This is a genomic window from Arthrobacter sp. 8AJ, assembly GCF_902506025.1.
Lineage (GTDB): Bacteria > Actinomycetota > Actinomycetes > Actinomycetales > Micrococcaceae > Arthrobacter.
In genome coordinates this window covers 1,947,556-2,003,515 of the sequence record NZ_LR733289.1, presented here as the reverse complement: position 1 = coordinate 2,003,515, position 55,960 = coordinate 1,947,556, and the positions used below count along the sequence as shown (strand labels likewise).

The following is a 55,960-nucleotide window of genomic DNA, read 5'->3' as shown; positions in this document are numbered from 1 at the left end:
CTGGGTTATGGTCGACTGGTGTCCCTCTCAGACGGGACATTCCCGTCAGCATGCCGAGCCCTGCCGCTGATCATGGGATCCAACCGCTCCAGTTGGCAGGGACGGGGGAACCAAGTTTCCACGGCCATATTGTGGCCTAGGGGTTAAGTCGAATGCGCTTCCGCCTACCGCGGAGCCGCTTCCGGCCGGGTATCTCCAGCCCGAACCCGACAGCTCACCCCGCAGGCATGGGAGAGGCGATCAACCGTGTCAAAAAATTCCATTTCAGCCCGTCACCGCGCGACTCCGGCCCGCTCCATTGTGCTCGAGGGCCTCGCCGTAACAGCAAAATCCCAGGCCCGCTCGCTGGGCCGCCCGGCGCTCGCCGTTGCTGCAGCGTCCGGCATCGCCTTCGGAGTCGGCGCCCCGGCCCATGCAGGTGTATCCGGCCCGGACACCACTGAGCAGACCAGCGTCCAGGCCACCTCGGCACCCGCTGCCCCGGCCGCAGCCCCCGCTGCAGCAGCAGGTAACGTCCACACCGTCGTTTCCGGCGACACCCTTGGCGCCATCGCTTCAGCCTACGGCGTCAGCCTCAATGACGTGCTGTCCGCCAACGGCCTGGGACTGTCCTCGATCATCTACCCGGGCGACCAGATCCAGATTCCGGGCGCAGGCTACACCGCAGCCCCGGCGCCGGCCCCTGCAGCAGCACCCGTGCAGGCCGCAGCCGCCACCGCTCCGGCGAACACCGGCATGAACATGTCTTACGCCTCGGCAACCCCCGTGGCATCAACCACCGGCACCGGCACCGGCGCAGCGATCCTCGCCTCGGCCTACGGCCAGCTGGGCGTCAAGCAGGATTGCACCGCCATGGTCGAGAAGGCGCTGCGTTCCGTCGGCAAGTCCGTGGGCGACCTGGCCCCCACCCAGTTCTTCCAGTACGGCACCGTTGTAGGCGCTCCCGCCCCCGGCGACCTGATCATCACCTCCGGACACGTGGGCGTTTACGCAGGCAACGGCCAGGTTGTCAGCGGCGGCGTCAACGGCTTCGACACGCAGGTGCACTCCATCAGCTGGCTCGGCGGCTACTCCGCTGTGCGCGTAGCCTAGTCTTCGCACTGTCCGGTGCCCTTGGCGGCCCCGGACGAAGCAGGAGGGTGGCAGCCGGGAATACCGGTTGCCACCCTCCTGTCGTTTTGCCCCCGCGGCCCGCTGCGGTCAGGTGCCGCAGAAGGTCATGTAGCTGCCGAAGTCGTCGGGCGCCCCCTGCAGGTAGCGTTCCAGGCCGGGCCGCTCGGTGAAGGGGTCGCTGACCGCCTCCAGCAGTTGCTGCAGTGGAGCCAGGTTTCCGGCGGTGGCAGCGGACAGCGCCTCTTCCACCAGGTGGTTCCGCGGAATGTAGGCCGGGTTCACGCTGTCCATCAGCTCCGGGTCAGGTTGCAGCGCCTGCCACCGGTCCAGCCAGGCATCGAGGGCGGCCAGGTCGAGGACCATGCCGCGCACGGGACGAAGGTCCCCGCGGGCCGCTTTGCCCAGGTTGCGGAAGAACAGGGTGTAGTCCACGGGTCCGTCCTTAAGAAGGTCGAGGACATCATCCACCAGGGCCCCGGCGCCGTTTTCATCGACGCTGTCCAGCCCCAGCTTGGCCGTCATCCCGCGGGTCCATGCCTGGCTGTAGTGGCCCCGGAAACTGCCCAGGACCTCCACTGCCGGGGCCACGGCTTTCTCCTGGTCCTGGTCAATCAGCGGCAGCATGGCCTCGGCGAGCCGGGCCAGGTTCCATTCGGCCAGGACAGGCTGGTTGGCATAGGCATAGCGTCCGCCGACGTCAATGGAACTGTAAACGGCGGCCGGGTTGAAGGCATCCATGAACGCGCACGGGCCGTAGTCGATGGTTTCCCCGGAGATGGTCATGTTGTCCGTGTTCATGACCCCGTGTACGAAGCCAACGAGCATCCACCGGGCCACCAGCTCCGCCTGGGCGGAGACGACCGCCGCGAACAGCGCAAGGTAGGGGTTGTCGGCATCCGCCGCGTGGGGGTAGTGCCTGCCGATGGCGTGGTCCGCCAGCCGCTTCAGGAGGTCCATATTTTCGGTGGCGCGGGCGTACTGGAAGCTGCCGACGCGCAAATGGCTGCCCGCAACCCGCGCCAGGACGGCGCCGGGCAGCATGTCATCGCGCCGGACCTGCCGGCCGGTGGCCACGACGGCGAGTGAACGGGTGGTGGGAATGTGCAGTGCGTGCATGGCCTCACTGACGATGTACTCACGCAGCATGGGCCCGACCACGGCACGGCCGTCCCCCGCGCGGGCGAAGGGCGTTCGCCCCGAACCTTTGAGATGGACGTCCAGGAGGCGGCCGGCCCGGTCAGTGACCTCGCCCAGCAGCAGGGCCCGTCCGTCGCCGAGCAGGGGCGAATACCCGCCAAACTGGTGTCCGGCGTACGCCTGCGCCACGGGTGTGGCACCGGCCGGCACATGGTTTCCCACAAGGAGCCGCACACCCTCGGGGCTGCGCAGGTACTGCGGGTCGAGGCCCAGGTCCGTTGCCAGTTTCCCGTTCAGGACGAGGAGCTCAGGGCTGGGCGCTTCCTCGGCCTGCCAGGGCACGGCGAGTTCCGCCAGTTCCCGGGCGAAACGGCCATCGAAAGTGACCGTGGATTCAGCTGCTGCCGTCATGGTTTAACCCTATCGCCGTTGTTGGGGCCGCCGTGGGACGGGGATGCGGTCAAGGTCGTTGGCGGCGATCACGGTAACCCCCGGAGCCCGTGCCTGCGCCTGTTGTTCCAGCACTGAGACGTCGTCGCCGTACCGTGCGGAGAAGTGGGTGAGCACCAGGGTGCGGGCCCTGCCGGACGCCGCCAGCTCCCCGGCCTGCCCGGCAGTGAGGTGCAGGTATTGCCGTGCCAGGGCGTCGTCGTCGTCACTGAACGTTGACTCGGTGACCAGCAGGTCAGCCCCGTCCGCCAGGTCCTCGGCGCCCGGGCACGGCGCGGTGTCCATAATGAAGGCGAAGCGCTGGCCCGGCCTGGGTACGCTCACATCCTCCAGCCTGACTGCCCCAAGGACGCCGTCGCGTTGCAGCCGGCCCACATCCGGCCCTCCGATTCCTGCCGCCCGGAGCCGCTCCGGCAGTAACGTGCGTCCGTCAGGCTCCCTTAGCTGGTAACCGTAGGTCTCGATGCGGTGCCTCAGGGGCTGCACCTCCAGGCAGTCCGCCACGGGCCCGGCGCCCGAATGCGGGTGGAGCCGCAGGTCGATGCCGGGCGAACCCACTGCCACCAAGGCCTGCACCACCGGGTCACCCGACGCCGGATAGTGCAGGTGGACAGGGTGTGGCACACCGTCAAGGGCCATCCGGGACAGGACCCCAGGCAACCCGTAGCAGTGGTCACCGTGCACATGGGTGAGGCAGATCCTGGTGATGTGGCCGGCCGCGACGCCGGCGTGGATCATCTGGCGCTGGGTTCCCTCACCGGGGTCGAAAAGCAGCCCCTCGCCGTCCCAGCGCAGGAAGTAGCCGTTGTGGTTCCGAGTCCGGGTGGGAACCTGGGAAGCGGTGCCCAATACCACCAGTTCACGCACCGCCGGCGCCTGCCGTTCCGCCATGCAGCCCCTTGGCGTAGGCGGCCTGGCCGATGTGCTGAAGGCAGTCCCCCAGAATGCTGACCAGCCGCACTCCGAGGGTCACAGGTGGATTCCAGTGCCTGTCAACCACGCGGTCCAGGTCCGGATCAGCAATGTCTTCCAGGACCTTGGCGGTCTGCCGGTGGACGGCTTCGTAGTACTCCTGCAACAGCTCCCGCGGCGCCCTGACGGCGTCCACCTGTTCACTGGAGTGGCCGTAGCCCGTGTCGCGTTCCCCCAGCGGAAGGCCGAAACGCTTAACGAAACCTTCAGCGGTCCACACCTGTTCCAGGCCCGCAGCGGAGGCTACCTGCGCATCCTCCACCCGGCCCGTATGCCAGATCAGCCACGCGATGGAATTGCCGTTGCCACCCGGCCGGCGCTGCAGCTGCGCCGCGTCCAGCCCGTCGAGGGCCTCCCGGACCAGGCCCGGGAGCCGATCGAAGGACTCCAGCAGCAGTTCTTTGGATTGCATGGGTCTCCCTCCCCTGCCGGCCGGGCCACGCCGGCCCGGCCCGCGGGGTTGCTAGCGTTCCAGGTCGTCGGGCTCAAACTCGCTGAGCGGCGAGCCGCCAAAATTCTCCTCGTCGTCGCTGCCGTCAGCCTCGAGGCCGGTGGGGGCTTCCCCAAAATCGACATCCGCTGCGGCCTCCCCCAGGGTGGGGGTGTCCGGCGATACCTGCTCATCGCCCGAACGGTACCGCGCCCGGGCGCTTTCATCCCGCAGCGCCTGGTCGCTCAGGAAGTCCTCCTCTTCACCGGAGAGGGCCTCGTCCTGCAGCAAGGGGTCATCCTGCCAGCGGTCGGGGTTGTTTTCGGCAGCACCCGGGTAGCTGTCAGGCTCCCCCGATACGGGGTCCAGTTCCAGGGACGACGCCGCGCCGGGAGTTTCGTCGAGAAGCACGTCGTCCTGCTCCACGACTTCCAGCTCATCGTCCGGGACGTTCTGTTCAGTCATGATGGTGCCTTTCTCGTTGCGGTGGGCAGACAATAGTAAGCATACTGACCAACAAATGCTGATGGAACCTCAGGTGCACCCGGCAGCAAGGAGAAAGCCCATGGAAGGCAATGAACCTCTGGACGGGGACGCGGCAGATCGCTCCCGTCCGCGGTCTTTTAGCGGCCGGATGTCCCTCCTGTGGACCGACGGCCTGGGCCGGGCAAGCATACGGGCAGTCCAGACGCTCTCCCTACTGGCGCTCGCCTGGGCAGTGGTGACGGCCGCGACCAGGGTTCCCCTGGTCACCATCCCGGTGATGGTGGCCTTGATCCTGGCCTCGGCCATGGCTCCCGCGGTCCGCTGGCTTGCTGCCCGCGGCTGGCCCCGCGCCCTTGCCGTCCTGTCCTCCTTCCTGGTGATCCTGGCAGTGGCGGCCGGCGTGGTGGGAGGCATCATCACACTGGTCAGGCAGCAGGCCTCCGTCCTGGCAGCCCGGGCAGAAGCCGGTATAGGCCAACTTCAGCAGTTCGTTACCACCGGCCCCGTGGCGCTGACGAACGACCAGATCAATGCCGCGCGGGAGGAGTTCCAGAAGTTCCTTGCCGGCGGGAGCCTGGGGGCCGACGCGTTGACAGGGCTGAGAACGGCTGGTGAGATTGCGGCCGGTACGGTCCTGACGGCAGTCATCCTCTTCTTCTTCCTCAAGGACGGCGAGAAGATCCGCTCGTTCCTGATCGGGTTTCTCCCGGCAACCCGCCAGGGCAAGGCACATCTGGCGGCCGGGCGAAGCATCGTGGTGCTGGGCGGCTACGTCCGCGGGACACTCATCATCGCTGCCATTGACGCCTTGATGGTCCTGATCGGGCTCCTGGTCCTGCGGGTTCCCCTGGCAGTGCCGCTGGCCGCGGTGGTCTTCCTGGGCGGTTTCATTCCGATCATCGGAGCAACCGCCGCCGGCAGCCTCGCGGTGCTGGTGGCCCTGGTGGAAAACGGGCCGGTTACCGCCCTCATTGTCCTGGTGATCCTGGTGGCCGCCAACCAGTTCGAGCACCATATCCTCCAGCCCCTTTTCATGGGCCGGGTCTTGCGGATCCACGGGCTGGTGATCATCCTCGCCCTGGCCGCCGGGGCCACCCTGGCCGGCGTCATCGGGGCCCTGCTGGCAGTGCCGCTCACCGCCGTCGGCTGGACCATTTTCAAGACCCTCGCGGAAAAGGACACTCCGGGCCCGGAGCCCGTCGCTCCGGCAGAACCGGGAGCGTAGAAGCGCCTGAGCAGCGCTTCCGTGACTTTTGGCCCTAGAGTGCCGCCAAGGCCGGGGCCAGTCTTGAAAGGCAGGAAACCCCAGTTCACGACGAGCAGGAAGAGCGGCCATGACATCGCAAAAACCCATAGCTGCGGGCACCAACGACTCAGCCCAAAGCCAGGCCGCGGTCCTGTGGGCAGCCCGCCGGGCCCACCGGGCGGGCCTGCCACTGGTGGTCCTCCATGTGGTGGACGACCGCTGGGTTGCCGAACCCTATCCGTGGTTCGGAACCCTCCAGCAGGCGGGCGAGGAACTCCTCAAGACCGCCGCCAGGCGCCTGGAAGGAGCGGTTCCCATCACGCCCGCCACGGAACTGCTCACCGGAAGCGTGGGCGGCTCCCTGGCCAAGTACTCCAAGAAAACTTCGATGATGGTCATTGGGTCCGGCAGCGGCCACCTCGGCGGCGCCCTTGCCGACCGCGCCCTCCAGGTGGCCACCGCTGCCAAGGTCCCCGTCGCCGTCGTCGGAACCCAGGACCTCGAGGGCAGGTCGGGAGTGGTGGTGGGCGTTGACGGGTCACCGGAGGCCACCCAGGCCGTTGCCTTCGCAGCCGCTGAAGCAGACCGCGAGGGAGACGAGCTCACGGTCGTGTACGCCGTCAGCGTGCCCGATCCCATCATCGATGCAGGTCTGACGCCGGGTGCCCTCGCGGACCTCATCGTGGACGAGGACCGGGTTGTCCTCTCCGAAACCGTCGCCGGGCTGAAGGAAGACTACCCCGACCTCACCGTGCACCAGCGGCTGGAAACCGACAAAGGCCCCGTGGACGCCCTCGTCGAAGCCGCAGCAGGAGCCCGGCTCCTGGTGGTGGGCAGCCGCGGCCGGGGCGCCTTCAAACGCCTCCTGCTGGGCTCCACCGCCCACGGGGTCCTGAAGCACCTGCCCTGCCCCACCATCATCACCCGGACCCAGGCAGCAACGAACGCCATCTAGGCAGCACCGCCCAGCACCGCCCGCTGATCCTCCCACCGCCCTGCCCGCATACCTAACGCGGAAGGTTCACCCCATGAAGAAGCCCGCAGCCATCATCATGCTGATCCTCGGGATCCTGATAACGCTTCCGGGCCTTGCCGCGCTGGCGGGCGGGGCCGTGGCGTCGGCGGTGGGAACGGTGGGAACCATCCAGGGGGACGGATACCTGACGTCCGGCTCATCGCGTTTCTCCGTGAGTTCATTCGCCCTGACCTCGCCGCGGGCAGACGCCATTGGAGACGACGTTCCCGGCAGGCTGCCCTTCGACGTCGGAACCCTGCGGCTGCGCGTTGAATCAGTGACCCCGGACAAACCGGTGTTCATTGGCATCGGCCGGCAGGCCGACGTCGAACAGTACCTCTCAGGCGTGCACCACTCGGAGCTGCTGAACATCCGCCAGCGGCCGTTCCGCGCCGAATACCGCGATGTACCGGGCGGCAACCCGGCATCACCGCCCGCGGACCAGCGCCTCTGGACCGCCTCCGCGTCGGGAACGGGACAGCAGGAGCTCACCTGGAACATCACGCCGGGCGCTTGGGAAGTGGTGGTGATGAACGCCGACGCCTCCCCCGGGGTTGATGTCCAGGCGCAGGCCGGCTTCCGCTCGGACCTGATCCGGCCGGCAGCCACGGGCCTGCTGGTGGGCGGGATCATCGCCCTGCTGATCGGCGTTCCCCTCATCATCTTCGGGGCCGCGGGTCTGGGCCGGCACGCCGCACGCCCTGACGGCGGGCGCCCCATGGGTGGTCCGGACATGGGTGGTCCGGGCATGGGTGGGCCGGTTTATCGGGAACCGTCAATGAATGGTCCGGCCGCGGCCGGACCGCCCTACCCTTCTACAACGCCGGCATCATGGACCCAGCCGGGAGCGGCCGTAACGCCGGGAACCGTCCCGCCACCACCGCCCCAGCAGTACAGCCCGGCAGCTGCCGCCCGCCCCGGCTACCCCGCGCGGCTCTTTGGTGAGCTCGATCCCGGGCTTTCACGCTGGATGTGGCTGGTCAAATGGTTCCTGGCCATACCGCATGTCATCCTCCTCTTCTTCCTCTGGTTCGCGTTCGCCGTCACCACCATCGTGGCGGGGTTCGCCATCCTCTTTACCGGCCGTTATCCGCGGGCACTGTTCGACTTCAACGTGGGCGTCCTGCGGTGGAACTGGCGCGTGGCCTTCTACGCCTACGCCGCCGTGGGCACCGACCTGTACCCGCCGTTTACGCTCAAGCGCGCCAATTACCCGGCCGATTTTGACGTGGAGTACCCGCAGCGGCTCTCGCGCGGACTGGTCCTGGTGAAATGGTGGCTCCTGTCCATCCCGCATCTGCTCCTGGTGGCCGCTTTCGCAGGGAGCACGGAAAGCGTCTGGCGGTGGCAGTCGGAGGACAACGTCCTTGGGGCCACCTACGAACGGGTCTCCGGGCCGTCCCTGCTGGGGCTGCTGGTGCTGATAGCGGCAGTGATCCTGCTGTTCACCGGCCGCTACCAGCGGCCGCTGTTCGACTTCATCCTGGGCATCAACCGCTGGATTTACCGTGTCCTGGTGTACACCGCGCTGATGCGTGACGAATATCCGCCGTTCCGGCTGGACCAGGGCGCCACCGAACCGGAGGGGCCCGGAGATGTGGTTCCCACCGGGGGCGTGCCGCCTGCGGGTGCGCCATGACCTTCGGCCCTAGCCCCGCCGCGCGCCTGCAGGCATGATGGGCCTGACACCGCGGGTCCGACGAGGGAGCAAACATGAGCATTGCCGGGGCACCAATAGCCAGGATCGTTGTAGGCGTCGATGGGTCGGAGGCGTCCGTGGAGGCGCTTCGGCAGGCCCAGCGGATGGCCACTCCCCTTGGCGCCAAGGTCCAGGCCATTGCCTGCTGGGAGTACCCGCAAATGTACAGCGGTTACGTGATGATGGGCGTCGAGGGCTTCGAGGAGGGGGCCCGGAAGGTCCTGGACGATGCTGTGGCGCAGGCCTTCGGAGACGAGACACCGGCCAACGTCAGCTCGACCCTTGTGCGCAGCCATCCCCGGGAAGCGCTGATCGATGCCAGCCGGGACGCCGACATGATCGTGGTGGGGCGCCGGGGACACGGCGGGTTCGGCGGCCTGCTCCTTGGCTCGGTCAGCTCCGCCATCGTTGCGCACGCCCATTGCCCCGTCCTTGTGGTCCACACGCCGGAGACCGAAGCCGACGGTTCCAAGGGTTCCTGAACGGAACATCGGCGGCAGGGACGGCTGACTTCCAAGGCAGGTGATGGTGGTGCCGGCCAGTGACGCACGACGACGGGCGCCCGCCATAGCGCTCGCCGCCGCCCTGGCGGTCCTCGCCATCATCCTGGCCCTGTTCCTTCCGGCACCCACGTCCGGGCCGCCGTCGGCCTCCCCGTCCCCATCACCGGCGCTCCCATCGCCGCTGCCGGGACCAACAAGTCCGCCGGCCCCGGGCAGTTCCCCGCCGGCAGAGGAGCCGCAGGAAACCGATACCCCCGAAGCAGGCCAGGCTCCGGTCGAGCCACCTGTGACCGTTCCGCCGGTGCCAGTGCCACCGGTTCCCGAACCGGAGCCGCCTGAAGCGCCGGCCCAGCCTCCGGAACCGGCCCGGCCGGCGCCGTTTCCGGAATCCCTCCGCGGCCAGGACCTGACCGTCATTCCCGGGGCAGGCCGTGTCGTGGCCCTGACCTTCGATGCAGGAGCCAACGCGGCAGGGCTGCCGAAAATCCTGTCGGCCCTTGCCGCCCGGGGCGTTGCCGGGACTTTCTTCCTGACCGGCAACTGGGCGGCGAACAACCCGCAGGCCGAGGCGCAGATCGTGGCCGCCGGGCACCGTGTGGCAAACCATTCGATGACCCATCCGGGGTTCACCAGCCTGGGAGATGACCTGATCGCGCAGCAGGTGCGCGGCGCCGAGGAGGCCATCCTGGCTGCCGGGGCCGACCCCAGGCCGCTGTTCCGGTTCCCCTACGGCGAACGCGACACCCGCACCATCGCGGCGGTCAACACCCTGGGGTACGTGTCCGTGAGGTGGACCGTGGACACCCTCGGCTGGAAAGGCACCAGCGGCGGCGCCAGCATCCAAACGGTGGCCGACCGCGTCCTGGCAGGGCTGCAGCCCGGCGAAATCGTCCTCATGCACATCGGGTCCAACCCCGACGACGGGACGACGCTGGACGCCGACGCCCTCCCCCAGGTCATCGACCGCATCACGGCCGCGGGGTACGGTTTCGCCACCCTCGACGCCATGCTGGGACACTGATCAGGGCGGCGGCACCCGTGGCGAAGCACAGGCCCTCCCGGAACAGCCACGTGACGGCCCGGCAGCCGGACCCGTCCGGCAGTGGCACCGGACCCGGAGACGCCGGGGATACGGCCCACCACGGATTGCCCGTCCACGAGGTGGTGTTGCTGCTTGAGACGGATGCCGCCAGGGGCCTTGACCAGGAAGAGGTGGCGCGCCGGCGTGCCCAGTTCGGCGTCAACGAGCTGCCGCGGTCACAGCGCGCAGGCATCGCGCGCAAACTCGGACGCCAATTCAACAATCCGCTGGTCTATGTGCTGTTGGCCGCTGCCGTGGTCACCGTCTTCCTGGGCGAATTCCTTGATTCCGCCGTGATCCTTGCAGTGGTCCTGGTCAACACGCTGATCGGCTTCGTCCAGGAGGTCCGGGCAGAGGCGGCCCTGGATGCCCTCCATTCACTGGTCCGCACGCATGCGGCCGTGATGCGCGGCGGCGAACGGAAGCATGTCCCGTCCGAGGACCTGGTCCCCGGCGACCTCGTCCTGCTGGAAGCCGGCGACAAGGTACCGGCCGACCTCCGCCTGGTACGCCTGTCCGCCCTGCGGGTGGACGAATCCGCACTGACGGGCGAATCCGATCCCGTAGCCAAGGACGAGGTGGTGCTGCCCCAGGTCACGCCCGTGGCGGACCGGCGGAACATGCTGTACAGCGGCACCCTGGTGACCGCGGGAACCGGTGCGGGAATCGTGGTGGCCATCGGCGGCGAAACCGAACTCGGCGAAATCCACCGGCTCATGGGTGCCGTCCGGCCCGTGGCCACGCCGCTGACCTTGAAACTGGCACGGTTCAGCACCACCCTCACCGTCGCCATCCTGGCCCTCGCCGCCGTGGCGTTCCTCGCCGGACTGGCACATGGCGAACGGCCGGGACAGATGTTCACGGCCGCCGTCGCCCTGGCCGTGGGGGCCATCCCCGAGGGACTTCCCGCCGCAGTGACGGTCACGCTTGCCATCGGCGTGCGGCGCATGGCCCGGCGCCGTGCCGTGGTGCGCCGGCTGCCCGTGGTGGAAACGCTGGGCAGCACCACGGTGATTTGCTCGGACAAGACGGGAACCTTCACCGAGAACCAGATGACAATCCGTGCGCTGTGGACGCCCTCCGGGTGGTACGACGTGACAGGCTCCGGCTACGGGCCGGAAGGACACATCACCCCGTCGGCCGGACAGCACCCCGCCCCACAGCACCCGGACGGCCGGAACCTGGCCGCCGGTGTGACACGTCCCGGCGGTGCCGCGCAGCCCGGCGGCGCCACGCACCCCGGGGATGCTGCGCTGCCCAAGGATGATGCGCTGCAGTGGTCGCTGTTGGGCGGAGCAGCCTGCAATGACGCCAGCATCCGCAGGGAGGGGTCCGGCTGGCAGGTGCGCGGTGATCCCACGGAGGCCGCGATGCTTGTGGCGGCAGGAAAGGCCGGCATCAAGGTGCAGGACTTCCTGGCTGCCAACCCGCGGCAGGCAGAGCTGCCCTTCACGTCCGAGCGGCAGTTCATGGCCACCCTCCACGCATCCACGCTCCCGGAGGATGGCGGCACAGTGTTCGTGAAAGGCGCCGTGGAACGTGTCCTGGAGCTCTGCGCCCACGAAATGGACGGCCAGGGCGCCGGCAGGCCCGTTCGCAGGCACGCCGTGCTCGGTGCAGCCCACGCGCTCGCGGACGACGGGCTCCGGGTCCTTGCCACGGCCATGATGAGCCTTCCCGCCGGTTCGGGCCCCCTCTCCGCCACGGAGTTGCGGGGCCGGATGACCCTGACCGGGCTTCACGCGATGCACGACCCACCGCGGGAAGCAGCCGCAGCCTCGGTGAAGGCGTGCCAGCGCGCAGGCGTGGGCGTGAAGATGATCACCGGGGACCACGTGCGCACCGCCGTCACGGTGGCAGCGGCCGTGGGGCTGGCTGCTGACAGCGCCGCGGGGACAGCCCTGACCGGGGCGGACCTCGATGCCATCCCGGCGGACCGGCTGCCGGAGGCCGTAGAGCGGGCCACGGTGTTCGCCCGGGTTTCACCGGAACAGAAGCTTCGGCTCATCGGTGCCCTGCAGTCCCGCGGACACGTGGCCGCCATGACCGGGGACGGCGTCAACGATGCACCCGCCCTTCGCCAGGCAAACGTGGGCATCTCCATGGGGCGCAGCGGAACGGAAGTGGCCAAGGAAGCATCGGACATTGTCCTGACGGACGATGACTTTGCCACCATCGAGGCGGCTGTTGAAGAAGGCCGGAACGTCTTTGACAACCTGACCAAATTCATCGTCTGGACCCTCCCCACCAACATGGCCGAAGGCCTGGTGATCCTCGTGGCCATCCTGCTGGGGGCGACGCTGCCCATCCTGCCCACCCAGATCCTCTGGATCAACATGACCACCGCCGTCGCCCTTGGCCTGATGCTCGCCTTCGAGCCGAAGGAACCGGGACTGATGGTGCCCACCCTCAACCCCCTCGGGTGGCAGAAGACGTCCTGGCTGAGCGCTTCGCCCGCGGGGAGATCGACGCTGCCGAGTACCAGAACAGGCTGGCCGTCCTGCGCGGCCACCCGGGTACCTGAGTCCGCGGCTCCCGCAGGCAATGGACAGTGGGGTGCAGCGATGCTCTCTGAATTCGAAAAACGCGAACTCGACCTGATCAGCCACGGTCTGGAAGCGGAAGACCCCAAGCTGGCAGCCCTGCTCAACAAGGATGCCTTTGCGCTGACACTCCGTACCCGCTTCCGGCGGGGGCTCGTCCTTGTCGCAGTGGGCGCCTGCCTCCTGCTTCTTGGGCTGGTGGTCCGGGTCCCCTTGCTGGGCATCGCAGGTTTTGCGGTGATGAACGGGGCTGCCTATTGGGCAATCAAGGACCTCCGCTGGTCCCTGCGCACCACGAACCGGCATGTCACCCAACTGGAAGGCAACAGCGAATGAACGCGGTGAACGGAAAGGATGCCTCCGCCGAGGCCCAGGCGCTGCAGGCAGTCGAGGCGCACGACGCCGACATGCTGCGGCACCTGAACGGTCTGGTGGGCCTGCTCACGGAGGCCGTGGAGGCGGGCGATCCCGGCGCCGGGCAGGAAACGCAGGCCGCCCTGCTGGACTGGTGCGACAAGGAGCTGGTGCCGCACGCGCTGGCAGAAGAAGGACCCCTCTACAGCGGGCCGCACGGCATGCCGGAGGCCCGGCTGCTGGTGGACGGCATGCTGGCCGAGCATCAGGTCATCGTGGGCCTGGTCGATGAACTCAGGACGGCCGATGGCGTTGCTGCAGCGGTGGCAGCCGGCGCCATCCAGCGGATCTTCGCCCTCCACCTGGACAAGGAGAACCGGCTCCTGATGCCCTTCGTCGTCGCATCCCCCGGCCTGTCACTCGCCCAGGCGGTCGAAGGACTTCACGAACTGGTGGGGGAAGGTGCGGCCCACCACCACGGGCAGGGCCACCACGGACACTAGGACAACCGGGCACACGGACACGCGGGCACACGGACGACGGCGGCGGGCGGGTCCCGGGGCCAGGGCCCGTGGGCGTCAGGTCACCGCAGCGCCAGGCACCAGTCAGGGCAGCACAGCAGACTGGGCCTGGGCAGCATTGTCGCCGGCTCCAGCCTCCGGGGCGTGCACCACCAGCACAGGGCAGTGCGCGTGGCTCACGCACGCGGTACTGACGGACCCGGGCACGAAGTTTCCATGCCCCCTCCTGCCGACAATCAGCAGCGAGGCGTTGCGGCTCGCGTCGATCAGCGCGGGGCCGGGCTTGCCGCGCACCAGGCGTGGATGCACAAATGCCGGTACTTCCCCGAAAGCGTCCGCCAGCGCCTGCTGCAGCACCTGGTGGGCGGCATACTTGACCCCCTCGATCCCTACGGCCAAATACACGCCGTAACCGGCTGGAACGTCCCAGCAGGCCCAGGCCTCCACCGGCGCGGACAGCGGCTCGGCCATTGCGCTGGCCACCCGGAGCGCGGCGACGGATGCCTCGGAGCCGTCCACCCCCACAATGATTCTGGGGCGCCGATCGGATGGCCGATCGGAAGCAGGCACCCCTGCCCCATTCCCTGCTGTTGCCACGTTGCCTCCTGTCGCCGTCCCACCCCAGCGTGTCCCTGAACCGCTGCCTCGAACAGGGCCAAAGGTCATCACGGGTGCACCAGTGCCATGGTGCCATGCGCAGCACCGGCAGAGACATGGGGTGCCCGGCGGACTTTGGTCCCTTCCGGCACAACGCCCGGCAGGGAACAATGGGACCCAGGCCCTTCCGGGGCCTGGCCCGCGCAGGCGGGACGGGGTGGTGAAGATTTTGGGAGCGTTCGGTGCAGATGCATGAAACTGGGGCTGATGAAGCGGCAGGATCTTCCGGGCAGGTCCGCGTGTTCATCCTTGATGACCACGAACTTGTCCGGCAGGGCCTGAAGGACCTGCTGGAAGGCGAAGGGTTCCTTGTGGTCGGCGAGAGCGGATCCGCGGCCGAGGCCACGCGGCGCATCCCCGCCCTGCACCCTGACATCGCCATACTGGACGGCCGGCTTCCGGACGGCACCGGGATCGAGGTCTGCCGGGATGTGCGTTCACTCGATCCCCGGCTGCGCTGCCTGATCCTCACCAGCTACGACGACGAACAGGCCCTCCGTGGGGCGGTCCTGGCCGGCGCGTCGGGGTACATCCTGAAGCAAATCAGGAGTGATGACCTCCTGGCGGGAATCCGCCGGGCCGCTGCGGGCGAGTCCCTTTTTGATCCGGGAGTCGAACAGCAGATCATTGCGGGGCTGTCCACGGTGCCCACCGACCCCCGGTTGGACGGCCTGAGCGCGCAGGAGAAAAAGGTGCTGGCCCTGATCGGCCAGGGGTTGACCAACCGCCAGATCGGCGATGACCTGTTCCTGGCCGAGAAGACCGTCAAGAATTATGTGTCGTCCATCCTGGCCAAACTGGGTTTCGAGCGCCGGACGCAAGCCGCCGTGTACGTCACCAAGAGCTCCACGGACTCTGCCTGAACCGCACCCTGGCCGGGGCTTACGCCAGCGGCACGGACCATTTCACGCAGGTGCCCCCGCCGGGGACGCTCTCGATGACGCAACTGCCCTTCAGTTGCCCGGCGCGGTTGCGCATGTTTGCCAGGCCGCTTACCTGGACAGGTTCGGTGAAGCCGTGGCCGTTGTCACTGATGAGGAGCTCCACCTGGTCCTGGCCAACGGCGACCGAGACCTGGATCTCGTCTCCGCCGGAATGCCGCAAAGCGTTGCTGAGGCCCTCTGACGCCACCGACAACAAATGGACAGCCACGTCTTCCCCGATCGAATCGACCGGTCCGTCCAGGGACACCTTGGGAGTGACGGCGTAACTTCGTGAGCTCTCCCGGACCACGCGCAGGATACGGCCCGTCAGGGGTTCGCGTTCTTCATCCGCGGTCCTGAGCGAGTAGATGGTGTCCCTGAGCTTTCGGATGGTGTCATCGAGTTCGGTGGTCACGGCGGCAATCCGTTCGTGCGCCACCGGGTCCAGGGTGTAGCGGCGCAGGGTCTGGATGCTGAGTCCGGCAGCAAACAAGCGTTGGATCACCAGGTCGTGGAGGTCCCGGGCGATCCGCTCCCGGTCGGTGAACAGGAGGTTTTGTTCACGCAGGGCATTCACCCGCGCCAGGTCCAGCGCCAGCCCAATCCGGCTCCCGAAGATGGCACTGGATTCCGCCTCAGCCTGGTTGAATGCGGGCGCTCCATGTGCGCGGGCCAGCAGGAGGACCCCGTTGTCGCCGGCGCTGTGCCCCAGCGAAAACACAAGGACGGAGCCGAGCTTCTCTGCCATCTTGTCTTCGAAAACCTGCCGCGGGTCCTGTGCCACGAACGACCCGCCGTTCTGGATCACGCCGGAGACCGCCTCGGAGGCTATCAGTTCCTGGCCTGTCTGGAGGCCCTGCACGCCAAGGCAGGCCCTGCACCGCAGCGCACCATCGCCCGCCGGCACGGCAATCACCGCAAGCGCCGAATCGGACACCTTCAAGGCCGTCTCGGCAACGGCGTCCAGGCTGCCCGCGTCCCCCGGTTGCGGGGTCATGATCAGGCGGCTGCTCAGCTCCATGCCTGCCTCCAGCCATTTCTGGCGGCGGCTGCTGTTTTCAAAGAGGCGGGCATTCTGGATTGCCACGCCGGCCGCGGCCGCCAGGGCAACGGCAAGGTCCTCATCCTCCACGGTGAAGTCCTCCCCGCCCCGTTTCTCGGTCAGGTAGAGGTTTCCGAACACTTCATCCCGGACGCGGACGGGGACGCCCAGGAAGGTCCGCATGGGCGGGTGGTTCGGGGGAAAACCTGAAGTGATGGGATGCCGGCCGAGGTCGTGTAGGCGCAACGGCTTTGGGTCACGGATGAGCAGGCCCAGGACGCCATTGCCCGTGGGCAGTTCGCCGATGGAACGGATGTCTTGTTCGTCGATGCCCACAGTGATGAAGTGGCTCAACCGGCGGTCCTCGCCGATGACACCCAAGGCTCCATACTTGGCGCCCACCAGGGCGCAGGCAGACCGCACCAGGCGGTCCAGGACGGCTTCAAGGCTGAGGTCCTCGGCGAGGGCCACCACCGCGGCCAACAGGCCGTTAATCCGCTCCTGGTTGTCCGGCAGGCCATCTCCCCGGACGGTGAAGTCCCGCTGCAGGTCTTCCACCGGATCCCTCATTAGAGAGTGCCAAGGCCGCTCAGTGCTCACGTCCCACCTCCTGCGGCATGAACCTGCGGCGCTGCGGGTCCTTGGCGCGGTCTAAGTGCACGAAACGGAAGTGCCGGCCTCCGCCCCCAGTGCCGCCTTCACCTGGGCATGAAGACGCTTCGCCTCCCATTCTAGGAGAGCCGGGGGGAAAATACCCTCAGTGAGCTTGGTAATGGGGGGCATACGGGGTGCGGGACCTTCTTCCCTATCCCTCGCGATCCGGCCGCCCTAGGCTACGGCCATGAACAGCGCAGCGGCAGAACCGGAAATCAAGGAACTCGGCGTCCACGATTGCTGGCGATACCTCCGGTCAACGTCCCTTTGCAGGATTGCCTTCACCGACGGCGGCACCGTGGAGAACTACCCGGTGAATTTTGTCCCCACCAACGGCACGTTGCTCATGCGTACCGGCGAAGGAACAAAGCTTGCTTCCCTGACGGACCGGAAAGCGGTCGCCGTCGAGGCGGACGGAATGAACCAGTACGGCACCATCGCCTGGAGCGTCGTCCTGAAGGGCCATGCCATGGTGGTGTCCGATGAAGAGGAAACCAGGGATGCCATGGAGGCGGGCCTGTCCCCCTGGCAGCCGGGTCGAAAAAATATCCTGATCCGGATCACGCCGGAGGAGATCACCGGCCGGAGGTTCGTGATCGCCGCTCCCACCCATTGGTGGCCGCCGCGGGAGCCCACCGCAGACTAGCCACCCAGCCCGACCTGACACCCCTCACCAGAACCCCCCCCCAAAGGATGGTTTCCCATGGCACCTGCCAAGCCAATCGCCGTCGGCATCTCAGACACTGCGGCGTCCAATGCCGCCCTGTTGTGGGCAGCAGCCCGGGCCAACCGGCTCAAGTGTCCCCTCGCCGTCGTGAACGTTGTGGACGACCGGTGGATGGCGGCGGAAGTGCTTCCCTACCTCGAAGTCCTGCGTGAATCAGGCCTGGGCCTCCTGAAGGAGGCCGGCGAAAAAGCCGTCGCCGCGGAACCCGGCCTGCAGATTTCGCTCCAGCTCCTCGAAGGAGGAGTGGGGGCGGCACTGGGTGACTATTCCAGGAACGCCTCCATGCTTGTCCTGGGCACCAGCGGGCACAACCGCGGTGCGCTGACGGACCGCGCGCTGCAGGCGGCTGCCACGGCTGAGTGCCCCGTTGCTGTCATCGGTGAGGGCCAGGCGGAGGGCCGCGGCATCCTGGTTGGCGTGGATGGGTCGCGGGAGTCAACGCAGGCAGTGGCGTTCGCGGCCGCCGAAGCTGATGCGCTCGGTGAGGAACTGACGGTGCTCTACGCTTTCACCGGCCCCAACCGGTGGATCGCGGCCGGGCTCCCGCAGAGCAGCTTTGCCACCCATGTGGTCGAGGAAGAGCAGATCGTGCTCGCCGAAACCGAGGCGGGACTCCGGCAGGACTATCCGGACCTGGTGGTGCACACCGTGATGGAAACCGTGCTGGAGCCGGCGGACGCCCTGCTCCGGGCTGCCGCAGGCGCCCGGCTGCTGGTCCTGGGCAGCCGCGGAAAGGGCGGCTTCGAAAGACTCGTGCTGGGTTCCACGGCGCACGCGGTGCTGACCCAGCCGCCGTGCCCCACCGTGATCACCCGCATGCACAAGCACAACGGCTGACCGGGCCTGCTGCCTGCCGCACCATGCCACCAGCCGGGGAAAACGGGACGCCGGTCCCGGGAATGGACCTGCGCCATGCCCGGGACGGGCTCTCCACGGCCGAAGTACGCGAACGGACCGCTTCCGGCCGCATCAACAGCGTGCCCACGGCAACCAGCAGGAGCGTCGGTGAAATCGTCCAGGCCAACGTGTTCACCCTCTTCAACGGCGTGGTGGGCGGGTGCTTCATCCTGCTCCTGTTCCTTGGCCAGTGGCGTGATGCGCTCTTCGGCCTGTCAGCCATCAGCAATTCGCTGATCGGCATCGTCCAGGAGTACCGGGCCAAGCGGTCGCTGGACCAGCTGGCCATTCTGCAGGCTGCCCGGAGCACGGTGGTCAGGAACGGGACCAGGGAAAGCATTTCCTCGGAAGATCTTGTGCCGGACGATCTCGTTGTCCTCAACGCCGGAGACCAGGTCAGGGCGGACCTGTTGCTTCTGGGCAACAGCCCGCTTGAGGTGGACGAGTCCCTGCTGACCGGCGAGTCGGAGCCCGTCCCCAAGCAGGACGGGGCCGTACTGCTGTCCGGTTCACTGATCCTCGCGGGAAACGGGCAAGCCAGCGTGCTCCGGGTTGGACCTGAAACCTCCGCTTACCGGCTGGCCGCCGAGGCACGGCGGTTCTCCCTGGTCACGTCGGAGATCCGCAGGAGCCTGGAAAAAGTCTTCACCGTCATCACCTGGCTGCTCCTGCCCGTCGCCTTGCTGCTCACGAATGCGCAGATGCAGGACCAGGGCGGATGGGCTGGCGCTCTCGGGTCGGGGCGGTGGATACCGGCCGCCGTGGGGGCGATCGCAGGCATCATGGCCATGATTCCCCTGGGCCTGCTCCTGATGACCAGCGTGGCGTTTGCCGTGGGCGGCCTGCGCCTGGCCAGCCAAAAGGTCCTCATCCAGGAACTTGCCGCGGTGGAGGTCCTGGCCAGGGTGGACGTCCTCTGCCTCGATAAGACAGGCACGTTGTCCTCCGGTTCAATCGTGTTCGACGCCATCCACGATGCCGGGACGGCCCGGGCGGCCGGGTGGCGGGCGGCACTGGAATGGTTCGGCGCCAATGCGGACGCCAGCAGCACCGCGGCTGCGATCGGGGCAGCCTTTCCCGTCCAGCGACCGCTGCAGGAGCAGGCTTCCGTTCCGTTTTCGTCAGCCCGGAAGTGGAGTTCGGCAACGTTCGGGCCGGAGTCAGCCGCGGTCGGCACCTGGATCCTGGGAGCACCGGATGCGGTGCTCGGTTCTGCCGGAAGCGTCCGGGCCCATGGCAAGGCCGCCGCCCTCGCCTCCACCGGCCTCCGGACTTTGCCCCTGGCCCACCTTCCGGCGCCTTTGCCGTCCGGCGCCGCGGACAGTGGCCTGCCCACGGACCTGGTGCCCGTCATGATCCTGACCTTCCGCGAGAGCATCCGCCGTGATGCCGCCGCGACGCTCGACTATTTCCGGCGCCAGGGGGTTTCCGTCAAGATCATCTCCGGTGATGATCCCCGGACAGTGGCGGCCCTGGCAGGTGCGGTGGGTTTTGGCTCCGGTGCTGCCTATGACGCCCGCACACTGCCCCTGGACCCGCTCCAGCTGGAGGAGGCAGTGGAAGCCTGCGACCTCTTTGGAAGCGTGACGCCATCCCAGAAGCGGGACCTGATTCAGGCCCTGAAACGGCGGGGGCACACGGTGGCCATGACCGGGGACGGGGTGAATGACGTCCTGGCCCTCAAGGAGGCGGACCTGGGCATCGCCATGGACTCGGCCTCCCCGGCGACCAAGGCCGTGGCCCGGCTTGTGCTCCTGGACGGGCGGTTCGAAAGGCTGCCGGCGGTGGTGGATGAGGGGCGCCGGGCCATCAGCAACATTGAGCGCGTCTCCCTGGTCTTCCTGAGCAAGACCGTCTACGCCACGGTCATCTCCATAGTGACCGGCATCCTGTTGCTGGCCTTTCCGTTCCTTCCCCGGCAACTGTCCGCGCTGGACGGACTGACCATTGGCCTGCCTTCGTTCTTCCTGGCCCTGCAGCCCGGCGGCCAGCGTTACGCACCGGGATTCCTCCGGCGCTCGCTTGCCTTCGCCGTACCGGCAGGAATCTGCGGAGCCCTGTGCGTCCTCGCGGTCAGCGGCTATGCCCAGATCTGGAGCGGCCACAGCCAGGAAGCCGCGCAATCGGCGGCCACCGTGACCCTGGGCCTGGTGGCGGCGTGGATCCTGGTGATGGCATCCCGTCCCCTCAACCTGACCAAGGTCCTGATCCTCGCCGGGATGTACGCGGGCCTGGTCCTGCTGTTCACCGTGCCGTTGACGCAGGAGTTCTTCCGCGTGGACTGGCCGCCAGCCGGCCTGCTGGTGCCCGCGGTTGCAGTGGCCGCGGCAGGGTGCGCGGCCATCGAAATCATCGGCCGTCTGACCCGCCGCCGGCCCGCCGCCGCCGATGGGCCGGGGCTGGGACCTTTGACTCTGGAACCGGCATCCCGGGAAGCGGATGGTGGAAATGCCGGGCACCGCGATGGTCCGGTATCCAGATGAGCAGGAGGCAAGAATGACTGACCTGATGAAATGGTTCGAAAGCCGCCGTTCCCCGATGGATGTCATCGAAAGGCTTTTCGAAGGCGACGTGGGTTCCTCGGCCATCCGGGTTGAGGAGATGGTGGACGGCAACACACTCGTGGTGCGCGCTGAACTGCCCGGCATCGATCCGGAAAAGGACGTCGACGTGACGGTTTCCGACGGCGTGCTGTCCATTAAGGCGGAGCGGCAGGAGAAGAAGGAGCAAAAGGACAAGGACGGCTACCGGTCCGAGTTCCGGTACGGGTCCTTCGTCCGGCGGATTCCCCTTCCCGGCGGCGTCCAGCAGGGTGACGTCACCGCCTCCTACAAGGACGGCGTCCTTGAAGTCCGGGCGCCCATGCCGGACCAGGGACAGGCAGCCGCGGCGTCGAAGATCCCCATCAGCAGGGGTTGAGGACAGCCAGGGTACGACGCCGGTGCCTGGCTCCCTGAGGGGACCATCCCTTGAGGTGCCAGGCACCTCAGCCAGGGTCTTTCAGCCGGGCACTTTCAGGGGGACGGCCGGCCAGCCGCCCGGCCCCTGTCAGCGGCGGCCTCCGCCGCCGCTATGACGGGCAGCGTTTTTACGTAGGTATCAGGGTTCAGGGACACCGAATCGATCCCCTGGCTGACCAGGAACTCCGCCAGGTCCGGATGGTTGCTTGGCCCCTGCCCGCAGATGCCGATTTTGATGCCGGCGGCGTGGGCCTTGCTGATCGCCTGGCCCATCATGGACATCACCGCCGGATCCCGCTCATCGAACAGTCCGGCAAGTTCCTCCGAGTCGCGGTCCACGCCAAGCACCAGCTGGGTGAGGTCGTTGGACCCGATGGAGAAGCCGTCAAAGCGCTTGGCGAATTCCTCCGCCAGGACCACGTTGGCAGGGATCTCGCACATCATGTACAGCTGCAGCCCGTCCACGCCGCGGACCAGCCCGTGCCCTTCCATGGCCTGGATGACCTGGTCCGCTTCCCGCACCGTGCGGCAGAAGGGCACCATGACAATGACGTTGCTGAACCCGGCCTGTTCCCGTACCCGTTTGATGGCCCTGCACTCCAGGGCGAACCCCTCCCGGTAGTGGCTGCTGTAGTAGCGGGACGCCCCGCGGAACCCCAGCATGGGGTTTTCCTCCGGGCGCTCAAACGCGCTGCCGCCGATCAGGTGGCTGTACTCGTTGCTCTTGAAGTCGCTGAGCCGCACGATCACCGGCTTGGGATGGAACGGTGCGGCGATTTTGGCGATGCCCGTGGCCAGGACGTCAATGAAGTACTCCTGCGGGTCCTGGTAGCCGCTGGTGAGCTGCCGGATCAGTGCCGCCTCTTCCGGGTCCGCCACCCTTTCCGGATGGACCAGGGCCATGGGGTGGACCCGGATCAGGTTGTTGATGATGAACTCCATCCGGGCCAGGCCCACGCCGGCCGCGGGCAGGCGCCACCATTTGAACGCGGCAGCCGGGCTGGCGATGTTGATCATCACGGCCGTGCGGGTGGCGGGAAGTGCCTGCATGTCCACTTCCTCCACCGAAAATTCGAGCAGCCCCTCGTAGACGTGGCCCTCCTCCCCTTCCGCGCAGGACAAGGTGACCTGGGCGCCGTCGGGAAGTACTTCGGTGGCGTTGCGCGTCCCCACGACGGCGGGCACCCCCAGTTCGCGGCTGACGATCGCGGCGTGGCTGGTTGGGCCGCCGTGGTCGGTGATGATCCCCGCAGCCCGCTTCATCACGGGCACCCAGTCCGGGTCAGTCATGCGGGTAACCAGGACTGAGCCGTCCACAAAGGATTCGATGTCCTTCGCATCCCTGACCACGCAGGCCTGGCCGCGGGCAATGGAGTCACCGATCGCGGCACCGGTCACCAGTACCCGGCCGGGCCGGTCCAGGTGGTAGGTCCGGAAGGTGGAGGTGCTGCGGCGGGCCTGGACCGTTTCCGGCCTTGCCTGGACCATGAAGAGTTCGCCGGTGATCCCGTCCTTGGCCCATTCCATGTCCATCGGACGCCCGTAGTGGTCCTCCACCGCCACCGCCCAGCGGGCCAGCAGGACAATCTCCCGGTCGTCCAGCACCAGCGAGCGCTGTTCCCGCCCGGTGGTCTCGACCGTCCGGGTCCGCGCATCCCCTCCCTGGCTGTAAACCATCTTGCGTTCCTTTGCACCCAGTTCCCGCTCGATGACCGGGCTGAAGCGCTGATCCGCCAGGAGCGGCTTGAACACCTGGTACTTGTCCGGGTTGATGGTCCCCTGGACCACGGTCTCCCCCAGCCCCCAGGCGGCGCTGATGACCACCACGCCGGGAAAACCAGATTCCGTGTCGATCGAGAACATCACCCCGGACGCCCCGAGGTCCGAGCGGACCATCCGCTGGACCCCCACGGACAGGGCAACGTCCAGGTGGTCATAGCCCTTCATTTCGCGGTAGCTGATGGCCCGGTCCGTGAACAGGGAGGCGTAGCAGCGCCGGCATGCCTCCAGGACGCCGCGTTCCCCTGCCACGTTCAGGAACGTTTCCTGCTGGCCGGCGAAGCTGGCGTCCGGCAGATCCTCGGCGGTGGCGCTGCTGCGGACAGCAACAGCGGCCTCAGCCTGCCCCGCGCGTTGGCACAGGGCCCGGTAATGTTCCTGGATGCCTCCGGCGATGTCCTCCGGGAAGGTAGCCTGCAGGAACAGTTCGCGGATTGCCGCCCCGGCCTGGCGAAGTGTCGACCGCCCGGCCCGCTGGTCCTCGATGTGTTTCCGGATCCGGGGTTCCAGGTTGTTGGCGGCGAGGAACGCGCGGTAGGCGGAGGCCGTGGTGGCGAACCCCTCAGGAACCCTGACACCGGCGGACTTCAGTGCCCGGCTGAGCTCCCCGAGGGAAGCGTTCTTGCCTCCCACCGAGGGGATGTCCGCGATCCCGGTGTCTTCTATCCACATCACATTGACGTTGGCCAGGGACGTTTCTGCGGAGGCGCTCATGGCTTGATTCTTGCCCGGGGCAGCAGGGGCAGTCAGAGGCTTTGGTCCCGGCGGCCGGCCACGCCTAAATGCGGCGCAGCCGCCCCCGGACTGATTTATGGATCCAGTCCGCAAGCAGGACCGCCGGGGCTGCAAGGAGTGCAAGGAGGAGGCCTTCCGGGGGCGGCGGGGACTGGCCCAGCAATGCGGCGAGGGAAGGCACGTACAGGCACACCGCAAGGATGGACGCTTCAGCCAGCACAGCCCACACCAGCAGCTTGTTCGTGCCCCAGCCCAGCTTCCAGGGGGGGAACGTAGCGCTCCGGCACGCGAAGGCGTTGGCGAGCTGTCCCAGGACGACGGCGGTGAAGGCGGCACCGGACGCGGCCATCAGCAGGGGCGCCGCAGGTACCTGCCCCCGGGTCCAGCCGCCACCGGCCAGGACAGCTGAGAACACTGCCATTTCCACGGCGGCTTCCACCGGGCCCAGGATGCAGAAGACCCGGATGATCAAGCGCCGGTCCATCAGGTGCCTGCGTTCAGGCGGACGGGCCAGCACGCGTCTGCCCGGCGGCTCAGCGCCCAGGGCCAGCGCAGGCAGGAGGTCGGTGCCGATGTCCAGGGCAAGGATTTGAAGGACGCCCAGGGCAAGCGGGAAGTGGCCGCCGGAGAGCGCCCAGATGACGAAGGGGGTCAGTTCGGCCACGTTGTCGGTGAGGTGGTAGGTGAGGAACCTGTGGATGTTGGCGTAGGTTGCCCGGCCTTGTTCGATGGCGGCCACAATGGTGCCGAAGTGGTCATCGAGGAGGACCAGGTCCGCGGCTTCGCGGGCCACGTCGGTTCCGCTCAGGCCCATGGCCACCCCGATGTCGGCTTCGCGCAGTGCCGGGCCGTCGTTGACGCCGTCGCCGGTCATGGCCACCACGTGCCCGCGGGACTGCAGGGCCTTGGCGACGCGAAGCTTTTGCTCGGGTGAGACCCTGCTGACCACCACTCCGTCACGGTCCAGGAGTGCTCCGAGCATCTGGTCGTCGTCCGGGAGGTCTGCGCCTTCCAGAACGTATTCGGGTGTCCCGGTCAGGCCGATCTGCCGGGCAATTGCCGCCGCGGTGGCAGGATGGTCGCCGGTGATCATGGCTACCCGCAGCCCTGCCTGCCGCGCGGTGCGGATCACGTCCCCAACGTCCGGCCGCGGCGGGTCCTGCAGCCCGATCAGGCCCAGGAGTTCCATGCCCGTTTCGAGCTCCGCTGCTGACGCGGAGTGCCATGTTTCAGGGGTTCCCCCAAGCCGCCGCCGGGCCACCGCGATGACCCGCAGGCCGCGTCTCGCCATCACCTCCACCTGTTCCTTGACCGGTCCGGGCACGGATCCGCACACCGGGAGGACGGTTTCGGGGGCGCCTTTGCAGTACAGGTCGGGACCCACGATTGCCGATTCCCTGCGCCGCACCGGGTCGAATGGCAGCCTCCGCGACGGTACAGGAGCGGACACCCTACCGGTCAGCCTGCGGGCAAGGGCGTCCATGGCCGCTTCCATCGGGTCACCCTGGGCACGCCATTGCCCGTCGTGCAATTCAGCGCGGCCCTGTGAGGCGGTCCGGGCGGCGAGCGCAGCCTGGGCTGCCTTCTCCACGCCCCGGCCCTCGATCTGCGCCTCCGGGGCATACCCCTCGCCTGTCACCTGGATGGACCCTTCCGGTGTGAAGACCTCGACGGCGTTCATCCGGTTCTGCGTGAGGGTCCCGGTCTTGTCGGTGCAGATGAAAGTGGTCGAGCCCAGGGTTTCCACGGCCTCCAGGTTGCGCACCAGTCCCTTGCGCGATGCCATGCGTTGGGCGCCCATGGCCAGGGACAGCGTGACGGTGGGCAGGAGTCCTTCCGGCACCAGAGCTACGGCAACGCCAATGGAGAACAGAAACGAATCGCGCCACTGGAAACCCACCAGCAGCGATGCCAGGAAGAAGACAGCGGCGATGCCCAATGCCATGCCGGCCGTCACCCGGACAATCCGCCGCAGTTCCATGGACAGCGGTGTGGGCGGTGCAACCGCTCCGCTGGTGAGGGCGGCGATTCCTGCCAGCCTGGTGCCGGCACCAGTCGCGGAAACGGTCGCCTCCCCGTAGCCATTAACCAGGAAGGTGCCGCCCCACGCCTGGCCGCCTGGGGCTTTCGGTACCGGCTCGCTTTCTCCGGTCAGCATCGATTCGTCCACCGCGCAGGCCGAGGCGGTCAGGAGGACCATGTCTGCCGGCACACGGTCGCCGGCAGCCAGCAGCACCACATCCCCCACCACCAGTTCACTGGCGTGGACCTTGCGCACTTTCCCGTCCCGGCGGACCACCACGTCGGCGGGCAGCAGTCCCCGCAGCTTTGCGGCGGCGTGCTGGGCGCGTTCCTGCTGGATGTGGGCGAACACCCCATTGACTATGACGACGACGATAATCGCCACCGCCAGTTGGGGCATGTCCGCAATAAAGGCCAGCCCGGCGGCGCACCAGAGCATGAGGGCGAAGAAATGCGTCATCTCCCCCCAGAGCTTCCGCCACTGGGATACCGGTTTTTCCGTCGGAAGCTGGTTGGGGCCGGCCTGCCTCAGGAGTTCCGCCGCCCGTTCAGAGCTCAGGCCCTCCGCGGCCCTCACACAGCGTCCGCCTCCTGCCCTACCAGCAGCACCGGGCAGTTGGAGTGGGCAGCGCAGGCCTTGCTGACGGAGCCCATGGACGATTTCAGCAGTCCGCCCTCGCCGTGCCTGCCAACCACCAGCATCTGCGCACGCCGGCTCTCCTCCACCAGCACCTTTGCCGGCGGCCCGAACTTGATGGTGACGTCGATGTTTTCCGGCCGTTCCGCGGTAAAGGCCCGGCCCAGGGCGTCCTCGACCAGGCGCCCTGCAGCATCCTCAAGCCTGGCGGTGAACTGCCGGTCCGCCCCTTCAAGACGCGACATCACCAGGTAGTCCGGCATCCCAACGCATGAGATGACTTCCAGCCTCGTGCCGAGCCGGGCTGCCAGCATGCCCGCGTAGCGAAGGGCAGCGGAGGAGTATTCAGAACCGTCGACACCCACAATGACAGGCTTGGCCCCTGTTTCTGCATTCATGGACACCACGATCCCGGCTGGGAATTACGGTGGGAAGGGCCAAAGGTCATACCGGGCGGCACCGCTGGGGGCCTGCTGCCGCGCTGATCGGCGTTGTCTTTCAGGTTTGGCCTTATCTCTTGGTCTCGGCACCGTGCAGTGCCCGCAGGCCGTTCAGGATGGTTGCCAAATCCACCAGCTCCTGCAGGAGGGCGCCGGCGACGGCTGGAATGTATCCCGTCATGGCGATGGCCATCAGTACCAGGCTGAGTCCGATTCCTGTCCAGATGCTTACCAGGGCCACTGCCACTGTCCGCTTTCCAATGGCGACGGCCTGCGCAACTTTCGAGACGTCGTCGAGCATGACCACCACGTCAGCGGACTCACTTGCGGCGGTGGCCCCCCTGGCGCCCATGGCGATCCCCACGTCCGCCGCAGCCAGGACGGGGGCATCGTTGACGCCGTCGCCCACCATCAGGACGGGCCGTTCCTGGATGCCGGCCACCGTGTTGACCTTGTCCTCCGGAAGGCATTCGGCCTGGACCCGGCCGATGCCCGCTTCCTCGGCGATGTGCGCAGCCGTGGCGTGGGCATCACCGGTCAGGAGCATGGTGTTCCGGACACCCAGGCTGTACAGGCGGGCCAGGGTGTCCACGGCATTGCGGCGCAACGGGTCCTTCATGATCAGTGCGCCGGCGTACTGGCCGTCCACCGCCACGTGGACAGCCAGCTGGCCGCTGCGCACGGCTGCCTCCCGGAATCCGGTTGATGAACTCCGCACCAGCCCTGCTTTCCCCACCACCACCCGCTGCCCGTCGCAAACGGCGTCCACGCCGTGGGTGGCGCTCTCCGTCGCCTGTTGCACCGTCAGCAGTCCAAGGCCGGCGGCCTTGGCGGCTTCAATCACGGAGCCTGCCAGCACGTGCGAGGAGTACTGCTCAGCGGAGGCGGCCAGTTGCAGGATCCTTCGGCTCCCCAGGGCTTCGCCGTAGCCCGGGGCCAGCTGGATGTCGTCCAGGACGGGGCGCCCTGACGTGAGCGTTCCGGTCTTGTCGAAGACCGCCGTTTGTGCCTTCGCAAGTTGCTCGAGGGTCCGCGTGTTCTTGATGATGATGCCTTTGTGGGCGGCCTGGCTGGTGCCGGCAAGAAAGGCCACTGGGGCGGCGATGAGGAGCGGGCAGGGCGTTGCCACCACCAGGACCTGGGCGAAGCGAAGCGGCTCGCCGGACAGGAACCAGGCTGTCCCGGCCATCGCCAGCGCCAGGAGGGTGAAGGGAACGGCATAGCGGTCGGCCAGGCGGACCACCGGCGCGCGGCTGTTGGACGCCTCCTCGACCAAGGCGATGATCCGGCTGTACTGGGAGTCGGCCGCGCTGGCCGATGCACGCATGCGAATGGCGGCCACTCCGTTTACCGCGCCGCTGAGCAGTGCCTGCCCCCTGGTGCGTTCCACCGGCAGGCTTTCGCCGGTGAGCGATGATTCGTCGAGGCTGGCTGAATCGGACAGGAGTTCACCGTCAACGGGCACCAGCTCGGAAGGCCGGACCACAAGGACGTCTCCCGGGGCCACATCAGCGATCGGGGTCTCCTCGAGTACGGCACCCGTCCCCTCACGGTGGGCAAAACGCGGGGCCCGGTCCAGCAGGGACCGCAGTTCACGCGCGGCCCGTCCCTGGGCAAAGTTTTCCAGCGCTTCGCCGCCCGTGAGCATCAAGATGACCACCAGCGCGGCGAGATACTCGCCCACCACTACCGTGCTGGCGATCGCCATCAGGGCCAGGAGGTCGATCCCCCAGCGTCCTTCCCGCAACGACCGCACCATGCCAGCGGCCCGTACCACCACAATGACGGCAGCGTAGGCCGACGCGAGCACACGGACCTGGAGTTCCAGATTGAACGGCAGCAGCACCAAGGTGGCCGCGAGCACCAGGCAGGTCAGGGCGACGACGGGATACCGTCTGACGAAGCCCCTGGCCTTTTCGACGGGCGTGCGGGCGGGTCCCTCGTCGTCAAAGCTGCCGGCGCTCCCACGGGTTGCCGCAGGCGGGGCGGCCTGCTTCCTCATCCGCGACACTTCGGCAGGGGATGGAAACGGTCATCGCACATAGAGGCGAACCTACCCTGATCCTGTCAACCGGGGTAGGGCATTTGGCCCCGCCCACCCCTGCGGCATGACTTTTGGCACTTCCCCGGCGCTGGGTCCCGGGAGAGAGTTGAAGGCGCCCTGATCCGTACGCACAACCGGAGCCCATCATGAATGCCGTGCCCTGGACGGTGGAGCGGTTTTTCGACGGCGCCCCGGCGGCCCTGGCGCTTTACCAGGCAGCGGAGCAGATGGCAGCGGAACTGGGTCCCCATGAGGTCCGGGTCAGCAAGAGCCAAGTCTCTTTTCGCCGGCGCCGCGGGTATGCCTACCTCTGGCGGCCGGGGGTCTACGTAAAATCCGCGGTTCCACTGGTGCTGTCCCTTGCCTTGCCCCGCGCCTTGGACTCACCGCGCTTCAAGCAGGTCGTCCACCCGGCACCCGGAACCTGGATGCACCACCTGGAGCTCACAGACGGCAGGCAGCTCGATGCCGAGGTCCGCGGCTGGATGCTTGAAGCGTACGAGGCAGCCGGCTGATCAGGGGCGTCACCCTAGGGTCCTATGGCTCTGTCACTTCCCGGCGCGGATGGCAAGGCTGATGGCATGACTGAGAATGGCCAGCAGCCGCAAAAGATCCACATCACCGAACAACCCGTCGCCGTGGTCCGCGAACGTGTTCCCATGGATGCACTGACCGGTTTCTTTGGCCGGGCCTTCGGTGCCGTGATGGCCGCGGTCCAGATGCAGGGCGCCAGCCCGGCCGGGCCGCCGTTCGCGCTGTATCACGGCATGCCGGGCGAAACGGTGGACGTCGAAGCCGGGTTCCCGGTCGCCGGGAATTTCCACGGCACCGGTGAGGTGGCCAGCAGCACGCTTCCCGATACGGATGCCTTCGAAGCCATCCACACGGGCCCGTACGACACGCTGGGCACCACGTACGATGCGATCAGGAAGAGCATCGAAGCCGACGGCGCCTCCCCCGCCGACTCCATGTGGGAGTACTACTTGACCGATCCGGAACAGCAGCCGGATCCTGCCACCTGGCAAACCAGGGTGGTCTGGCCGGTCGCCTGAGGCCCGGATTAGTCGCACCGGAATCCGCCGGAACCGTGGAGGGATAGTGCCAGGTCCCGCCAGCGCCGCCACTGGCCACGCTGGGCACCGACAGGGCTGGAAGCTCCTCTTCCTCGTCGCGGGGGCGTCGTCGATCCTGTTTGTGTTTCTGCTGATCACTGCCCTGGTGATTGATTTCATGACTCCCCCGCCCGTTTACGGCGGAGCGGCCACCCTTGAGTTCATCGCGTCGAACAAGGCCAGCTATGTGGCCGAGCAGATCCTGTGGATCCTGCCCAACATCTTCCCCGTGCTTGTTTTCGCAGCCCTCTACGTGGCCCTCTCGGCCTACCGGAAAAGCCTGCCCTTGATAGCACTGGTCTTTGGTGCACTGCCGTGGGCGCTGCTGCTTGCCGTTCCGGTCAGCAGCCGGGGCTCCCTCAACCTGGTCTATCTCAGCGACCGCTTCGTGGCCGCCGGGACCGAGGAGGAACGCAGGGCCTATGCCACCGCCGCCGAAGCAATCATCGCCGAGAACAACACCCCGGCCATCGTTGGCGTCCTCTCCGCCCTTGGGATCCTGCTGATGGGACTGGCGATGCTTACGCCCGGCAAGGCATCTTTCCCGCGATATCTGGCATGGCTGGGCATCGCCACCGGTGCCCTGGGGGTGGCCAGCGAGGTCCTTCGCCACGCAGTCCCAGGCTTCTATTGGGGGTACGGCATCTTGTTGTGGGCGTGGTTCATTGCCACCGGAGTTGCCTTGATCCGTTTGTCCCGGGTGACGGCCTGACTTCCCGGGGCACCTGTGATCAGGGACCTTGGTCCCTAAAAGCCGGCGCGTGGCCTCTGAGATGGTGGTTTAGGTCGAAAGGCGCACCACGATGGGGTAGTGCGCCCTGGGTTTTGCCGTGCCGTTGCCGGCATGGCATGCAGCCTCACCAATGGAGGCAGGACGATTGAGGAGAACAAGGCTTATGGCAGGTACGTTCGAACTGTTTGTCGATGATGATTCACAGATTCGGTTCCGGCTTGTGATGCCCGATGGACATGTGCTGGCGGTTTCCGGACAGTTCACGGACAAGCATGCGGCGGCGGCCGCCATCGAGGAAGTACGGGAGTGTGCAGGTACCGGCCTGATCCAGGACGTAGCGCCACCTCCGCCAAACGTTCTCCTCGCTACACCGCCGCACCCGCGCTACACCGTCCGCCGCGGGACCCGCAGGCTCAACTCCCTCGGCGCCGCCTAGATCCGGGCCGTAGAGAGCCGACGGCGGAACCCGCCGGTCAGGCCAGGCATTCAGGCAGTGGGGGCACGTCCAACGACGGGCCCCACTACTGTGTGTCCGCCAGCGCTGTGTATCCGCTGCGCTAGAAGCCTGATGAGCTGCCGGAGCCGGAAAAGCTGCCACCGCTGCTGCCATAACCGGTGGTGCTGCCGCCGCCCCTGGCGGAATTGACGCTGCTGACCCCGGTATTGAAGCCGGAGTTGAACGTGGCCACGGAGAAGAACGTGTAGGACGGGTACACCGTGCCAAGGATGCTCGGTTCGTAAGTCCGCTGCCTGCGGTGGTCCGTGCCCTCATGGGCCGTCTCCATTTGTTCGCGCATCAGGCGTGCCTCGCGGTCATTCCTGGCAAATCCCTGGATGACCGTTTCGGCATGGTTCTCCAACAGCTCCGAGAGCCGGGAACGCGCCGCATAGAGACGGTCCAGGGCCTCTTCCGGGCTAATCCGCCGGTCGGCCAGTTCAGCGGTCCACCGCTCAATCTCCCGCAGGCTTTCGTCGCGGAAGGACCGCAGTGCCGCAGCCGTTGCCGAGTCCCCCTGCCCGTGGCGTTTGGCGAGGAGCTGCTCCAGTCCGGCCAGGTCCTTGCGGAACGGGGCCAACTGCCGGTCCCAGGCAGTGGGCCAGGTGTCGGCGCGGTTCAGGAAGGCGTTGCTGTCCGCGATGACGTCATCCAGGGCATCCAGCTCGGCGGCACTGTCCGCGAACTGCCGGGCAAGCTTGAGGTTCTTCCGGCTGCTCAAGGCCCGCCTGCCCAGTGCGTGCACCTGGTTGGAAAGCTGCGTAACGGCGGCATAGCGGCTAAGGAACGTGCGGTGTTTCTCCAGGACCTGGCTGCCGTAGCGGGATGATTCGGGAATGGTGCCGGCATTCAGTTCCGTGACGTCCAGGTCCATGCTGACGTTGGAGTAGCTGCGATCCCCGCGTTCCATCTGCTTTCGGCATCCGGTCCTGGTCACGGCACGGACAATCAGCCATGCGGCCGCGCCCAGGGCCGCGGTTCCCGCGGTGACCCAGGCGGTAACCAGGAAGGCCGCGGAGCGGTACCAGGGCTGGTTGATGAGCTCTGCGCCGCGGCGGATGCCGGCCACGGTGCCGTCCGTCCACTGGGCGTCGCGGAAAAGTTCCTTGGACGCGTCCTGGATGTCGCTGCGCTGCTCGAGCGACACCTTCCGGTCCTCGCCCATGTACGTCCCCACATGCCGGCCCACGGGGTCGAGCGCGAAGATGAACAGTCCGTCAGCCCATTTTTGGCCGTCCGGGCTGATCCACTCCGGATGCCTGGACCGCGCGAATTTCAGGACCTCTTCATTGAGGTTGTCCTCCGCCTTGCCGTTGTAAGTGAAGACGGCAACGCGGGTGGGCTCGTAGAACTGGATCCGTTCGACGGCGGGCACCAGGGTGTTCTGGTCGAGCACCCCTGCCGTGTCCTCCACAATGACGGCCGCCGGTACCACAGCGGTGCCCGGCGCCGCCGCCCCACCAGCAGGGCAGCCAGGGCGAGCACCATCAACACGATCCGGCGCACCATGCTGCCCATGTCCCTCCCCACTGCCTAGAATCAGGATGAAACCAAGGAGCAGGCCGGCCAAAGGGCCGAAGGTCCCGCCGGTGAAGATCATGGCGGTCAGGAGCGCTGAGACGTGACGCAGGAGTCAGGGTCCATTGTGGCCGGCTATGACGGGTCGGATGAGGCTGCCGCCGCCGTCCGCTGGGCGGCGCGCTGCGCACACGCCACCAACCGCTCCCTCCGTGTGGTGCACTGTTCGCTGTGGCCGCTGCTGACCCGGCACCTCGGTCCGGTCCCTGGCGTGTCTGGTAGCGGCCTGGAACAGTCGGCCAGGTCCATCCTCGAGGACGGCGTGGCGGTGGCCACCGCGGAGGTACCCGGGTTTCAGGTCAGGAGCACCCTGCTGCACGGATTGCCGGCGCAGCATCTGGCCGAGATTTCCGCAGGTGAACGGATGCTCGTGGTGGGCAGCCGCGGCCTGGGCGGCTTCCTTGGCCTCCTGGTGGGCTCCGTGAGCCTGGAACTGGCAGCCACCGCCACCTGCCCTGTTGCCGTGATCCGGCCGGAGCTCCACCCGGACGGTCCCGTCGTCGTTGCCGTCGATGCCTCGGGTTCCCCGGGAGCACTGGATGATGCATGCGGCCTGGCGTCGGCATGGCAGGCACCCCTCAAGGTGGTCCACGTCCGGCACGGGCCCGCAGGCTATCAACTGCCTGAAGGACAGGGTGCCGCCGCTGAAGCCCAGGAAATCCTGGCGTCGGCAGTGAACCGCGCAACTGCCAAAGCGCCCCTTGTGCGGGTGGACGGTGAAGTGCTTGCGGACACCTCGGTCCCGCACGCCATCCTCAAAGCCGCAGGGGAAGCCAGGATGGTTGTGGTTGGTTCCCAGGGCCGCGGCATCCTCAGGGAGACCATCGGCTCAACTGCACACGCCGTTTTGCGCCACGCCCGCGGACCCGTCCTCATTTCACGGCACGGCGGCTGATGCAGCGGACTGCGGGTGTCGGCCCGGCTGCCGGCCGCGCTGCGGCCTAAGCTGGTCGGGTGACCCCTGTTCCCTCCCCCGGCCCGTTGGATGTCGTGGTCCATTCCGGCCCGGCGGACTGGTGGGTCATCCTGGCCGGCCTCGGACCCCTGGCGGTCCTCATCGCCGCGTTGCTGGCCTTTTACATCAACTGGCGCACGCTCAAGCAGCGCACGGCGGCCGACAAAACAGCGCTGGAGCAGAAGCGCGAGGCTGACGCCAACGCCCTTCAGCAAAAGACCGAGTCGGACAGCCGGGCCGAGTGGTGGCGACGGACCCAGTGGGCGCTGGACCGGGCACTCGATCCCGATGAAGGGACCAAGGCGCTGGGGCTGGCGACGCTGGAAGTCCTGGCCCGGAGCGAACTGGCCCGCAACGAGGAGCTCGAGCTGTTCGACATCGCCTGGAAGAGCGTGTCCGGAGACGAGAACGGCGATGAGCCTGAGCCTGACGCCGGCTCCGGGCAGGAATCGGCCTTCGTGGACGACCGCGGCAACTTAGGCGAGAATGGAACGACGGATGAAGACAGTACCAAGGAGGTTGGACCATGAGCGCAACGTCGCCTGAACACCGGTTTGTCCACGCTCCCCGGAACAGCGCTGCCAAGCCCGCCACGAAAAAGGCCTCACCTGCCGAGCACCGTGTCCAGGTTGCCGCCGCACGGCTGCGCGTCACCCTGGATGAACGCCTGGGGCGCGAGACGCCCGCAAAGACCAAGGCACTGGCCAAGGAACCGATCTAACCCGCCTTCAGGGCTTGGGGGTCGACGACGCGTGGCGGGGTTTGGTGGACAGTGGCTGCAGTAATTCTCCGCTGCGACGCCGACACGCTGCGTCGCTGGAACTACCGTGCCGCCGTCGCGCAGGTATCCGGGTCCGGAACCTTCCTGGACCGCTGGCACACCGGCTTCCGTCCTGACGTCAGTCCGGGAACCGAGGCCTGGCTCCTCCTGGAGGGAAGCAATGACGCCGCGAGCGGCCTGATCGGCCACGGGTTCGTGACGTCCGAGCCGTACCAGGCTGCCGCCGGTGTGGAGGCCGTCTCCCTTGGCTGGTTCTTCGCGCTGGCTTTGGATTCACTCCTGCCGCTCGGCGAGCAGATCCGTCCCGGCATCCTGGGCGGCGCCCTCCCCAACGGCCTGCGCGCCAGCCTGAAGGACCCGTCCGTGGTGACCCTGCCGCCGTCGTCCGTGCCTGTACTGCGCCGGCTGTGGCGGGACCACGGGCCATCCACGGCGGACCCTGCCGAGGTGGCGGGCGGGACCCTCCCGCCGGAGGCCGTCAGCACCATCCAGGTGAGCCGCTACGAGCGGGACCCCGATGCGCGCCGGGCCTGCCTGGCCTTCCATGGCACGTCGTGCGCCTCCTGCGGCTTCTCTTTCGAGTCCGCCTACAGCGGGGCGGGGACGGGGGTGATGGGCGTCCACCACCTGGCTCCCCCATCCATGCTTGACGGCCCTTATCAGCTTGACCCCGTTGCCGACCTCGTTCCGCTCTGCCACAACTGCCATGCCGTGGCGCACAGCACCAGTCCGCCCCTGACCGTAACCGAACTCCGGAGCATCATCTCCGCGGCCGGGCATGTGAAGGGTGAGGTGGTCACGGACGTGGCACTCCGGGCGCAGGAGGATGCGCGGCGGATCCTCGAGGGCGGCCAGATGTAGCGTTGCTGGACTATCTTGGGACCATGGCGGAGCCGGGCCGGAAAGAGTACGGGGTTGACCCCGAGGAGTTCGGTTCTGCCCAGGTAGATGCGGCCGCCCTGCTGGATGCCGGGTTGGGCGACGTCGATTGGTCGGTCCCGCCACTGGGCGCCGTGCAGTTCACGATCGACGTTCCCAGCGGAAAGCTGGCCGCCATGGCCTTGGGAAATCCGGAAGATCCCTCCGTCGTACTAATACCCGGTGCCACGGGCTCGAAAGAGGATTTCTCGCTCATGATGCCGGACCTCACCGAAGCCGGCTACTACGCGCTGACCTACGACCTGGCGGGCCAATACCAGTCAGCCGGCGCCGGCCCCGAGAACCTGGTGCCGCCCCGGAAGCATTACGACTACCGGTTGTTCGTGGATGACTTCCTGGCCGTCCTGGAAACCACAACCACCCCGGCCCACATCGTGGCCTATTCCTTCGCGGGCATCATCGCCCAGCTTGCCTACGTGCAGCGGCCCGAACTGTTCCGGTCCATCACGTTCCTGGGGTGCCCGCCGGAACCGGGCCAGAGCTTCCGGGGCGTGAGCCGTATTGGCCGGTTCAGCACCTGGGTGAACGGCCGCGCCGGCGCTGCCCTGCTGATCTGGGGAATCCGGAGCGGCAGGGTGGCCCATGTACCGCCGGGACGGCAACGGTTCGTCAACTACCGCTTCCGCTTCACCCGCCGCGCCTCCGTCCGCGATATCTACACCCTGATGCAGAACGTCCCGGACCTTCGGGCCGCATTGGCGGAGGCGCCGCTTCCCAAGTTCGTGGCGGTGGGTGAACATGACCTGTGGCCGCTCCGGCTGCACCGGCTGTTCGCCCAGGCAATCCGGGCGCGGATAGGGGTGTACCGCGGTGGGCACAGTCCGTGCGAAACATCCCCGCACGAGTTCAGCCGCGATCTCCTGGCCCTCTACGCCAAGGACGGGGACGCGTAACGCGCTTCCGGCATGCCCGCTCCGGTGCCTCCTTCGGTGCTGCCAGGGGCGAACCCTGCGGACAGGGCATCGGTACAGATCCACCTCACCACCGCTTCCCGGGACCACGGCACCAGGGCTAGGATTTTGCGGCACACTCCAATGCCTGGGTGTGAGTACGTGAAGAGGAGAAAACCGAGGTGGCCGGAGGCACAGGAATGAACGGCCCGCATTGGCGGCGGGTGCTGGCAGCACTGGGCAATGCCGATGCGAGGATTGCCTACGCTCAGATTGTGCTGGGTGCGGCGGCCAAGGACGTCCTGCCTGGGGTGAAGGAACAGCGGCGGGTGCGGGCGCTCGCAGCACTGACTGAGTCGGGGCTGGTGCAACAGCAGACATCGGGTGGGCTGGTGGCAGTGGACTCGATTTTCCGCGACCTGCTGGCCCAGCAGCCGCGCCGGCAGCCGCGGACTGGGCTGGACAGGTTCATGCGGCTGGGGCGGATCGAGCGATACCCTGCGAACGTTGCCGAGCGGCGGGCCCTGCTGGCAAGGATCGCCAACGAGATCGTCGAACCTGGCGAAACGCTGACGGAGCGGCAAGTCAATGAGCGGCTGCTCAGCTATACCGACGACGTCGTCCTGCTGCGCCGCTACCTGGTCGACTTCGGCCTTTTGCAGCGCACGCGCACGGGCTCGTCCTATTCATTGATGGAGTAGCCGGCGCCGTGCCCTTTGAAGCAGTGCAGTAGCTTGGAGCGCATGAGCGACTCGTCACGTGTGATGCCGGGAGGCACTGTGAAGGGGGCCGTGGCTTTCGGCGCGGTCGCGCTGTTGTGCGTTGTGGCGGGCGGGTTGGTTGCGGCAGTCACCGGTCCGCTCCGTCTTGAGCATGGGTCGTGGGCCGCTGCGTACCTGGTGCTCGTCGGAGGAGTGGCACAGGGTGCTTTGGGCATTGCCCAGTACTTCCTGGCCCCGCAACGCTTTGTGGGGTGGAAAGCAGTTGCGGAGCTGGTGGCCTGGAACGGCGCCTCTGCGGCCGTCATTGGCGGGACATTGACCGGCAACCCGTGGGTTGTTGATGCCGGCGGGGCGCTGCTGGTTGTTTCGCTGGCATTGATGTTCCGGACCGTTCAGGGCCGGGGCCCAACGTCCGGTTGGTTTTCGTGGGGATACCGGGCCCTGCTGGTGGTGATCGCCGTCAGCATACCTATCGGGCTGGTGCTGGCTCACTTGCGCGCTCCGTGAACTCCCGTGCGGCAGGGCAAACCCGCCGCGCACGCCATCTCCCCTAAAATACTCACATGCCTACACTTGTTCACGAGTTTGCCTGGCCGGATCGGGTCGTCATCGGCACCGTCGGAGCTCCGGGTGCGCGCACGTTCTACTTGCAGGTACGCGCGGGGGCGCAGCTGGTGAGCATCGCCATGGAGAAGCAGCAATCTGCCCTGCTCGCCGAGAAGATCGATGAAATTCTCGACCAACTCATCACCCTCGAAGGGAACCCGTTCAGCGTCCCCACCGGCACGCCCATTGAGCTGGTCGACAACGATCCGCTTGAGGCTGTTGAGGAGCAGTTCCGGACCGGTGCCATGGGCCTGGGCTGGGACCCAGCGACGGCGCAGGTGGTGATTGAGGCCTATCCCCTCTCCGATGCCGATGTTGATCCAGACGACGAGTCCGTTGGCGAGGACGGGGCCGAGGCTCCCGAAATGCTGTTGGTGCGGATGCCAGTAGGGACAGCCCGCGCCTTCACCAAGCGCACACGTGAAGTGGTGGGCGCCGGGCGGCCCCTTTGCCCGCTCTGCGGAAACCCGATCGACGCCGACGGGCATGCCTGTACTCCTCCTGAGCTATGATTCCGGCGATCTGCCAGCCACAGGCTACGGCGACGCGGACTCGACGGCGTGCTCGAGTTTCTGGAGGTTAGCCGGGCCGGCTGCGAATTCTATGACGCCGCCGTCTGAGTCCAGGGTGAGGATCCGGAAGTCCAACGGCACGCCCTGTTGATTGTCGTGACGGTTAATTTTCCGCACCGGAACGCCTGATGTCCCCAGCCCGGTGAGAGCCTTGCTGCGGCCACTGGGGATCAGCGTGTCGTCGACGATGGGCTGGAAATCGATCCGCCTGGCTCCCGGCCTGGCAATCCCCATCTGCCAGATGCTGCTCAACGAGCCCGGCGATGAATCGGGGAATCGCAGGAAGACGACCAGGTCGCCGTGCTCATCAAGCTTCTCCGCCGTGGTCGGGAACCGCTTCGTCAGGAAGAACACGCCGCCACCGACCATCAGCGCGTAGAAGACGGCGTTCGCGATGGCGTCGTCGGGGCTTCCCCCGGCGATAAGTCCTGCTGCCAGAATGACGGCACAAGCGAGTGCGCCAACCAGAACGGCACGGAGCGCGGGATGCATCTCGCCCCACTTCCTCATGGCGCCATCCTAGGGGCAGAATCTTCCAGCAGCTACGGCTCCATCCTCACCCATCCCGGGAGCCGGGGGCCTTCCGGTCACCCGCTTTGAGGGCCGCCAGCCGGGCTTCCACTTCGGTCTGCTCTCCGAGGTCCTCCAGTGATGCGAACTGGGCCTCAAGGGAGGAGGATGCGAGTTCCTGCTGGCCGCGGACGGTGGCTTCCTGGCGCCGGACGTTGTCTTCGTAACGGCCGATCGCCGATGTCGGGTCTCCACCGCCCAGGGCTTTGAGGGCGTCGTTGACCTGGGACTGGGTGGCGGCGACCCGGGCACGGTTAACGAGTTCGTTGCGCTTTACGGTCAGTTCCCGGAGCTTGGCCCGCATCAGGTCCAGGCCGTTCTTCAGTTGGTCGACAGCCTGGTTCTGCGCGGCCAAGGTGGGCGCCTGGGACTTGGCCATTGATTCGGCGGTCATTTGCCGGCTGAGGGCGAGCCTGGCCAGGGCGTCAAACTTGTCGGCGTCCGCGTTGTTGCCGGCGGCACGGAACTCATCGGCCTTGCGTGAGGCGGCTACGGCCTTGCTGCCCCAGGTGTTCGCGTCGTTCACTGCCCGGGTGTAGTCGTCTTCGGCCATCCGGAGGTTGCCGATTGTCTGCGCCGCGGCGGCCTCGGCTTCGCGGATGTTCTCCGAGTAATCCCGGATCATCTGGTCCAACATCTTCTGCGGGTTTTCGGCTGAGTCCAGGAGGGTGTTCAGGTTGGCCTTGGCGAGCTGGGCAACGCGGGCGAAAATACTCTGCTTCACGGGGTCTTTCTATCGTTGATGGAATTCGCATCCTATCTGACCGCCGTCATCCAAAAACCAGTGGTAATGCCAGAGCCACTCTTGAGCGAACCTTGTGCCCATCGTGGGTTGCCGTTCAGTGACGGGTCCTATCGTTGAGGTCAAGATCCTGCCGCTGGGGCAGGGTCTGCACATCGAGCCAGGGCCGGCGGCCGGAGCATCCCGAGACCGGATGCAACCCCCCAATCCGCCGCCGGCCCCGTGCCCGTAGATGCGGATCGGCGGGCATTCCTCGCGGGTGTTGCCTGGATGGGAACCGCGATCAGTCGGTGTCGCCCAGTTCCGTGGCTTCCTCCTCCGAGTCCTCAAGCAGCCACGCCATTGCCTTGTCCCGAGACGTGAAATACCTGACCGGGAATCCCGTCGGTGCCAGGGGGAGGCGGAACATGCCGATGACGCGATCAACGGGAGAGGAACCCAGCAATGCCATACGCGAAATGCTGGCTGCGTCGGGAAAGACTTTTCGAGCGGCCGCAGAGTGGGTCACACCGTGGATTTCGACCAGCATCGGCAACCTGGTGCCCTGGGCCAAGGAGGAGATGGCCGCGAGGGCGGCGTTGGCCACGTCGATGCCTACGTAGGTTCCCTGCTTCCAGCTCAAGCGAAGGACTCCATCGGACAACTCCAGCGTCGCCTTGCCTTTGATGTCCACTGTGCTCATGTGTCCCCTGTCGTGGAAGTGCAGCGCAGCTCCTGACCGTAGCTGAACGGCGTCGCCTCTGCAGCAGAACGGACCCACACGCCGTGGGCCACTGTGCGCAACCCTTTCATCTGCTCACATAGCCTATGGGCAACGACTATCCGGGGGTAGTAGCGAAAACTTCCGGTGCAGTCCACTACCCGCTCAAATTGTCAGACCCTCCCTTCATCATTAGTACATGGGACGGGACGCGGTGGCAGAGGCATTTGAGGCGATCGACGCCGCCCTTGCCGTGGTCCGTGGCGAGGTAGCCAAAGCCGCATGCGGAGCGCCCGCAGCCAACGATCCCTTGGCCGCCGGCGCCGACGAATGCCTGGACATCCTGGCCGGACTGGCTCGGACCGAGGCCCGTGTCGCCGCACTGAAGGCCGAGGCTGTGGCCACGTTCGCGGAGTCAGCGCGGTCTATCGCTCCCCCGGACATCCCGGTGCAGGCGCAGGAAATGGCCATCGCCGCGGAGGTAGGCTGCCTCCTGGCCATCGGCGACCGTGCCGCCGGTGCACTTCTGGCACAGTCCTACGCGCTCACGACCTCGCTGCCCCGGACTATGGAAGCACTCAAGGCTGGAACTATGTCGTGGCAGCACGCCCGCGTCATGGTGGAGGAGGCCGCCACCCTCAACCCTGACGCCGCGACCGCGTTGGAGGCCCACTTCCTCGACCCGGACGCGCCGGACGCTGCCCGCGGTTGCCCCGCAGGGGAGATGCCCGCATACCGCCTCCGGCGCAAGGCCCGGGTCTGGCGCGAACGCAACCATCCGGACAGCATCGAAATACGGCACGCAAAGAGCGTGACGGAGAGGTGCCTCGAGTTCGCTCCGGAGCAGGACGGCATGGCACGCTTGTCCGCATACCTGCCGGCAGACAAGGCTACGGCCATCTGGAACCGCTACACCGCTATTGCCCGGGGCTTCCAGGGACCCAACGAGGAGCGCACCCTCACCCAACTTCGCGCGGATCTTTTCGCCGCTACGGCCCTCCGCGGGGGCAGCGGCTGCACCGGTTGCTGCGGCGGGTCCGCGGGAACTGACGACGCCGGTACCGCGTCGAAGGGGCTTGCTGACATCCCCGTTCCCCGCGCCGAAGTCCTGGTCACCGTCCCGGTATTTTCCCTCCTCGGTGCCACGGACGAACCAGCGATGCTGGACGGTTATGGCCCCATCCCGGCTGCCATGGCACGGGATCTCGTAGCCAACGGAGCTGCTTCGTTTTACCGCGTGCTTGTGGATCCCCGGGACGGCGCCCCGCTGGAAATAGGCCGCACCAGCTACCGGCTCACCAAGGCCATGCGGCGGTGGCTGCGTTTGCGGGACGGCAAGTGTCCCTTCCCCGGCTGCAACAACAGTTCTTTGGACAACGAAGCAGATCATCTGCTCGCCTGGCACCAGGGCGGGACCACTGGAATCAGCAACCTGGGACAGCCATGTCCCAAGCACCATCGGTTGCGGCACACCAGCCGGTGGCGGCCGACGGCGGCGTCAAAGAATGTGCCGCCCGGCTGGGTTTCGCCCTCCGGGCGCAATTACAAGAGTGAGCACCAGGACTGGGAGCCACCGAAGTTGCCTTCGCCGCCGCAGGCGCGCGCTGGCATCCTGGCTCAACCAGGCAGCAACTCAATGATGCCAGCGGGCAAAGGCACAGTGGACTACTTCCGCCTGCCGCGGTCCCTCGGAGAGGACTGCCTGGCTGCGTACCTCGCCGCGCGGTGAGCTCAACGTGTGCTGTCGGTTCGTGCCGCCCGGGAAGCGCAATGGACCCCGCGCAAAGCGTGCGGGGTCCATTGAAACCGGCTGTCACAGTACAGAATGTGCCGCCGGCCTGCGTATCGAAATAACCAGTTAGAAGTCCCAGTCCTCGTCTTCGGTGTTCACGGCCTTGCCGATCACGTAGGACGAGCCGGAGCCGGAGAAGAAGTCGTGGTTCTCGTCAGCGTTCGGGGACAGAGCCGAGAGGATGGCCGGGTTCACGTCGGTGACGGATGCCGGGAACATCGCCTCGTAGCCCAGGTTCATCAGGGCCTTGTTGGCATTGTAGTGCAGGAACTTCTTGACGTCCTCGGCCAGGCCCACGCCGTCGTACAGGTCGTGAGTGTACTGGACCTCGTTCTCGTACAGTTCGAAGAGCAGCTCGAACGTGTAGTCCTTGATTTCCTGGCGGCGTTCCTCGGACACGGTTTCCAGGGCGCGCTGGAACTTGTAGCCTATGTAGTAGCCGTGCACGGCTTCGTCGCGGATGATCAGGCGGATCAGGTCGGCCGTGTTCGTGAGCTTGGCGCGCGAGGACCAGTACATCGGCAGGTAGAAGCCCGAGTAGAACAGGAAGCTCTCCAGCAGGGTGGAGGCCACCTTCCGCTTCAGGGGGTCGTCGCCCTGGTAGTAGTCCATGACGATCTGGGCCTTCTTCTGAAGGTTCTCGTTCTCGGTGGACCAGCGGAACGCCTCGTCGATCTCCTTGGTGGAGGCGAGGGTGGAGAAGATCGAGGAGTAGCTCTTGGCGTGGACGGACTCCATGAACGCGATGTTCGTGTAGACGGCCTCTTCGTGCGGGGTCAGCGCATCCGGAATCAGGGAAACGGCGCCCACAGTGCCCTGGATGGTGTCCAGCAGGGTGAGCCCGGTGAACACGCGCATGGTGAGCTGCTGCTCGACCGGGGTCAGCGTGTTCCACGACTGGACGTCGTTGGACAGCGGCACTTTCTCCGGCAGCCAGAAGTTGTTCACCAGACGGTTCCAGACATCCACGTCCTTGTCGTCCTGGATCCGGTTCCAGTTGATGGCCTCGACGTGGCTCAGCAGCTTGACCTTTTCGCTCATCATTTCCTCGCCTTATATTTTCCGACAGAACCAGTACACCTGGGCCTGGAGTTGGGGGCCGGGCCGCAGGCCTCAGCCCCCAACCCACTTACACGCGCTGACTTATCGTCCCGCCAGGATTTCGCTTCGCCGCTGCATCGGTGACGAATTGTCCCGACGCCGCCGACCGGTTCACGGTCTTGGCATTAGACGTTCCGCTGCCTACGCGCTCGGTTGTCGTCTTCGACGGCCACCGAGCGGCTGCTGCATTACTGACGAAGCGGCCGCTACCGGCGCTTCTGTTTACAGTCCTACCCATAATTATCACCTCCTCCGAGGCAATTACGCCCCGGAGGAGGACCGCCTGGCGGCGGTGCAAAACTCATGTAAACTCAACAGTCCAAGGTGCAACTTTGGAGCCGTCTCGTTTTCCGGGACATATGAGGAGTCATGTTCGAGCATGGCTCCTCATAGCTTTTAAACCTTACCTACGACGGCGGGCGGGCACCCGCCGTCGTACTCAACCTTTGGTCTCGCCAGGCTCGACCAGCGGGGCTACAGCATGCAGGAGACGCAGCCCTCGACCTCGGTCCCTTCCAGCGCGAGCTGGCGGAGACGGATGTAGTAGATGGTCTTGATCCCCTTCTTCCAGGCGTAGATCTGGGCCTTGTTGATGTCGCGGGTGGTGGCGGTGTCCTTGAAGAACAGCGTCAGCGACAGGCCCTGGTCCACGTGCTGGGTGGCGGCAGCGTAGGTGTCGATGACCTTCTCGTAGCCGATCTCGTACGCATCCTGGTAGTACTCCAGGTTGTCGTTCGTCAGATACGGCGCCGGGTAGTACACGCGGCCCAGCTTGCCTTCCTTGCGGATCTCGATCTTGGACGCCACCGGGTGGATCGAGGAGGTGGAGTTGTTGATGTAGGAGATCGAACCGGTGGGCGGAACGGCCTGCAGGTTCTGGTTGTAGATGCCGTGCTCCATGACGGAGGCCTTCAGCGCCAGCCAGTCCGCCTGCGTGGGGATGTGCACGTCCTTGAAGAGCTCGCGGACCTTCTCGGTCTGCGGCACCCACTCCTGCTCCGTGTACTTGTCGAAGAACTCGCCGGAGGCGTACTTGGACTTCTCGAAGCCGCCGAACGTCTGGCCGGTTTCGATGGCCAGCAGGTTGGAGGCGCGGACGGCGTGGTACACCACCGAGTAGAAGTAGATGTTGGTGAAGTCCAGGCCCTCTTCGGAACCGTAGTGGACCCGCTCACGGGCCAGGTAGCCGTGCAGGTTCATCTGGCCCAGGCCAATGGCGTGGCTCTGGTCGTTGCCCTTGGCGATGGACGGCACCGAGGTGATGTTGGACATGTCGGACACTGCGGACAGGGACCGGATGGCCGTCTCGATGGTCAGGCCGAAGTCCGGCGAGTCCATGGTCTTGGCAATGTTCAGCGAACCGAGGTTGCAGGAAATGTCCTTGCCGGTGTCATCGTAGGACAGGTCATCGTTGTACGTGGTGGGCTGGGAAACCTGGAGGATTTCCGAGCACAGGTTGGACATGATGATCTTGCCGTCGATCGGGTTGGCCCGGTTCACGGTGTCCTCGAACATGATGTACGGATAGCCGGATTCGAACTGGATCTCGGCGAGGGTCTGGAAGAACTCGCGCGCCTTGATCTTGGTCTTCTTGATCCGGGAATCGTCCACCATCTCGTAGTACTTCTCGGTGACCGAGACGTCGGAGAAGGGCATGCCGTAGACGCGCTCCACGTCGTAGGGCGAGAACAGGTACATGTCCTCGTCCTTCTTGGCCAGCTCGAACGTGATGTCCGGGATGACGACGCCCAGCGAAAGGGTCTTGATGCGGATCTTCTCGTCCGCGTTCTCGCGCTTGGTGTCCAGGAAGCGGTAGATGTCCGGGTGGTGCGCGTGCAGGTACACGGCGCCGGCACCCTGGCGGGCACCGAGCTGGTTGGCGTAGGAGAAGCTGTCTTCGAGGAGCTTCATCACGGGGATGACGCCGGAGGACTGGTTCTCGATCTGCTTGATGGGCGCACCCACCTCGCGGATGTTGGTCAGTGCGAACGCCACGCCGCCACCGCGCTTGGACAGCTGCAGTGCGGAATTGATGGAGCGGCCGATCGACTCCATGTTGTCTTCGATGCGGAGCAGGAAGCAGGAGACCAGCTCGCCGCGCTGCTTCTTGCCTGCGTTGAGGAAGGTGGGGGTGGCCGGCTGGAAGCGGCCGTCGATGATCTCATCCACCATCTGCAGGGCGAGCTGCTCGTTGCCGCGCGCCAGGTGCAGGGCCACCATGCAGACGCGGTCTTCGTAGCGCTCCAGGAAGCGCTTGCCGTCGAACGTCTTCAGCGTGTACGAGGTGTAGAACTTGAACGCGCCCAGGAAGGTCTCGAAGCGGAACTTCTTCTTGTAGGCCCGGTTGAACAGGTCACGGATGAAGTTCATCGTGTACTGGTCCAGCGTCTCGCGCTCGTAGTACTGGTTCTTCACCAGGTAGTCGAGCTTCTCTTCCAGGTCGTGGAAGAACACGGTGTTGTTGTTAACGTGCTGCAGGAAGTACTGGTGGGCGGCCTCGCGGTCGGCGTCGAACTGGATTTCGCCGTTCGGGCCGTAGAGGTTCAGCATGGCGTTCAGCTCGTGGTAACCCAAGCCCTTGTAGGCGACGGGCATCTCAGGCTTCTGGGCCCTGGTTACTTCTGTGTCTGCGACAGTCGTGTCCAAAACGTGTCCAATCCTTGGTTGACCCGGGTGACGTCTTCCGGCGTTCCCATAAGTTCGAATCGATAAAGGTGGGGTACCTGGCATTTGGCGGCAATGATGTCCGCGGCCATGCAGTAGTTTTCCCCGAAGTTTGTGTTGCCGGCGCCGATGACGCCGCGGATCAGTTGCCTGTTCTGCGGGTTGTTCAGGAACCGGATGACCTGCTTGGGTACGGACCCCTCTCCCCCGGTGCCGCCGTAGGTTGGCACAACCAGCACGAAGGGCCGGGTGGCGAGGAGGGGTGCGTCCTTTGCATACAACGGGATCCGGGCCACCTTCCGGCCAAGCTTCGCGACGAAGCGGCTGGTGTTCTCGGATGCCGAGGAAAAGTAGATGAGCGGGCTGTCCGTGACGACCTGCTCCGGTTGGTGGTGCGAAGTGGCCGGCGGGGACACCTCCACGCGCTGAGCCGCGTGGTGTTGCGAAGCGCTTCGCTGTGCTGTTGGTGCTGCCATGGGAGTCACCTCAGCTGGTTGATGGTTGCCGGCAGGAAAAGCTGTGGCTCCTAGGCCACGGAGGAAACGGCTGACAGCGCGAGTTCCTCGATCTTGTCCGGGCGGAAGCCGGACCAGTGGTCCTGGTCGGTGACCACAACGGGAGCCTGCATGTAGCCCAGTGCCTTCAGGCGCTCGAGTGCCTCGGCGTCCTGGGAGATGTCAACGCTCTGGTAGGTGATGCCCTTCTTGTCGAGCGCGCGGTAAGTGGCGTTGCACTGAACACAAGCAGGCTTCGTGTAAACCGTTACGGTCATTGTCCCTGTCCCCTTAGTTGAACTCTTCTGCTGGGTCGGTGTCCCCGTCCAGCTGTATGTAGATACTACATGTAGTGCAGACGCCTCTTTGGAACCCCAAGATGATGTATTACAAGTATGTCATTTAATGCACCGTTAATCCACAGGCAGGGACTGGAAAAATGCCCGGGATCCCGGGATTTTTGCGGTCTGGGTCCACACCCTGTGGATGGGGTTGAACACATATGCACAGTCCGCGTGTCGTGATTCCCGGCGTGTCGCCCGGCCGTCCGGCCACAAGGAAAAGGGTCCCCGACCACTACATGTAGTGGTCAGGGACCCTTGGGACCTGCAGCACACCCGAAGGACGCTGAACCGGCAGCCCTTCCGCCTAACGCCTGGCTGGATTGAGCCGGGCGATGGCGGTGGACAACACAGTGGCGAAGCCGCACCATGCCGCATACGGAGCCAGCGATGCTCCGGCAACCCGGTTCAGCCGGTACGTCCTGCGCACCAGGTCTGCGCCGCTGGCCGCCAGTACCGCCGCCTCGGCAGCGGCCAGCCACGGCCGGCGGGAGCGCCAGAAGAACCAGCTCCATGAAGCGTTGAGTACCAGGTTGGCGGCCAGTGCACCCCTGTAGGCGCGCAGTTCCCGGCTGTGGTCCTTCCTGACCGGACCCGGAGTGTCGGCAGCCCTGTCCAGCTCCACCGCGTTGTCGAGTGCGGCGGCGGACGTCACGGCAAGGTCCGCATACAGGGCCGTCCACACCACGGGAAAGGCAATCGCGGGCGGCTGCCAGTCCGGCTTGCGCAGCTTAAGGTACCAACTGCTCCGGGGGTCCGTCGCAACACCGCCCGCGGCGGCGGTGGCCACCGTCGCCGCGGTGGTCCACGCGAGCGTCTTCAGTTTCATGCGTCCTCCTGTCCCCGCTGGGTACACGGTGAAACCTACAGCTGCGCCTCCCGGCGGTCCAGCACAATCTGCTGCACGTCCAGGTACCCGGACTGGAACCCGGCGCGCGAGTAGCAGAGGTAGAACAGCCACATCCGCTGGAACACGGCGTCGAAGCCCAGCTCCCCTACCTCGCGGGAACGGGCAAGGAACCGTTCCTCCCACAGCCGCAGGGTGGCAGCGTAGTGGTCGCCCATGCCCATCCGCTCCCGAACCCGCAGGGTGGTGTGCTGCTGCGTCACGCCCTCGATGGCCCGGACGGACGGCAGGAAGCCGCCGGGGAAGATGTACTTGTGCACCCAGGTGTAGGCATTGCGGGTGGCCAGCATGCGCCCGTGCGGCATGGTGATCGCCTGGATGGCCACCTTTCCACCCGGGGCCAGGACGCGGTCGATCGTCTGGAAATAAACGGGCCAGTACTCGTACCCCACGGCCTCGATCATCTCGACGGACACCACGGCGTCGTACTCCCCTTCCACGGCGCGGTAGTCCTGCAGGGCCACCGTCACGCGGTCCGCGAAGCCGGCCTCCGCAATGCGTTCCTGCGCCAGCGCCTGCTGCTCACTGGACAGCGTGACGCTGTAGACGGTGGCGCCGCGGGCCGCGGCACGCAGGGCAAGCTCACCCCAGCCGGTGCCGATTTCCAGCAAGCGGGTACCCTCGCCCACGCCGGCCTTGTCCAGCAGCCGGTCGATCTTGGCCTGCTGGGCCTCCGCCAGGGAATCCCATCCCACCGAGGACAGCGGCCCGGCCCCGCCGGGAAACAGCGCCGACGAGTAGCTCATGGTGATGTCCAGGAAGTTGGAGAACAGGTCGTTGGACAGGTCGTAGTGCCGCGAAATGTTGCTGCGGGTGTTTTGTTCGGCGTTGCGTTCCTGGCGCGGCGTCCGCGGCAGGTACAGCGAGCGCAGCTTCTGCAGCGGCATGGGGATCAGCGTGTCCACTGAGGCCGCGAAGACTTCGAGCACCGCGGCCAGGTCGGATGCCTCCCAGTCACCGGCCATGAAGGATTCGCCCAGCCCGATCAGCCCGTTGTCGCCGATCCGCGCCTCGAATGCTGCGGGCCGCAGCATGGTCATCACGGGGGCGTCCGGTCCGCCCATCCCCAGGACCGAACCGTCAGGGTATTCAACGCGCAGCGGAAGCCGCTTGACTGCACCCCTGAACATCAGGCCCGCGGCCTTCCCTGCAACATCGGCCTTGAGGCCCGACGGCGGCTGGGCAACACCGGGCCACAGGGCAGGATCGATGGTGGCGGGCGCAGCGGGGACCCCGCCGGCGGTCCAGGCTGCGGGCGGGTGGGTGGCGGCCGGCCCGTGGGTCTTGTTGTGGACGGAAGCTGAAGCAGTTCCGTTGTCGTCAGTCATTGTCATTGAACTGCCTCCTGTGAGGGGTGATGTGGTCTGGCAACGACGGGCAGGCGTCTTGCCCAGAGTTTAATGCCCTGGACCCGGATCAGGGCGGATACCAGCAGCGGCGCGGCAGGCACCGTCAAAGCCGCCGCAAGGATGTTGGAATTGGTGGCTGGCCTGCGGCGGCCGTCCATGGTGGCCACGAAGGGGCGCTGCCCTTCACGCTCCAGCACAATGGACACCGCAAGCCTGTCCCCGGGCGCGGGGAGCTTCATCCGGTACTGCCCGTCGACGTCGTTGAAAGGTGAAACGTAGAAGGCTTTCGGCACCGAGCCGCGGCCGCCGGGATCGGTGTGCAGCAGGTAGCAATGCCGCTCGCCATAGGTGTTGTGGACCTCGGCCACCACGCACTGCAGTTCCCCGGTGGAGCGGTAGCACCAGAACAGGGTGAGCGGATTGAAGACGTAGCCGAAAACCCTGGCACTGGTCAGCATGTGGATGGCGCCGCCGTCGGGCTCTATTCCCTGGGTGCGCAGGTACCGCTCCACGTTGGAGCGGATGTCCGCGTCCGGATCGCCCAGGTGGTCTCCGGCGCGGAACACCGCGAGTGGCCGGAGCAGCCCGGGCAGGCGGGGAAGGTTGTCCACGTCCACGAACCAGCTGTAGCTCCGGTAGGTGAAAGCATTCTTCAACGGGGTGCGCCGCACATGGGAAATGGACGTGCGGTAGATCGAGGCCTCCATGGTCATACAGGTTCTGCGGACAGCAGTTCCCGCTCCCCCTCGCCGGTGGAGTCCGTGGAATCGTCGGCCCGGGCCACCGGCCAGGTGCGGCCCAGCTTCTCCGCGGCGCGTACCCCGGAGAGGGCTCCGTCCTCGTGGAAGCCCCAGCCAAGGTACGCCCCGGCGTACGCGATCCTGCCGTCGCCCAGCGCCGCGATGGCCTGCTGGGCTTTCAGGGATTCCGGGGTGTACTGCGGGTGTTCGTACACCATCCGTTCCAGCACGGCGTCGTCGGAGATCAGCTCCGACTCGCCCAGGCTCACCAGGTAGGGGCGGCCGTCCGCGGGCTCAAGCCGCTGCAGCCGGGTGAGGTCGTAGCTCACCAGCACCTTGTCCGGCCGCGCGTCGCAGGCCGGGAGCCGGTAGTTCCAGGACGCCTTGGCGTTGTCCGCCGCGGGCAGGACCGCGGGGTCCTGGTGGAACACGGTGTGGTTCACGGAATAGGGCATGCCGGCGAGCGCCTCCTTCTCCTCCGGGGTGGCGTCGCCCAGGAACCCGAGGGCCTGGGCGGGATGGGTGGCGATCACGACGGCGTCAAAGCCTTCCAGCCCCCCGGCCGTTGCCAGCTCCACGCCCTCGGGCAGGCGCCGGATGGCGGTCACGGGAGTGTTGAGGCGCACGTCGGAGAGCGTGGCGGCAAGCTTTTCGACGTACCGTGCCGAGCCGCCGGTCACGGTGCGCCACTGAGGCGAGCCCTTGACGCCCAGCATGCCGTGGTGGCCAAGGAACGTGAAGAGGTACCGCGCCGGATAGGCCAGGGCGGTGGTGGGATCGCAGGACCAGACGGCGCTGACCACCGGGGTCATGAAGTGGGAAATGAAGTAGCTGCTGAACTTTTCCCGCGCCAGGAATTCCCCCAGCGTCAGTTCGGGCACGTCGACTTCGTCGCTGACGGCCGACGGCGGCGCCGTCCTGAGCAGTGCCCTCGCCTTCCGGTAAAAGCGGGTGACCTCCAGCAGCATCAGCAGGTAACGGCCGCGCAGCAGGCTGGAGGGCTTGGCGATGATTCCGCGCGCGCCGTCGCGGGCGCCGGCGTATTCCAGTCCGCAGCCGTCGCAGCGGATGGACATGCTCATCTCGGAGTCCTGGGTTTCGACGCCAAGTTCCGCGAAGAGCCGGAGCAGGGTGGGATAGGTCCGTTCGTTGTGCACGATGAACCCGGTGTCCACGCCGATGACGCTTCCGTCGGCCTGGGGCATGTCGTGGGTGTGGGCATGGCCGCCCAGCCGCGAATCGGCCTCAAACAGGGTGACGTCGTCCTGCCTGTTCAGTACGTAGGCGGCGGTCAATCCGGCCACCCCGCTGCCGATCACGGCTACGCGCCGCCGGCCGCCTGCACTTACTGCTGGGTCAAGTGACACTTCAGGCTCCTCTGCTGAACATTGCCGCTGTGCTGGTTATACAGACGGCTATTCGGCGCGGTCGCGGCGGCGGATGGGTGCAGTACTGTGAACTGGTGGTAAACCCCGTACACCTGAAGACCTTACTGGAGGTCACGCGGCTGGGATCGTTCGCTGCGGCAGCCGCAACCCTCGGCTACACGGCCTCCGCCGTCTCGCAGCAGATGTCAGCATTGGAGCGGGAAACGGGAGTCACCCTCTTCCAGCGGTCGGCGCGCGCCGTGATCCCTACGGAAGCCGCCGTCGTCATGACCCGGCACGCCGCCAAAGTGCTCACGGACATCGAAGCACTGATGGCCGCCGCCTCACGGACGCAGGACACCGGCAGCCAGGAACTGCGGCTGGGGATCTTTCCCAGCCTGGCAACGTACGTCCTGCCGCGGATCCTCAAGAATCCCGCGTGGAAGAAGCTGGGAATCGACCTGCGGGTATCCGTCGCAGAACCGGGCCAGACCATCCAGGGGCTGCGCACCGGAGGCGACCTGGACCTGGCCGTGGTGTTCCAGGTGGGCCAGACCGGCTTCGCGTGGCCCAACACGATCAACCGGCAGTGGATCGGCGACGATGATTTCCGGGTGGTGCTTCCCGCCGGCTGGGGCTTCCGGGCCGATGCGAAGGTCGCGGCCGACCACCTCTCCGAGATGCCCTGGATCATGCACCATCCCGGCACCAGTGACGCCATGGTCATTGAGCGCCTCTTCGCCGGCTGCAACCTGCACCCGCGGGTGATGGCGCACAGCGATGACTTCCATGCCAGCCTGGAGATGGCGGCTGCCGGCCTGGGCGCTGCCCTGGTTCCGGAACTGGCGCTGCGGAACAAGCCCGCAGGCGTGGTGGTGCTGGACGTCCCCGAAATCCGGCTGGCACGGAACGTCTTTGCGCTGCTGATCAATGACCGGAAAACGGCCCGGGTGCAGCTTTTCGTTGACCTGCTGGCCGAAACGCTCGCGGGGATGCGCACCGCGGTGAATTAGCCCGGAACGCTGGAATGGTCTGCCCTTCGGGTCTATGTTGAGAATATGAACAAGGTAGCGAGCCAGCACTTTGGGGAGATTGAGCTCAACCACGGCATGGATCACCTCTTCGCCGCCAAACATGAGCTGCGCGGCCATCCGCTGGAACTCGACCTGAACATCAACGCCCACGACCACTTCGATGAAGCCGCACTGCGCAAGGTGGAATACCGGCTCCGCTTCCTGCCCGAACTGGTGGACGAGGTCCGCGAAATGATCGCCGAGGAGCTGGAGCAGGAGGGCACCAGTCCACAGGAATACCTGCACTTCCACTGCAACGCGCTCAAGGACGAGCAGCTGCACAAGGTATTCGGCGTCCAGGACCGGAGCCAGCTCACCAATGAGGTGTTCCTCAAAGCCCTGAAACTCGGGCATGTTGCCATCTACCCGGGCCAGCCGGAACGCTATTTCGTCCTGGATTTCACCCTCGGCGAGCACTTCACCGATGAGGTCCTGGTGGCATCCGCTGACCAGGACGGCGTGGTGGACGACGAAATCGTCTGGGAGTCCTGAACGGGGCTTTTGGCACTGGCCCGCCGTCGACATCCAGCGGCACGCCGTGTCCTGGACTGCCCGCTTCGGTGTCCTCTCCGCAGCTGCCGCCCTGGCGCTCTATGCAGCCCTGCAGGCGGTGGACGGCGTGGCACTGAAGCAGGCGGTGGATGCCTGGGCCGCCGCGCCCGAGCCGGAGAAAGCGGCACGGTTCGCCACGGCAGAGGGCATCCGGTGGCTGGAATGGGGAATGCGCAGCTACCAGAACTTCCTGCTGGGCACCGCGCTGGTGCTTCTGGGTGTTGTTGTCGCAGCGGCCCGCGACGTTTCCCGCATCATCGGCTACCTCATGGCGCTGTCTGGTCTGGCCTATCTGGTCCAGGGATGGATCATCGGGGCCTCGGGATTCTCCGCGGCGAACACGCTGCCCACCTTGGTGGGCATCGTGGCGATCCTCGCATGGACCGTGTGGCTGCTGGTGAGCGCCCTGAGGATGAAAGAGGCGGCGCCGGCAGGCCACATGGGGTGACCTGCCGGCGTGCGGCCCGTCTCGGTCAGCGTGCCGTTTCCAGCAGTCCTGCCCGGACGGCTTGCGTGGCCTTGACCAGGTTCCGCAGGGATTCCTCAGTTTCGGCGTGGCCGCGGGTCTTCAGGCCGCAGTCAGGGTTGACCCAGAGCTGGCGGGACGGTACATGCCGGACGGCGGTGCTGAGCAGCTCAGTGACTTCCTGCTCGCCGGGAACGCGCGGGGAGTGGATGTCGTAGACGCCGCGGCCAAAGCCGCGTGGCCTCAAGGTCGTGGACAACCTCCATGCGGGAACGGGCGGCCTCGATGGAGGTGCGCCGGGCCGGCGTTCAGCTGGCCAGCTGGGGCCGGGCAACGGCAGCCCGGGCGTGGCTGCTGCGGTTGTGGCGTGGCAGGGCGAGCTTGTCCAGGACTTCCAGCGCGCTTTGGTGCTCGTTGAAGGTGTAGAGGTGGAGACCGGGAGCTCCGGCATCGAGGGCGGCATTGGCGAGGTCGACGGTGGCGTCTACGCCGATGTGGAGCCTATCAATGTCGTTGTCCGCAGCCGCGAGGCGTTCCATCAGCCTGGGTGCCGGTTCCACTCCCGCCAGTTCCCCCAGCCGGTTAAGGCGGCGGAGGCTGGTGAACGGCATGACGCCGGGGATGATGGGAATGCTCACGCCGGCACGGCGGGCACGGGTGAGCAGGTTCTCGTACTGTGCGGCTTCGAAGAACACCTGGGTGATGGCGAAGTCGGCGCCGGAACGCTGCTTGGCGAGCAGCACTTCGACGTCGTGGTCCTCGCTGGGTGATTCCGGGTGGCGGGTGGGATAGGCGGCCACGCCAACAGCGATCTTCCCGGCACAGAGCAAGGCCGAACGTCGCTGCTCCACCCGGCGGATGAGGTCGATCAGGTTCTGGGCGTACCGCAGGGACCCGGCCGCCGGCTGGGCGCCGTCCTGGGGGAGGTCGCCGCGCAGGGCGAGGATGCCACGCACCCCGATGTCCAGCAGGTCGCCAATGACCGCAGCAAGTTCCTGGGGGGTGTTGCCCACGCAGGTCAGGTGGGCCAGTGGCCGCAGCGTGGTTTCGACCAGGAGCCGGTTGATGAGCTCGAGGGCGGTGTCCCGGTTTGATCCGCTGGCGCCGTACGTCACGGAGACGTAGTCAGGCTCAGTGGTCTCCAGCTCACGGATGGTGGTCCAGAGGGTCTCCGCAGCCGCGGGCGAACGCGGGGGGAACAACTCGTAGGAGAGCGCCACCGGGGCGGTCTCGGATAGTTGGGGATGTGCGTCAATAAGGCCTGGTGGTGACATTTGCATCCTTGGCTTTTGGGCCATTGGGGCTGCCTGCCTGAGGAGGCGGACAACCGGCAATGAATTTGAGTTTGGGGAACACGGAGGGACTCCACGAGGACGTAGCCGCGACTGCTACGCCTGGAATGAAGTAGTCCGTGAGCAAATGTCAGGCCCACATGGGGGCACCCACACCCTCCGGAAGGGAGGATCGCTGACACGTTACCGCGGTAACTTGTATAAGACTCTAGGGGTGCCGGCTCAGGAGGTACAAGTCGGCGCCGAATTAAGACGCAGTTTTACAGGTTGTTTCTTCCGGCAACAGAATTTTCTTCGCCGGCAGCCGTTCCTACCAGGGCCGCTCCGGCGCGGTCCCGCCGTTGCTGTCCAGGTACTCCTCCCGTTCGCGCCCGCTGTTCCGCTCGCGTTCGGCCTGCCGCGCACTGTCCTGAAGCTGGCCCAGTTGGCTCTGCCGCGTGTCACCGGATGGATCAGGAGACGGCTCCCCGGCTTGCGGAGGGTCCTGCGCCGCTTTTTGTCCGGCAGCCCCCAGTTTGTCTTCCAGCCGCCCCTCAGCGTCCGACAACCGGCTGCCCGCTCCGTCCTCCGCGTCGTTGGACCGGCAGCTTTCCGGCGCCTGCCCGCCAATGTCCAGCGCCTGCTTGAAGAGGGGAACGGCCGACGCCGGGTCGCCGACCTGGAGGCGCTGGTCACCAAGGCGTTCAATCACCAGGACCAGGTTCACCCGCACCAGGCATTCGTCGCCCGAGCCTGCCGGGACCATCTGCAGTGACTGTTCAAACAGGGCTCTGGCGGTCCCGTCATCACCTGCCAGCACGGCAGCGTCCCCCGCTGCGAACGGCGCCTTGTGCGGCTCCACCAGGTTGGCGATCCCGAGGCCGCCGGCCGCCGTGCCCACCGTGGATGCGCTTCCGGCCTCGAAACCGGCGGCGGCCTGACGGGCGAGAATACCCAGGCTGAGGAGCTTGGCGGCGAAGCACAGTATGAGGAGCGCCGGCAGGGCGGACCACAGCAGCAGCCGGCGCCTGCGGACCGTGGCGTTCACCGTACCCCCCTTTCGCCGCGAGAAGGCCGAAGCCCGCGAAGCTGCCGCAGGATGCCCACCGCTTCCGGCAAGGCCAGCAGGAAGGCTCCGGCGGCGAAGATCCAATAAAGCTCAGTGGCCGCGGCCAGCGAACCGTGCTGGTCTGACCGTTCGGCCCTGCCGGGGTGCGCCTGCTGCAGCATGGCGGCCGCCGGATCGCCGGCGGCACGGTGGACGTAGGGCACGCCCAGCTGGGAGGCAATGGTCCTCAGCCGGCCTTCGTCGATGACCGACAGTGCGTCCCCTCCGCCGCCGGCCCGGGTGTCCTGCACGTACTCCGCCGGCGCACGCGG

The 55,960-nt window shown here is 66.6% G+C and carries 53 protein-coding genes, 2 pseudogenes and 1 riboswitch; of the genes and pseudogenes, 29 read left to right on the top strand and 26 right to left on the bottom strand.

Features of this window, described 5'->3' with window-relative positions:
• The first annotated feature begins 71 nt into the window (after positions 1-71).
• A riboswitch (cyclic di-AMP (ydaO/yuaA leader) is annotated at positions 72-243 on the top strand.
• Positions 244-246: 3 nt separating this feature from the next.
• Entirely contained in the window at positions 247-1,092 is an 846-nt protein-coding gene (locus tag BACI349Y_RS09330) for a C40 family peptidase (RefSeq protein WP_159631865.1), read from the top strand.
• 108 nt (positions 1,093-1,200) lie between these two features.
• Here BACI349Y_RS09330 and BACI349Y_RS09325 read toward each other — a convergent pair whose 3' ends face one another.
• The 4 genes from BACI349Y_RS09325 to BACI349Y_RS09310 are packed head-to-tail and all read right to left on the bottom strand — an operon-like array spanning position 1,201 to position 4,567.
• The gene (locus tag BACI349Y_RS09325; protein WP_159631864.1) at positions 1,201-2,661 is read right to left on the bottom strand and encodes a protein adenylyltransferase SelO; all 1,461 of its coding nucleotides are present in this window, start codon (positions 2,659-2,661) and stop codon (positions 1,201-1,203) included.
• A 9-nt stretch (positions 2,662-2,670) separates the two neighbouring features.
• Positions 2,671-3,567, bottom strand: coding sequence for a ribonuclease Z (locus BACI349Y_RS09320; RefSeq protein WP_159635451.1), 897 nt, complete (start codon positions 3,565-3,567; stop codon positions 2,671-2,673).
• A complete protein-coding gene (locus BACI349Y_RS09315) occupies positions 3,560-4,084 on the bottom strand; it encodes a mycothiol transferase (RefSeq protein ID WP_159631863.1) in 525 nt (174 codons plus the stop codon). The genes BACI349Y_RS09320 and BACI349Y_RS09315 overlap by 8 nt, the downstream gene beginning before the upstream one ends.
• A 51-nt stretch (positions 4,085-4,135) precedes the next feature.
• Positions 4,136-4,567: a hypothetical protein gene (locus BACI349Y_RS09310; RefSeq protein WP_159631862.1), complete on the bottom strand. Its 432-nt coding sequence runs from the start codon at positions 4,565-4,567 to the stop codon at positions 4,136-4,138.
• A 100-nt stretch (positions 4,568-4,667) separates the two neighbouring features.
• On the opposite strand from BACI349Y_RS09310, the gene BACI349Y_RS09305 reads away from it, so the two are divergent.
• The 7 genes from BACI349Y_RS09305 to BACI349Y_RS09265 all read left to right on the top strand — a co-directional run bounded on the left by BACI349Y_RS09305 (position 4,668) and on the right by BACI349Y_RS09265 (position 13,532).
• Positions 4,668-5,813 (top strand): AI-2E family transporter, encoded by a 1,146-nt coding sequence (locus BACI349Y_RS09305; RefSeq protein ID WP_236560779.1) that lies wholly within the window; start codon positions 4,668-4,670, stop codon positions 5,811-5,813.
• Positions 5,814-5,922: 109 nt separating this feature from the next.
• A complete protein-coding gene (locus BACI349Y_RS09300; protein WP_159631861.1) occupies positions 5,923-6,789 on the top strand; it encodes a universal stress protein in 867 nt (288 codons plus the stop codon).
• A 73-nt stretch (positions 6,790-6,862) separates the two neighbouring features.
• Positions 6,863-8,488 (top strand): DUF4389 domain-containing protein, encoded by a 1,626-nt coding sequence (locus BACI349Y_RS09295; RefSeq protein WP_159631860.1) that lies wholly within the window; start codon positions 6,863-6,865, stop codon positions 8,486-8,488.
• A 74-nt stretch (positions 8,489-8,562) separates the two neighbouring features.
• Positions 8,563-9,030: a universal stress protein gene (locus tag BACI349Y_RS09290; RefSeq protein ID WP_159631859.1), complete on the top strand. Its 468-nt coding sequence runs from the start codon at positions 8,563-8,565 to the stop codon at positions 9,028-9,030.
• A 43-nt stretch (positions 9,031-9,073) separates the two neighbouring features.
• A complete protein-coding gene (locus BACI349Y_RS09285) occupies positions 9,074-10,072 on the top strand; it encodes a polysaccharide deacetylase family protein (protein ID WP_159631858.1) in 999 nt (332 codons plus the stop codon).
• A gap of 17 nt (positions 10,073-10,089) precedes the next feature.
• The gene (locus BACI349Y_RS09280) at positions 10,090-13,011 is read left to right on the top strand and encodes an HAD-IC family P-type ATPase (protein WP_328699852.1); all 2,922 of its coding nucleotides are present in this window, start codon (positions 10,090-10,092) and stop codon (positions 13,009-13,011) included.
• On the top strand, positions 13,008-13,532 hold the full coding sequence (locus BACI349Y_RS09265) for a hemerythrin domain-containing protein (RefSeq protein ID WP_159631857.1): 525 nt from the start codon (positions 13,008-13,010) through the stop codon (positions 13,530-13,532). Before BACI349Y_RS09280 ends, BACI349Y_RS09265 begins: the two co-directional genes overlap by 4 nt.
• A 102-nt stretch (positions 13,533-13,634) precedes the next feature.
• On the opposite strand, the gene BACI349Y_RS09260 is transcribed toward BACI349Y_RS09265, so the two are convergent.
• Entirely contained in the window at positions 13,635-14,120 is a 486-nt protein-coding gene (locus BACI349Y_RS09260) for a universal stress protein (RefSeq protein WP_268891527.1), read from the bottom strand.
• Between the two features lie 275 nt (positions 14,121-14,395).
• Here BACI349Y_RS09260 and BACI349Y_RS09255 point away from each other — a divergent pair, with 275 nt between their 5' ends.
• Positions 14,396-15,070 (top strand): response regulator, encoded by a 675-nt coding sequence (locus BACI349Y_RS09255; protein ID WP_159631855.1) that lies wholly within the window; start codon positions 14,396-14,398, stop codon positions 15,068-15,070.
• A gap of 19 nt (positions 15,071-15,089) precedes the next feature.
• Here the strand turns inward: BACI349Y_RS09255 and BACI349Y_RS09250 are convergent, their stop codons facing one another.
• Entirely contained in the window at positions 15,090-16,742 is a 1,653-nt protein-coding gene (locus BACI349Y_RS09250) for a GAF domain-containing sensor histidine kinase (RefSeq protein WP_159631854.1), read from the bottom strand.
• A 271-nt stretch (positions 16,743-17,013) separates the two neighbouring features.
• Between BACI349Y_RS09250 and BACI349Y_RS09245 the strand changes: the two genes are divergently transcribed.
• Genes BACI349Y_RS09245 through BACI349Y_RS09230 form a run of 4 tightly spaced genes read left to right on the top strand, consistent with a single transcriptional unit; the run spans position 17,014 to position 21,369 of the window.
• Entirely contained in the window at positions 17,014-17,472 is a 459-nt protein-coding gene (locus BACI349Y_RS09245; protein WP_159631853.1) for a pyridoxamine 5'-phosphate oxidase family protein, read from the top strand.
• A 57-nt stretch (positions 17,473-17,529) separates the two neighbouring features.
• On the top strand, positions 17,530-18,390 hold the full coding sequence (locus BACI349Y_RS09240) for a universal stress protein (RefSeq protein WP_159631852.1): 861 nt from the start codon (positions 17,530-17,532) through the stop codon (positions 18,388-18,390).
• A gap of 23 nt (positions 18,391-18,413) precedes the next feature.
• On the top strand, positions 18,414-20,933 hold the full coding sequence (locus BACI349Y_RS09235) for an HAD-IC family P-type ATPase (RefSeq protein WP_159631851.1): 2,520 nt from the start codon (positions 18,414-18,416) through the stop codon (positions 20,931-20,933).
• A 13-nt stretch (positions 20,934-20,946) separates the two neighbouring features.
• A complete protein-coding gene (locus BACI349Y_RS09230) occupies positions 20,947-21,369 on the top strand; it encodes an Hsp20/alpha crystallin family protein (RefSeq protein WP_159631850.1) in 423 nt (140 codons plus the stop codon).
• A 95-nt stretch (positions 21,370-21,464) separates the two neighbouring features.
• On the opposite strand, the gene ppsA is transcribed toward BACI349Y_RS09230, so the two are convergent.
• From ppsA to BACI349Y_RS09210, 4 genes are all read right to left on the bottom strand, one after another.
• A complete protein-coding gene (ppsA, locus tag BACI349Y_RS09225; protein WP_159631849.1) occupies positions 21,465-23,903 on the bottom strand; it encodes a phosphoenolpyruvate synthase in 2,439 nt (812 codons plus the stop codon).
• Positions 23,904-23,967: 64 nt separating this feature from the next.
• Positions 23,968-26,523 (bottom strand): cation-translocating P-type ATPase, encoded by a 2,556-nt coding sequence (locus BACI349Y_RS09220; protein ID WP_159631848.1) that lies wholly within the window; start codon positions 26,521-26,523, stop codon positions 23,968-23,970.
• Positions 26,520-26,981 (bottom strand): universal stress protein, encoded by a 462-nt coding sequence (locus BACI349Y_RS09215; RefSeq protein WP_159631847.1) that lies wholly within the window; start codon positions 26,979-26,981, stop codon positions 26,520-26,522. Before BACI349Y_RS09215 ends, BACI349Y_RS09220 begins: the two co-directional genes overlap by 4 nt.
• A 112-nt stretch (positions 26,982-27,093) precedes the next feature.
• Positions 27,094-29,025 (bottom strand): heavy metal translocating P-type ATPase, encoded by a 1,932-nt coding sequence (locus BACI349Y_RS09210; RefSeq protein ID WP_159631846.1) that lies wholly within the window; start codon positions 29,023-29,025, stop codon positions 27,094-27,096.
• Between the two features lie 188 nt (positions 29,026-29,213).
• Here BACI349Y_RS09210 and BACI349Y_RS09205 point away from each other — a divergent pair, with 188 nt between their 5' ends.
• From BACI349Y_RS09205 to BACI349Y_RS09190, 4 genes are all read left to right on the top strand, one after another.
• Positions 29,214-29,582, top strand: coding sequence for a DUF5655 domain-containing protein (locus tag BACI349Y_RS09205; protein WP_159631845.1), 369 nt, complete (start codon positions 29,214-29,216; stop codon positions 29,580-29,582).
• Between the two features lie 66 nt (positions 29,583-29,648).
• The gene (locus BACI349Y_RS09200; RefSeq protein ID WP_159631844.1) at positions 29,649-30,119 is read left to right on the top strand and encodes a GyrI-like domain-containing protein; all 471 of its coding nucleotides are present in this window, start codon (positions 29,649-29,651) and stop codon (positions 30,117-30,119) included.
• Positions 30,120-30,165: 46 nt separating this feature from the next.
• A complete protein-coding gene (locus tag BACI349Y_RS09195) occupies positions 30,166-30,891 on the top strand; it encodes a DUF4386 family protein (protein ID WP_159631843.1) in 726 nt (241 codons plus the stop codon).
• Between the two features lie 184 nt (positions 30,892-31,075).
• The gene (locus BACI349Y_RS09190) at positions 31,076-31,348 is read left to right on the top strand and encodes a YegP family protein (protein WP_159631842.1); all 273 of its coding nucleotides are present in this window, start codon (positions 31,076-31,078) and stop codon (positions 31,346-31,348) included.
• A 121-nt stretch (positions 31,349-31,469) separates the two neighbouring features.
• Here BACI349Y_RS09190 and BACI349Y_RS09185 read toward each other — a convergent pair whose 3' ends face one another.
• On the bottom strand, positions 31,470-32,843 hold the full coding sequence (locus tag BACI349Y_RS09185; protein ID WP_236560778.1) for a DUF5129 domain-containing protein: 1,374 nt from the start codon (positions 32,841-32,843) through the stop codon (positions 31,470-31,472).
• A 186-nt stretch (positions 32,844-33,029) separates the two neighbouring features.
• Here BACI349Y_RS09185 and BACI349Y_RS09180 point away from each other — a divergent pair, with 186 nt between their 5' ends.
• The 8 genes from BACI349Y_RS09180 (at position 33,030) to BACI349Y_RS09145 (ending at position 38,391) form a co-directional block, all read left to right on the top strand.
• Positions 33,030-33,881, top strand: coding sequence for a universal stress protein (locus tag BACI349Y_RS09180; RefSeq protein ID WP_159631841.1), 852 nt, complete (start codon positions 33,030-33,032; stop codon positions 33,879-33,881).
• 59 nt (positions 33,882-33,940) lie between these two features.
• On the top strand, positions 33,941-34,471 hold the full coding sequence (locus tag BACI349Y_RS09175) for a hypothetical protein (protein WP_159631840.1): 531 nt from the start codon (positions 33,941-33,943) through the stop codon (positions 34,469-34,471).
• Positions 34,468-34,662, top strand: coding sequence for a hypothetical protein (locus BACI349Y_RS09170; RefSeq protein ID WP_159631839.1), 195 nt, complete (start codon positions 34,468-34,470; stop codon positions 34,660-34,662). Before BACI349Y_RS09175 ends, BACI349Y_RS09170 begins: the two co-directional genes overlap by 4 nt.
• Positions 34,663-34,713: 51 nt before the next feature.
• Positions 34,714-35,583, top strand: a complete 870-nt coding sequence (locus BACI349Y_RS09165) for an HNH endonuclease (protein WP_159631838.1) — start codon at positions 34,714-34,716, stop codon at positions 35,581-35,583.
• A gap of 23 nt (positions 35,584-35,606) precedes the next feature.
• A complete protein-coding gene (locus BACI349Y_RS09160; RefSeq protein ID WP_159631837.1) occupies positions 35,607-36,554 on the top strand; it encodes an alpha/beta fold hydrolase in 948 nt (315 codons plus the stop codon).
• A gap of 197 nt (positions 36,555-36,751) precedes the next feature.
• Positions 36,752-37,252, top strand: coding sequence for a DUF2087 domain-containing protein (locus tag BACI349Y_RS09155; protein ID WP_159631836.1), 501 nt, complete (start codon positions 36,752-36,754; stop codon positions 37,250-37,252).
• Positions 37,253-37,294: 42 nt separating this feature from the next.
• A complete protein-coding gene (locus BACI349Y_RS09150; protein WP_201302418.1) occupies positions 37,295-37,780 on the top strand; it encodes a hypothetical protein in 486 nt (161 codons plus the stop codon).
• 56 nt (positions 37,781-37,836) lie between these two features.
• Positions 37,837-38,391, top strand: coding sequence for a DUF3090 domain-containing protein (locus BACI349Y_RS09145; protein WP_159631835.1), 555 nt, complete (start codon positions 37,837-37,839; stop codon positions 38,389-38,391).
• Positions 38,392-38,415: 24 nt separating this feature from the next.
• On the opposite strand, the gene BACI349Y_RS09140 is transcribed toward BACI349Y_RS09145, so the two are convergent.
• The 3 genes from BACI349Y_RS09140 to BACI349Y_RS09130 all read right to left on the bottom strand — a co-directional run bounded on the left by BACI349Y_RS09140 (position 38,416) and on the right by BACI349Y_RS09130 (position 40,445).
• On the bottom strand, positions 38,416-38,961 hold the full coding sequence (locus BACI349Y_RS09140) for a hypothetical protein (protein ID WP_159631834.1): 546 nt from the start codon (positions 38,959-38,961) through the stop codon (positions 38,416-38,418).
• 46 nt (positions 38,962-39,007) lie between these two features.
• Entirely contained in the window at positions 39,008-39,745 is a 738-nt protein-coding gene (locus BACI349Y_RS09135) for a PspA/IM30 family protein (RefSeq protein WP_159631833.1), read from the bottom strand.
• A gap of 301 nt (positions 39,746-40,046) precedes the next feature.
• Positions 40,047-40,445: a DUF7793 family protein gene (locus BACI349Y_RS09130; protein WP_159631832.1), complete on the bottom strand. Its 399-nt coding sequence runs from the start codon at positions 40,443-40,445 to the stop codon at positions 40,047-40,049.
• 217 nt (positions 40,446-40,662) lie between these two features.
• On the opposite strand from BACI349Y_RS09130, the gene BACI349Y_RS09125 reads away from it, so the two are divergent.
• A complete protein-coding gene (locus tag BACI349Y_RS09125; RefSeq protein WP_159631831.1) occupies positions 40,663-42,192 on the top strand; it encodes an HNH endonuclease signature motif containing protein in 1,530 nt (509 codons plus the stop codon).
• 129 nt (positions 42,193-42,321) lie between these two features.
• Here BACI349Y_RS09125 and nrdF read toward each other — a convergent pair whose 3' ends face one another.
• From nrdF to BACI349Y_RS09085, 8 genes are all read right to left on the bottom strand, one after another.
• Positions 42,322-43,296, bottom strand: coding sequence for a class 1b ribonucleoside-diphosphate reductase subunit beta (nrdF, locus tag BACI349Y_RS09120; RefSeq protein WP_159635439.1), 975 nt, complete (start codon positions 43,294-43,296; stop codon positions 42,322-42,324).
• Positions 43,297-43,830: 534 nt separating this feature from the next.
• Positions 43,831-45,951 carry a class 1b ribonucleoside-diphosphate reductase subunit alpha gene (nrdE, locus tag BACI349Y_RS09115; RefSeq protein ID WP_159631830.1) on the bottom strand — a complete coding sequence of 707 codons (2,121 nt, stop codon included), beginning with the start codon at positions 45,949-45,951 and terminating at the stop codon, positions 43,831-43,833.
• Between the two features lie 20 nt (positions 45,952-45,971).
• Complete coding sequence (gene nrdI, locus BACI349Y_RS09110; RefSeq protein WP_159635436.1) at positions 45,972-46,442, bottom strand: class Ib ribonucleoside-diphosphate reductase assembly flavoprotein NrdI; 471 nt, start codon at positions 46,440-46,442, stop codon at positions 45,972-45,974.
• A 104-nt stretch (positions 46,443-46,546) separates the two neighbouring features.
• A complete protein-coding gene (gene nrdH, locus BACI349Y_RS09105; protein ID WP_013601222.1) occupies positions 46,547-46,792 on the bottom strand; it encodes a glutaredoxin-like protein NrdH in 246 nt (81 codons plus the stop codon).
• Positions 46,793-47,162: 370 nt separating this feature from the next.
• Positions 47,163-47,684: a TspO/MBR family protein gene (locus BACI349Y_RS09100; protein WP_159631829.1), complete on the bottom strand. Its 522-nt coding sequence runs from the start codon at positions 47,682-47,684 to the stop codon at positions 47,163-47,165.
• Between the two features lie 35 nt (positions 47,685-47,719).
• Positions 47,720-49,096 (bottom strand): class I SAM-dependent methyltransferase, encoded by a 1,377-nt coding sequence (locus BACI349Y_RS09095; RefSeq protein ID WP_201302417.1) that lies wholly within the window; start codon positions 49,094-49,096, stop codon positions 47,720-47,722.
• On the bottom strand, positions 49,093-49,824 hold the full coding sequence (locus BACI349Y_RS09090; protein ID WP_159631828.1) for a DUF1365 domain-containing protein: 732 nt from the start codon (positions 49,822-49,824) through the stop codon (positions 49,093-49,095). The genes BACI349Y_RS09095 and BACI349Y_RS09090 overlap by 4 nt, the downstream gene beginning before the upstream one ends.
• Complete coding sequence (locus BACI349Y_RS09085; RefSeq protein ID WP_159631827.1) at positions 49,821-51,218, bottom strand: NAD(P)/FAD-dependent oxidoreductase; 1,398 nt, start codon at positions 51,216-51,218, stop codon at positions 49,821-49,823. The genes BACI349Y_RS09090 and BACI349Y_RS09085 overlap by 4 nt, the downstream gene beginning before the upstream one ends.
• A 95-nt stretch (positions 51,219-51,313) precedes the next feature.
• Between BACI349Y_RS09085 and BACI349Y_RS09080 the strand changes: the two genes are divergently transcribed.
• Genes BACI349Y_RS09080 through BACI349Y_RS09070 form a run of 3 tightly spaced genes read left to right on the top strand, consistent with a single transcriptional unit; the run spans position 51,314 to position 53,291 of the window.
• Positions 51,314-52,231, top strand: a complete 918-nt coding sequence (locus BACI349Y_RS09080) for a LysR family transcriptional regulator (RefSeq protein ID WP_159631826.1) — start codon at positions 51,314-51,316, stop codon at positions 52,229-52,231.
• 45 nt (positions 52,232-52,276) lie between these two features.
• Positions 52,277-52,783, top strand: coding sequence for a DUF2004 domain-containing protein (locus BACI349Y_RS09075; protein WP_159631825.1), 507 nt, complete (start codon positions 52,277-52,279; stop codon positions 52,781-52,783).
• 46 nt (positions 52,784-52,829) lie between these two features.
• A complete protein-coding gene (locus BACI349Y_RS09070; RefSeq protein WP_236560777.1) occupies positions 52,830-53,291 on the top strand; it encodes a DUF4386 family protein in 462 nt (153 codons plus the stop codon).
• A gap of 25 nt (positions 53,292-53,316) precedes the next feature.
• Here BACI349Y_RS09070 and BACI349Y_RS09065 read toward each other — a convergent pair.
• The 4 genes and pseudogenes from BACI349Y_RS09065 to BACI349Y_RS09050 form a co-directional block, all read right to left on the bottom strand.
• A pseudogene (locus BACI349Y_RS09065) lies at positions 53,317-53,602 on the bottom strand (5-methyltetrahydropteroyltriglutamate--homocysteine S-methyltransferase); the annotation flags it as partial.
• Between the two features lie 15 nt (positions 53,603-53,617).
• Positions 53,618-54,583 carry a methylenetetrahydrofolate reductase gene (locus BACI349Y_RS09060; RefSeq protein ID WP_159631824.1) on the bottom strand — a complete coding sequence of 322 codons (966 nt, stop codon included), beginning with the start codon at positions 54,581-54,583 and terminating at the stop codon, positions 53,618-53,620.
• Positions 54,584-54,911: 328 nt separating this feature from the next.
• Positions 54,912-55,628, bottom strand: coding sequence for a hypothetical protein (locus tag BACI349Y_RS09055; protein ID WP_159631823.1), 717 nt, complete (start codon positions 55,626-55,628; stop codon positions 54,912-54,914).
• Positions 55,625-55,960: pseudogene (locus BACI349Y_RS09050) on the bottom strand (vWA domain-containing protein); the annotation flags it as partial. The pseudogene BACI349Y_RS09050 and the gene BACI349Y_RS09055, both read right to left, overlap by 4 nt.

Excerpts from the sequence above, each read along its gene's own strand:
- BACI349Y_RS09325 (WP_159631864.1), bottom strand. The coding sequence starts at position 2,661 with ATGACGGCAGCAGCTGAATCCACGGTCACTTTCGATGGCCGTTTCGCC.
- BACI349Y_RS09315 (WP_159631863.1), bottom strand. The coding sequence starts at position 4,084 with ATGCAATCCAAAGAACTGCTGCTGGAGTCCTTCGATCGGCTCCCGGGC.
- BACI349Y_RS09310 (WP_159631862.1), bottom strand. The coding sequence starts at position 4,567 with ATGACTGAACAGAACGTCCCGGACGATGAGCTGGAAGTCGTGGAGCAG.
- BACI349Y_RS09305 (WP_236560779.1), top strand. The coding sequence starts at position 4,668 with ATGGAAGGCAATGAACCTCTGGACGGGGACGCGGCAGATCGCTCCCGT.
- BACI349Y_RS09300 (WP_159631861.1), top strand. The coding sequence starts at position 5,923 with ATGACATCGCAAAAACCCATAGCTGCGGGCACCAACGACTCAGCCCAA.
- BACI349Y_RS09295 (WP_159631860.1), top strand. The coding sequence starts at position 6,863 with ATGAAGAAGCCCGCAGCCATCATCATGCTGATCCTCGGGATCCTGATA.
- BACI349Y_RS09290 (WP_159631859.1), top strand. The coding sequence starts at position 8,563 with ATGAGCATTGCCGGGGCACCAATAGCCAGGATCGTTGTAGGCGTCGAT.
- BACI349Y_RS09285 (WP_159631858.1), top strand. The coding sequence starts at position 9,074 with ATGGTGGTGCCGGCCAGTGACGCACGACGACGGGCGCCCGCCATAGCG.
- BACI349Y_RS09265 (WP_159631857.1), top strand. The coding sequence starts at position 13,008 with ATGAACGCGGTGAACGGAAAGGATGCCTCCGCCGAGGCCCAGGCGCTG.
- BACI349Y_RS09255 (WP_159631855.1), top strand. The coding sequence starts at position 14,396 with ATGCATGAAACTGGGGCTGATGAAGCGGCAGGATCTTCCGGGCAGGTC.
- BACI349Y_RS09250 (WP_159631854.1), bottom strand. The coding sequence starts at position 16,742 with ATGAGGGATCCGGTGGAAGACCTGCAGCGGGACTTCACCGTCCGGGGA.
- BACI349Y_RS09245 (WP_159631853.1), top strand. The coding sequence starts at position 17,014 with ATGAACAGCGCAGCGGCAGAACCGGAAATCAAGGAACTCGGCGTCCAC.
- BACI349Y_RS09240 (WP_159631852.1), top strand. The coding sequence starts at position 17,530 with ATGGCACCTGCCAAGCCAATCGCCGTCGGCATCTCAGACACTGCGGCG.
- BACI349Y_RS09235 (WP_159631851.1), top strand. The coding sequence starts at position 18,414 with ATGCCACCAGCCGGGGAAAACGGGACGCCGGTCCCGGGAATGGACCTG.
- BACI349Y_RS09230 (WP_159631850.1), top strand. The coding sequence starts at position 20,947 with ATGACTGACCTGATGAAATGGTTCGAAAGCCGCCGTTCCCCGATGGAT.
- ppsA (WP_159631849.1), bottom strand. The coding sequence starts at position 23,903 with ATGAGCGCCTCCGCAGAAACGTCCCTGGCCAACGTCAATGTGATGTGG.
- BACI349Y_RS09215 (WP_159631847.1), bottom strand. The coding sequence starts at position 26,981 with ATGAATGCAGAAACAGGGGCCAAGCCTGTCATTGTGGGTGTCGACGGT.
- BACI349Y_RS09210 (WP_159631846.1), bottom strand. The coding sequence starts at position 29,025 with ATGAGGAAGCAGGCCGCCCCGCCTGCGGCAACCCGTGGGAGCGCCGGC.
- BACI349Y_RS09205 (WP_159631845.1), top strand. The coding sequence starts at position 29,214 with ATGAATGCCGTGCCCTGGACGGTGGAGCGGTTTTTCGACGGCGCCCCG.
- BACI349Y_RS09200 (WP_159631844.1), top strand. The coding sequence starts at position 29,649 with ATGACTGAGAATGGCCAGCAGCCGCAAAAGATCCACATCACCGAACAA.
- BACI349Y_RS09190 (WP_159631842.1), top strand. The coding sequence starts at position 31,076 with ATGGCAGGTACGTTCGAACTGTTTGTCGATGATGATTCACAGATTCGG.
- BACI349Y_RS09170 (WP_159631839.1), top strand. The coding sequence starts at position 34,468 with ATGAGCGCAACGTCGCCTGAACACCGGTTTGTCCACGCTCCCCGGAAC.
- BACI349Y_RS09160 (WP_159631837.1), top strand. The coding sequence starts at position 35,607 with ATGGCGGAGCCGGGCCGGAAAGAGTACGGGGTTGACCCCGAGGAGTTC.
- BACI349Y_RS09155 (WP_159631836.1), top strand. The coding sequence starts at position 36,752 with ATGAACGGCCCGCATTGGCGGCGGGTGCTGGCAGCACTGGGCAATGCC.
- BACI349Y_RS09150 (WP_201302418.1), top strand. The coding sequence starts at position 37,295 with ATGAGCGACTCGTCACGTGTGATGCCGGGAGGCACTGTGAAGGGGGCC.
- BACI349Y_RS09145 (WP_159631835.1), top strand. The coding sequence starts at position 37,837 with ATGCCTACACTTGTTCACGAGTTTGCCTGGCCGGATCGGGTCGTCATC.
- BACI349Y_RS09140 (WP_159631834.1), bottom strand. The coding sequence starts at position 38,961 with ATGAGGAAGTGGGGCGAGATGCATCCCGCGCTCCGTGCCGTTCTGGTT.
- BACI349Y_RS09130 (WP_159631832.1), bottom strand. The coding sequence starts at position 40,445 with ATGAGCACAGTGGACATCAAAGGCAAGGCGACGCTGGAGTTGTCCGAT.
- BACI349Y_RS09125 (WP_159631831.1), top strand. The coding sequence starts at position 40,663 with ATGGGACGGGACGCGGTGGCAGAGGCATTTGAGGCGATCGACGCCGCC.
- nrdF (WP_159635439.1), bottom strand. The coding sequence starts at position 43,296 with ATGAGCGAAAAGGTCAAGCTGCTGAGCCACGTCGAGGCCATCAACTGG.
- nrdE (WP_159631830.1), bottom strand. The coding sequence starts at position 45,951 with ATGCCCGTCGCCTACAAGGGCTTGGGTTACCACGAGCTGAACGCCATG.
- nrdH (WP_013601222.1), bottom strand. The coding sequence starts at position 46,792 with ATGACCGTAACGGTTTACACGAAGCCTGCTTGTGTTCAGTGCAACGCC.
- BACI349Y_RS09100 (WP_159631829.1), bottom strand. The coding sequence starts at position 47,684 with ATGAAACTGAAGACGCTCGCGTGGACCACCGCGGCGACGGTGGCCACC.
- BACI349Y_RS09095 (WP_201302417.1), bottom strand. The coding sequence starts at position 49,096 with ATGACAATGACTGACGACAACGGAACTGCTTCAGCTTCCGTCCACAAC.
- BACI349Y_RS09090 (WP_159631828.1), bottom strand. The coding sequence starts at position 49,824 with ATGACCATGGAGGCCTCGATCTACCGCACGTCCATTTCCCATGTGCGG.
- BACI349Y_RS09075 (WP_159631825.1), top strand. The coding sequence starts at position 52,277 with ATGAACAAGGTAGCGAGCCAGCACTTTGGGGAGATTGAGCTCAACCAC.
- BACI349Y_RS09060 (WP_159631824.1), bottom strand. The coding sequence starts at position 54,583 with ATGTCACCACCAGGCCTTATTGACGCACATCCCCAACTATCCGAGACC.